General features: G+C 51.8%; 42 protein-coding genes and 1 riboswitch (1 of these 43 running past the window's edge). Of the genes, 7 read left to right on the top strand and 35 right to left on the bottom strand.

The genetic code is table 11. From position 1 onward, the window contains the following. Nucleotides 1–349 carry the 3' portion of a hypothetical protein gene (locus A372_RS0114985; protein ID WP_019421681.1) on the top strand. 302 nt of this gene lie to the left of the window's left edge, so the window shows 349 of its 651 coding nt (coding positions 303–651); its start codon lies beyond the left edge, outside the window; it ends in the stop codon at nt 347–349. A gap of 75 nt (nt 350–424) precedes the next feature. Here the strand turns inward: A372_RS0114985 and A372_RS0114980 are convergent, their stop codons facing one another. From A372_RS0114980 to A372_RS0114920, 13 genes are all read right to left on the bottom strand, one after another. Then, nucleotides 425–1678, bottom strand: coding sequence for an anaerobic sulfatase maturase (locus tag A372_RS0114980; protein ID WP_019421680.1), 1254 nt, complete (start codon nt 1676–1678; stop codon nt 425–427). Nucleotides 1679–1798: 120 nt separating this feature from the next. Further along, nucleotides 1799–3220, bottom strand: a complete 1422-nt coding sequence (gene wsfD / locus A372_RS0114975; protein WP_026011089.1) for a glycan biosynthesis hexose transferase WsfD — start codon at nt 3218–3220, stop codon at nt 1799–1801. A gap of 77 nt (nt 3221–3297) precedes the next feature. After that, on the bottom strand, nt 3298–3804 hold the full coding sequence (locus A372_RS0114970) for a GtrA family protein (protein WP_019421678.1): 507 nt from the start codon (nt 3802–3804) through the stop codon (nt 3298–3300). Further along, entirely contained in the window at nt 3801–4811 is a 1011-nt protein-coding gene (locus A372_RS0114965) for a glycosyltransferase family 2 protein (protein ID WP_019421677.1), read from the bottom strand. The genes A372_RS0114970 and A372_RS0114965 overlap by 4 nt, the downstream gene beginning before the upstream one ends. A 1013-nt stretch (nt 4812–5824) precedes the next feature. Next, complete coding sequence (locus tag A372_RS0114960) at nt 5825–6529, bottom strand: AroM family protein (protein WP_019421676.1); 705 nt, start codon at nt 6527–6529, stop codon at nt 5825–5827. 135 nt (nt 6530–6664) lie between these two features. Further along, nucleotides 6665–7612: a DUF1177 domain-containing protein gene (locus tag A372_RS0114955; RefSeq protein ID WP_019421675.1), complete on the bottom strand. Its 948-nt coding sequence runs from the start codon at nt 7610–7612 to the stop codon at nt 6665–6667. 68 nt (nt 7613–7680) lie between these two features. Next, nucleotides 7681–8643, bottom strand: a complete 963-nt coding sequence (locus A372_RS0114950) for an ABC transporter ATP-binding protein (protein WP_019421674.1) — start codon at nt 8641–8643, stop codon at nt 7681–7683. Beyond that, entirely contained in the window at nt 8640–9620 is a 981-nt protein-coding gene (locus tag A372_RS0114945) for an ABC transporter ATP-binding protein (RefSeq protein ID WP_019421673.1), read from the bottom strand. Before A372_RS0114945 ends, A372_RS0114950 begins: the two co-directional genes overlap by 4 nt. A gap of 1 nt (nt 9621) precedes the next feature. Then, nucleotides 9622–10881, bottom strand: a complete 1260-nt coding sequence (locus A372_RS0114940) for a M20 family metallopeptidase (protein ID WP_019421672.1) — start codon at nt 10879–10881, stop codon at nt 9622–9624. Between the two features lie 45 nt (nt 10882–10926). Next, nucleotides 10927–12543 carry an ABC transporter substrate-binding protein gene (locus A372_RS0114935; RefSeq protein WP_019421671.1) on the bottom strand — a complete coding sequence of 539 codons (1617 nt, stop codon included), beginning with the start codon at nt 12541–12543 and terminating at the stop codon, nt 10927–10929. 38 nt (nt 12544–12581) lie between these two features. Further along, nucleotides 12582–13448 (bottom strand): ABC transporter permease, encoded by an 867-nt coding sequence (locus tag A372_RS0114930; protein ID WP_237728541.1) that lies wholly within the window; start codon nt 13446–13448, stop codon nt 12582–12584. A 95-nt stretch (nt 13449–13543) separates the two neighbouring features. Then, nucleotides 13544–14554, bottom strand: a complete 1011-nt coding sequence (locus A372_RS0114925) for an ABC transporter permease (RefSeq protein WP_019421669.1) — start codon at nt 14552–14554, stop codon at nt 13544–13546. Nucleotides 14555–14628: 74 nt separating this feature from the next. Next, on the bottom strand, nt 14629–15390 hold the full coding sequence (locus A372_RS0114920; protein WP_019421668.1) for an IclR family transcriptional regulator: 762 nt from the start codon (nt 15388–15390) through the stop codon (nt 14629–14631). Nucleotides 15391–15775: 385 nt separating this feature from the next. Between A372_RS0114920 and A372_RS0114915 the strand changes: the two genes are divergently transcribed. Continuing rightward, nucleotides 15776–15964: a hypothetical protein gene (locus tag A372_RS0114915; RefSeq protein WP_019421667.1), complete on the top strand. Its 189-nt coding sequence runs from the start codon at nt 15776–15778 to the stop codon at nt 15962–15964. Nucleotides 15965–16441: 477 nt separating this feature from the next. Here A372_RS0114915 and mglC read toward each other — a convergent pair whose 3' ends face one another. From mglC to A372_RS0114835, 16 genes are all read right to left on the bottom strand, one after another. Then, entirely contained in the window at nt 16442–17455 is a 1014-nt protein-coding gene (gene mglC / locus A372_RS0114910; protein WP_019421666.1) for a galactose/methyl galactoside ABC transporter permease MglC, read from the bottom strand. Between the two features lie 13 nt (nt 17456–17468). Next, complete coding sequence (locus tag A372_RS0114905; protein ID WP_019421665.1) at nt 17469–18989, bottom strand: sugar ABC transporter ATP-binding protein; 1521 nt, start codon at nt 18987–18989, stop codon at nt 17469–17471. Between the two features lie 138 nt (nt 18990–19127). Further along, entirely contained in the window at nt 19128–20165 is a 1038-nt protein-coding gene (locus A372_RS0114900) for a galactose ABC transporter substrate-binding protein (RefSeq protein ID WP_019421664.1), read from the bottom strand. Nucleotides 20166–20892: 727 nt separating this feature from the next. Beyond that, complete coding sequence (locus tag A372_RS0114895) at nt 20893–21744, bottom strand: MurR/RpiR family transcriptional regulator (protein WP_019421663.1); 852 nt, start codon at nt 21742–21744, stop codon at nt 20893–20895. Nucleotides 21745–21928: 184 nt separating this feature from the next. After that, nucleotides 21929–23092 (bottom strand): serine hydrolase domain-containing protein, encoded by a 1164-nt coding sequence (locus A372_RS0114890; RefSeq protein ID WP_036704332.1) that lies wholly within the window; start codon nt 23090–23092, stop codon nt 21929–21931. Nucleotides 23093–23197: 105 nt separating this feature from the next. Beyond that, a complete protein-coding gene (locus A372_RS0114885; RefSeq protein WP_019421661.1) occupies nt 23198–24385 on the bottom strand; it encodes an anhydro-N-acetylmuramic acid kinase in 1188 nt (395 codons plus the stop codon). Nucleotides 24386–24881: 496 nt separating this feature from the next. After that, nucleotides 24882–25898, bottom strand: a complete 1017-nt coding sequence (locus A372_RS0114880; RefSeq protein ID WP_019421660.1) for a substrate-binding domain-containing protein — start codon at nt 25896–25898, stop codon at nt 24882–24884. A 16-nt stretch (nt 25899–25914) separates the two neighbouring features. Beyond that, on the bottom strand, nt 25915–27651 hold the full coding sequence (locus tag A372_RS0114875) for a cache domain-containing sensor histidine kinase (RefSeq protein WP_019421659.1): 1737 nt from the start codon (nt 27649–27651) through the stop codon (nt 25915–25917). A gap of 36 nt (nt 27652–27687) precedes the next feature. Beyond that, a complete protein-coding gene (locus A372_RS0114870; protein WP_019421658.1) occupies nt 27688–29394 on the bottom strand; it encodes a response regulator transcription factor in 1707 nt (568 codons plus the stop codon). A 941-nt stretch (nt 29395–30335) separates the two neighbouring features. Further along, nucleotides 30336–31520 (bottom strand): trans-sulfuration enzyme family protein, encoded by a 1185-nt coding sequence (locus A372_RS0114865; protein WP_019421657.1) that lies wholly within the window; start codon nt 31518–31520, stop codon nt 30336–30338. Nucleotides 31521–31679: 159 nt separating this feature from the next. Next, nucleotides 31680–31856: a glycoside hydrolase family 95-like protein gene (locus A372_RS39295; RefSeq protein ID WP_337483843.1), complete on the bottom strand. Its 177-nt coding sequence runs from the start codon at nt 31854–31856 to the stop codon at nt 31680–31682. Further along, nucleotides 31793–32659, bottom strand: a complete 867-nt coding sequence (locus A372_RS0114860; protein WP_157259573.1) for a glycoside hydrolase family 95 protein — start codon at nt 32657–32659, stop codon at nt 31793–31795. Before A372_RS0114860 ends, A372_RS39295 begins: the two co-directional genes overlap by 64 nt. Nucleotides 32660–32791: 132 nt before the next feature. Next, nucleotides 32792–33445, bottom strand: a complete 654-nt coding sequence (locus A372_RS0114855; protein ID WP_019421655.1) for a hypothetical protein — start codon at nt 33443–33445, stop codon at nt 32792–32794. A 306-nt stretch (nt 33446–33751) separates the two neighbouring features. After that, entirely contained in the window at nt 33752–34048 is a 297-nt protein-coding gene (locus tag A372_RS0114845; protein WP_026011086.1) for a transcriptional repressor, read from the bottom strand. A gap of 593 nt (nt 34049–34641) precedes the next feature. Further along, nucleotides 34642–36579, bottom strand: coding sequence for a CopD family protein (locus A372_RS35505; RefSeq protein WP_019421652.1), 1938 nt, complete (start codon nt 36577–36579; stop codon nt 34642–34644). A gap of 96 nt (nt 36580–36675) precedes the next feature. After that, entirely contained in the window at nt 36676–37728 is a 1053-nt protein-coding gene (locus tag A372_RS0114835; RefSeq protein ID WP_019421651.1) for a DUF4198 domain-containing protein, read from the bottom strand. A 270-nt stretch (nt 37729–37998) separates the two neighbouring features. On the opposite strand from A372_RS0114835, the gene efeB reads away from it, so the two are divergent. Further along, nucleotides 37999–39318, top strand: a complete 1320-nt coding sequence (gene efeB, locus A372_RS0114830) for an iron uptake transporter deferrochelatase/peroxidase subunit (RefSeq protein WP_019421650.1) — start codon at nt 37999–38001, stop codon at nt 39316–39318. An 80-nt stretch (nt 39319–39398) separates the two neighbouring features. Here the strand turns inward: efeB and A372_RS0114825 are convergent, their stop codons facing one another. Continuing rightward, complete coding sequence (locus A372_RS0114825) at nt 39399–41222, bottom strand: ABC transporter ATP-binding protein (RefSeq protein ID WP_019421649.1); 1824 nt, start codon at nt 41220–41222, stop codon at nt 39399–39401. Further along, entirely contained in the window at nt 41215–42960 is a 1746-nt protein-coding gene (locus tag A372_RS0114820; RefSeq protein WP_019421648.1) for an ABC transporter ATP-binding protein, read from the bottom strand. Before A372_RS0114820 ends, A372_RS0114825 begins: the two co-directional genes overlap by 8 nt. A 1117-nt stretch (nt 42961–44077) precedes the next feature. Here A372_RS0114820 and A372_RS0114815 point away from each other — a divergent pair. The 3 genes from A372_RS0114815 to A372_RS0114805 are packed head-to-tail and all read left to right on the top strand — an operon-like array spanning nt 44078 to nt 46153. After that, nucleotides 44078–44701, top strand: a complete 624-nt coding sequence (locus A372_RS0114815) for a YhbD family protein (protein ID WP_019421647.1) — start codon at nt 44078–44080, stop codon at nt 44699–44701. 15 nt (nt 44702–44716) lie between these two features. Further along, entirely contained in the window at nt 44717–45391 is a 675-nt protein-coding gene (locus A372_RS0114810; RefSeq protein WP_019421646.1) for a polymer-forming cytoskeletal protein, read from the top strand. Between the two features lie 30 nt (nt 45392–45421). Then, nucleotides 45422–46153 (top strand): polymer-forming cytoskeletal protein, encoded by a 732-nt coding sequence (locus tag A372_RS0114805; RefSeq protein WP_019421645.1) that lies wholly within the window; start codon nt 45422–45424, stop codon nt 46151–46153. 219 nt (nt 46154–46372) lie between these two features. Here A372_RS0114805 and A372_RS0114795 read toward each other — a convergent pair whose 3' ends face one another. The 4 genes from A372_RS0114795 to A372_RS0114780 form a co-directional block, all read right to left on the bottom strand. After that, a complete protein-coding gene (locus A372_RS0114795; protein WP_026011085.1) occupies nt 46373–48019 on the bottom strand; it encodes a methyl-accepting chemotaxis protein in 1647 nt (548 codons plus the stop codon). Between the two features lie 140 nt (nt 48020–48159). Continuing rightward, on the bottom strand, nt 48160–48519 hold the full coding sequence (locus A372_RS0114790) for a hypothetical protein (RefSeq protein ID WP_019421642.1): 360 nt from the start codon (nt 48517–48519) through the stop codon (nt 48160–48162). Between the two features lie 133 nt (nt 48520–48652). After that, on the bottom strand, nt 48653–55399 hold the full coding sequence (locus A372_RS0114785; protein WP_019421641.1) for a non-ribosomal peptide synthetase: 6747 nt from the start codon (nt 55397–55399) through the stop codon (nt 48653–48655). Nucleotides 55400–55423: 24 nt separating this feature from the next. Beyond that, a complete protein-coding gene (locus A372_RS0114780; RefSeq protein ID WP_019421640.1) occupies nt 55424–56134 on the bottom strand; it encodes a 4'-phosphopantetheinyl transferase family protein in 711 nt (236 codons plus the stop codon). Nucleotides 56135–56222: 88 nt separating this feature from the next. Next, nucleotides 56223–56312: riboswitch (cyclic di-GMP riboswitch) on the bottom strand. Nucleotides 56313–56416: 104 nt separating this feature from the next. Between A372_RS0114780 and A372_RS0114775 the strand changes: the two genes are divergently transcribed. Beyond that, entirely contained in the window at nt 56417–56932 is a 516-nt protein-coding gene (locus tag A372_RS0114775; protein WP_019421639.1) for a helix-turn-helix domain-containing protein, read from the top strand. The last annotated feature ends 739 nt before the right edge of the window (nt 56933–57671 follow it).

The raw sequence follows: 57671 nt of genomic DNA, 5'->3' as shown, positions 1-57671 counted from the left end.
CGTCATCATTCCGAATAAGACGGCTTTCTATAAAACACCGAACGGCGATCGCCTTGGCGTACTCGGTTCGCAGACTGCCAATATTATTAGCGAGCGTATGGACGATTCCGGGTTCATATGGTTCCAAATCAATACGCACAAGGGGAAATATTGGATTATCGATCCTGCCCAACAAGTGCAGCAGGTCACTTTGAAGAAAGCAACGGCCTTATATAATGCGATAAACGGGAAGAAGGTCGGCTCCTTGTCCCCGCAAACCGTTAAAATTAAAAACGAGAAAAAAGACGGTAAAGGCCAGCTGTGGGCACAAGTCGTGACATGGAAAGGCGACCTCTGGATCAAGCGGTAGGAACGAACATAGATTTTCTCAGGAAAGGCGATGCCGCATGGCATCGCCTTTCCTATGTTCATCGAGCGGCTTTCCTCACGATAAGAGAGTCGCGCAGCATTGCTTGAATTTGCGCCCGCTACCGCACATACAAGGCTCGTTGCGGCCGGGAAGCTTGCCGCCTGCCGCTTGATAACGGACCAGCTCGCGCGTGCGAATCACGCGGCCCAGATGGCGAATTTGTTCGGCCGCATAAGCATACAGCATCCGATAGCTCGCGCAGAAATAATCGGTATGCTCGTTTATTTCCCAACCTTGGCCGATGCGGTTGCGCGGACAGCCGCCATGGCAAAAGCGCTCATATTCGCACTGCCGGCATGCTGCAGGCATATCCTGCTTCATCTGGAGGAACTGCTTCCAGCCGGGATGGTTCAGAATATGCTGCAGTTCATCCGTGGCGACATTGCCTAGTTTGTACCGCTCATGGATAAAGAAATCACACGGATAAGCGTCCCCGTTCTGTTCCAAAATAAGCGTCTGCGGACAAGATGAGCGGTGGATGCACATCTCCGGCTCCATGCCGACCTCCGCTTGCAGCACATTGTCGAACATGCGCACAGAGAATAACGGATTCCCTTCGTTGTACCAAATATCAAAGGCTTCGCACAAAAATTGTCCATATTGTTCTGGAGTGATCACAAAACGTCCGGGCGCATCCACATCCTGCGAACGGAAGTCCATGCATGGGATAAACTGCACGTGCGTAAATTGCTGCTCCGCATAGAACTGCATGAGCGCTGCCGCCTCATGCACGTTATCTTCATGCACGACCGTCAAAATGTTAAAATCCACCCCATCCTGCCGCAAGTAATCAATGCCTCGCATGACCGCCTTGTAGGAGCCCGCCCCGGATCCGGTTACCCGGCGCTTGTCATGAATCGCTTGTGGACCGTCCAAGCTTACACCGAGCAAAAAGGAGTAGCGGCGGAAAAAGGCTGCCCATTCCTCATCGATTAACGTTCCGTTGGTCTGAACGGAATTGCTGATTACCGTATGCGGAGGCGCATACATCGCTTGCAGCGCGACGACGCGCTCGAAGAAGTCTTTGCCTGCCAGCAATGGCTCGCCCCCTTGCCAGGCAAAAGAAGCTGCACCTGATGCGACAGCCATATATTTTTGAACAAACGTTTCTAATACTTTGTCATCAATCCGGCGAATTGTAGAGCCGGGTTTACCTTGACATGAGCTGTAATAGCAATAGTCGCAAGCCAGATTGCAATCCTCTGATACCGTCTTCCACATGACACCTTGCGGTGAACGTATGACATGATCCATGCATGCGTGAGCCATCTCGCGAATCTCTCCCTCTTGATGTAACTTGGTTCGCTCTAGCAACACTCTCTATGCTTCATTTCTTTCACCGTAAACGTATAATATTCGTTTGACAAGGACCGATGTCACAGCCTCATTTCACTCCAGCTCCGGCGAACGATCGAACAACCGTTGGGCCTGAGCGACCAACCAGACGACAGACGACACTATCATAATGTCGAAACTGACATTAAACAAAAACAAATGCTTGCCCAAATCGGCTTCCCCGTCACCTACGAGCGGAACCGCCACTGAGAAAATGGCGACCACACTCACGAGCAGCATGACATCGAGCACGTGTCTGCGCGCTTTATTGCGTATATATTCTCTTATAATGACCGCGAAATATAGCAGGAAGAAGATAATAAAAAAAATAAAATGCTTCGGAATAAGTTTCTTTTTACCTTCACTCCATAAGCTGTACGTATAGGAGATTGCGCCCCGCGGCTTGCCCAACTCCTTCTCATAGTTTCCCAAGTAATAAGGCCGTATCATCGTCGCTTGACTTGAAGCAGCCTCCAGCTTATCAATGATGCGTCCAGGATGACGCAAATAGTAGCCGACCACATCAAAGTGTCCAAGCCGGGAATAGACATGCTCCGTCAATTCGGGCGCATCCTGCTTTATGGGCACATCGGTCTGAAAATAGTTCGTTCCGGCCAGTACCGCATATTTTTGCGGAATGCCGAGCTCCTCCAAATCTTGCGCCACATGCGGCGAATCTTTTAAAATTCCGAAAAAAATCGTTTGATACAGATTGATTTGCTTAAGTTCCTTCGGTGCAAAGACATATATTAGCCCCGTCGTTGCTATCATGAAGGCGGAACCGCCTATGATGAGCCGTTTCCATGAACGATCCGGGCGCTTCCGATGCAGTCGGAAGGCATACAGTGCAAACGCAAGTCCAATCGGAGCATTCTGAATTTTTGAAGCTGCCAATATGACGGCGCATCCAAAGAGCAGCGCAAGCCAATAGGAAGCCGGCTTCTTCTGCACCGCCAAGACGATCGAAATCGCAGTCGACAGCAGCAAAAAAATAAGCGATACCGGTTCGCCGAAAAATGACTGAAAATAAGCGACATAGCCGATATCAAAAAAAATGAACAAGGTGCATGCCGCAACCGTAATTTGCAGCCAACGCTTGCCGGCGCATGCATAACGCACAATGATGAACAAAGTCAGCAATAGCAGCACCGAATAGACGATGCCCATCGCTTCCAACGGAAAGTGATCCGGATTGAGCAATCTTCCCAGCAAGCCTGCTATAAAGACAAACAGAATTTGCGATGAGACGTATCCGATAGCGAAAGGCCCATATTCATAGTTGGAGTGGCTGTAGCCGAAGTATTTGTCTTCATACGAATAAGTATCGCTTAGCGGAGATATGCCTCCGCTTCCCAAAATACGGTCAAAATCCCCATTGTCGGCCACCCCGATAAACGGAGGGGCAAAGAGGATGCAAACAAGCAGGACGACGCCGATTCCGATGGCGCTCCACGTGATCCAATCCATTCTTTTCATTCCCAATCCCACTCTCCCCTAGAGTCATGCTCCTGCTTGCTTCATAAAATTGCTTCTATAAATTACTTCTATTTAGTTTAATGCTCGGCTTTGCGATGCTTCCCATAGTCATCCGCAGCATGAGATTCTAATGGGAACGATGAGTTAACTTGAACAGGACGCTTGTCGGCAAACGTAATATTGCGGTGCAGCAGAAACGAAGTGATGGTGTATACTCCAGCCTCTGCCAATACGACTGCCGAATCCCGCCAGGCTGCGGCAAGGGAAGGAACTGCTCCTTCTATCATCATTTCGATGAGCGGATGCAGCACCATGTAAGCGAACCCATAGCACAGCATCGCGATTGCAATAAAACGGACAAAGCTGCGAAACCTCGCCCCTTCGTACCGAAATGTATAGCTGCGGTTCAACACGTAACTGCATATCACTCCCCCTGTATTTCCCACAAAGGTAGACGCGAAGTGATTCCACCCCGCCGCATGCATGAGCACATAAATGAGACCAAGCCCAATGCATGTATTAATAACCCCTATCAAGGCATACCGGCCGAACAATCGGGCCCACTGCAGCGATACCGGCCTCATAGCATCCCATTGGACCAGGCTCTAGTGGCCGTCCAAGCCGGTTGTTCAGCCGCAGGCTTATCCGCCAGTACGATATCAATAATATATGGCGGCCTGCGTTTCACTTCATTATAGATTTTGCCGATATATTCCCCGATGACGCCGAGCGCCAGCAGTTGTATGCTTCCGATAAACCACAACGACAGCATGATGGACGTCCAGCCTGAGACGGTCTGTCCCACTATCTTGGAAATGAGCGAATACGCTCCCGCAACTGCGCTCGCCCCCAAACTGATGAAGCCAAGCATCGTTACGATCCGCATCGGCTTAATACTGAAGGATGTAACACCATCCCATGCAAATGACAGCATCTTGCGCAGCGGGTATTTGGATTCTCCTGCCGCCCGCTCTTGGCGCCGGTAAGTGACCTCGGTCTGACGAAAGCCTATCAGCGGCACAATACCGCGCAGGAACAGATTGACTTCGTGGAACTCTCCCAGATGTTCCACCGCGCGCCGACTCATCAAGCGGTAGTCGGCATGATTGAATACGAGCGGAATCCCCATTCGGCGCATCAGCTTATAGAACGATTCAGCGCTCCAGCGCTTGAACCATGTGTCGGAATCCCGGCATTCGCGCACGCCATAGACGACTTCATATCCTTCATGGAATTTACGTACGAACGCGCTCACTGCCGCGACGTCGTCCTGCAAATCGGCATCCAAAGAGATGATGCAGTCCGCAAAGTTCTTCGCATACATCAGCCCTGCCAAGAGCGCCTTCTGATGACCGGCATTGCGAGCTAGCTTCAATCCGCTGACCCAAGGATTCCGTTCACGTGCTTCGACGATGTGCATCCAAGTAGCATCACGGCTGCCGTCATCAACAAACAGCAGTCGGCTTTCGCTTGACACCAATTGTTCCTGGACGAGCGCAGTCAGCGCATCTGTCAGCTTTCGTATGGAAAGCGGCAGCACTTCCTCCTCGTTATAGCAGGGAACGACCATATATAGAATGGGCAATGTCATACCTAAGCTCCTTTATAGAGGCTATATTAAATATTTTTTCCTCTATTATACAATTATCTTCCATAATATTCTATAACTAAGAGGGTTACTTTCATACCTGTACCGCCTTCTACCGTTGCAATTGGCCATTACTCAGACTCATGAAAGAGTCGCCTAAAGGCGCACTATCTGTCGAATAACAAGGCATCGACTCTTCATAATTAACGAAATATTCCGCTAGTTCAGCGGCGCGTTCACACTGCAGGGGATTCGATTCATCTGACCCTTTGCTTCATTCTCCCCCTCCTTCAGAAGGTGGTGCATTCACACTGTAGGGGATTCGATTCATCCGACCTTTTGCCTCATTCTCCCCCTCCTTCAGAAGGTGGCGCGTTCACACTGCAGGGGATTCGATTCATCTGACCCTTTGCCTCATTCTCCCCCTCCTTCAGAAGGTGGCGCGTTCACACTGTAGGGGATTCGATTCATCCGACCTTTTGCCTCATTCTCCCCTTCCATCAGAAGTTGGTGCGTTCAGACTGTAGGGGATTCGATTCATCTGACCCTTTGCCTCATTCTCCCCCTCTATCAGAAGGCGTTACGCCCACTGACGACTCTGGACGTTGCCAAGTTAACCCTCATCATGATTAGCTGCTTCATCGCATTGTGTCTATACGAAACGGAAAACGGTATGTACCTTAATCCAGACGCTAGTGATCCTTCCTGACTGTATGGGAGATTGGATATAAGGACCATGGAACGGAAACCACTCATCATGTTTTTTTGGCTAAGAACAAAAATTTATCTTTTCAGTTTGTTTTCTAATCTTATGAAACATGCTCGTTTTTAGGAGAATGGGTTGCTGCTGATCTGATTGGAGGGGAGAGTGAGGCAAAGGCTTAAACGGGCATACCTTCTCCAGGAGTGGAAAAGTGAAACCATGTCGGCAGATATCTTCCATATATAAAAAAGCCGTCTACTGCTTGCTCTCGGCAAACAACAGACGGTATTCCGACTTAATACATATAAGAGATTTAAAGCTCGCATAGCTCAGTCAAAAGTTTGAACAGCAAGCTGCTCGACAGCAGCACGAAGCATCCGCTTGCCTCTCTGGCGATATGTTGGTGTTCTAACGTGTATCCCATGCAATCGAGCACGATAATTCCGGCGCCTGCAGCTCTCAATTCCTGTGCCGCAGCCGCGATCTGCTCGCTCGTTGCCGTATAGGGGGAAGCCCCCGCAGTCGTAATCGCTGCGTCGAAGGCTCCCCATTTCCGGCGCATCTCCTCTGCCTGCTCCGCAAGCGGAATAATAAGCCCAATCGGAGTCCTGCCCGCCAGCTTCGCAATAGCAGGAGTCAGCACACGTTCAGGTTCAATCAACAAGGCCCGTTCGGTGCCGAGATTGCGGAACGCTCCGGTGCAGAGCAGGACGATCACTTGACAGCCGTCCCGTTCACATTCGTCTATCAAGCGCTGCATGGCTTCTTCCGTTTTCGCCGCGGACAAGACGACAGCTTCACCGTCGACCAGTCGCGTCGTCAGTACGAACTCGCCTTGCTTCGGGCCAAGCTCGCGTTCAATCTGCGCCAGCGTCATACCGTCTAAGACACCGACTTGCAGCACATCTGCGCAAGGGGCCAACCAACGCTCGATTAGCGGCTGCACATCCGTTCGCGGTGCTTGACCTATCGTAATGAGCCCTATTTTCACGCGTTGCCGACTATCGCTTCGTTCCATGCGAATCTCTCCTTTCCCCATCATGAGCCTATATGACACGACATGGCGCTTGGCGCCGAATGCCGACTGTAGAATGCTTAAAGCTGAATGCCAATGCTGAACTCCAATTGCCGAGCGTTGAACGGCCGCTTTGCCCTAGACCTCCGCTAACGGTCTGCCCAGCGTCTGCAGGGCATTCATCGGTCCATATAAATTCAACATGTGCTCGAACTCGCCTTTATTATAGAAGGAACAGACTTCATTCGTGAATTCCTTGGCTACCTCCACCGCGAAGCGCGCAGCCAACGCAATATCGACTTCATGGCTGGCTCCTGTACCGCAGCCCGGTACAGTCGACTGTGCCGTAATCGCGACGCCGACGACTGGCGCAGCGGTCGTTACGCAAGGCTGCAAGATGCTGTTAATATGATACAGCCCGTTGCCGTATGGAGTAATGTCCTGCATCGTAATCGGGAACGTGACAGGATGCTGTCCGGTCGTCATTTCCATAATGCGAAGCAGATCATCGCTGACGCGCAAAATGTAGCCTTCCTTCACCGTCGGGGAAATGGCGATCCCTTTATGATTGATGACACGATTGCCTTTCGTCGTATCGATCGACAGAATCGCTTCCATCTCGTCCAGCACCTCGTATTCATTCATCGTCGCAATATCGACGGGCGAATCCATGAAGTCAACCGGCTCATGCGGCAAGGTCGGTGCGTCCGGGCACACGTGGGTCGTAATGTATACGTCCCCCTTTAACCGGTCTCCCTTCCCGCTCATGTCGGCGAGCTTCAACGCAGCCGCCAACGCCGCAATTGCGCCGTCGCCATCGGAGACTAGGCCGATGCGCTGCGGCCGCGCTCCAAGTCCGCCCAGCCGCCCGACGATACCGAAGCTCGGTGCTTGCCCGCCCTGACTCTTGCCTTCCGTTCCCGGGATGAAGATGCGGATGAAGTCTGTAAAGCCCTTCTCCCCATGAACGCGCTGCACACTTACGTCAGCAAGCGGGTAAGGCTTGAACAGATCCTTCACCGCTTCGCCGGATGTAAATGCATTGTCTACCGCTTCATATATTTGCAACGTTTGCAGTAAAGCCATGATTTTCTCTCCCTTTCAGCTCGATGTCATAGATGTCTATATTTGCTTGCACGGGACTGTGCCCGGCATTATAAATTGTGGCATGCCACCCAGTGTTCTTCATCCGCCTCCCGCCATTCCGGCTGTACACTGCGGCAGTGCTCCGTCGCTATCGGGCAACGGAGATGAAAGGCGCAGCCCTGCGGCGGATTTTTGGCACTTGGCACCTCGCCCGTCAGTACAATGCGCTCCTTCTTCGCCTTCGGATTCGGCACGGGTACGGCCGACATAAGCGCCTTCGTATATGGATGCAGCGGATTGGCATACAGCTTGCGCTTCGGCGCCAGCTCCACCATCTTGCCGAGATACATGACGCCGACGCGCGTACACAAAAACTTGACGACGGATAAATCATGAGAAATGAACATATAGGTCAGCTTCGACTGCTCCTGCAAATCCTGCATCAAATTCAGCACCTGTGACTGAATCGATACGTCAAGCGCCGAAACCGGCTCGTCGCAGACGATGAACTTCGGATTCAGCGCCAAAGCACGGGCGATGCCGACACGCTGACGCTGGCCTCCGGAAAATTCGTGCGGGAAGCGATTCGCTTGAAATGAGGACAGCCCCACTCGTTCCATCAACTCCTGCACGCGCTGCTTGCGCTCCGACGTCCGCAACGATTGATGCGTCTGAAGCGGTTCCTCCAAGATGCGCTGAACGGTCCAACGCGGATTCAGCGAAGCATAAGGATCTTGAAAGATCATGCTCATATCGGGACGCAGAAGGCGCAGTTCCTTCGATGAAAGCTCCATAAGGTTGCGCCCTTGGAACCATACTTCACCTTCGGTCGGTTCAATCAAGCGCAAGACGGAGCGGCCGGTCGTCGATTTGCCGCAGCCCGACTCGCCGACAATGCCGAACGTCTCCCCTTCGTATATATCGAAGTTCAACCCATCCACCGACTTCACGGAACCGACTTGCTTGTTCAGCAGCCCTTGGCGTATCGGGTAATGCTTTTTCAGATTGCGTACCTGCAGCAACGCGGTCATCGTGCCACCCCCTTCTCAACGAGCAGACAGCGGCAGCGATGCCCGCTGCCCATATCCGTCAGCCCAGGCTGCACCTGCTCGCACGCTTCCACTCGGTATTTGCAGCGTGGCGCGAAACGGCAACCTGGCGGCATATTAAGCGGGCTCGGCACCGTACCGGGTATCGACTCAAGCCGATCCTGCTCTCCGGCAAGCTGCGGGAGCGATGACAGCAGCCCTTGCGTATATGGATGCTGCGGCGATTCAAACAGCGTGTCCACATCCGCCTCCTCTACGACCTGCCCCGCGTACATAACGACCACGCGGTGGCACATCTCCGCGACGACCCCGAGGTCGTGCGTAATGAGCAGGATTGACGTCTTCTCTTCCTCCTGCAGCTGCCGCATTAAATCCAATATTTGCGCTTGAATCGTCACGTCAAGCGCCGTCGTCGGCTCGTCTGCAATCAGCACCTCGGGATTGCAGGACATCGCCATCGCAATCATGACCCGCTGTCGCATTCCGCCTGAGAGCTGATGCGGATATTCCTGCGCCACCGACTCGGGATGCGGAATACCGACCTTGCGCAGCATCTCGACAGCATGCCGCATCGCCTCCTTGCGCTTCAGCTTCATATGAAGCTGAATGGCCTCTGCCAGCTGATCGCCGATGCGGAATACCGGATTGAGCGAAGTCATAGGTTCCTGAAAGATCATTGCGATGCGATTGCCGCGAATGGACCTCATTTGCTTCTCTGGGACATCCAGCAGGTCGCTTCCATGAAATTGAATGCGCCCGCTCTTCACCCGTCCAATCTTCTTCGGTAGAAGCCCCATGATGGACAAAGAGGTTACACTCTTGCCGCAGCCCGATTCGCCGACAACGCCGAGCGTTTCTCCTTGGTGTACGTGAAAGCTTACGCCGTCCACCGCCTTGAAGACGCCCCCGTTCGTAACAAATTCCGTCTCCAGCTGTTCGACTGCCAGCACCGGCTCCATCCTATTCACCACCCAAGTAGCTGAGCGCGGTCAACGTGTATACCTTGGCCGCATCCACCACATCCTGCACCGGTGCCTTCTCGTTGAAACCGTGAATGGTGGACAGCTCTGCAGGACCGTATTGCAGCACCGGGATGCCGACGCGGCGGAAATGCCGCGCATCGCTGGAAGCCCATTGCAATACTCCGTATGCTTCTTCCTGCTTCACGTCGCATATATGCTGCACGAGCTCCTCCACGATTGGATCGGTTGACGGCGTCCAGTTGGCCAACCCTTGGAAGCCTTCCGGGTGAAGATCCGTCTCAATGCCGATGCCGGCGAGCAAACGTGTCGCCTCGGCCAGCACTTGGCTCGGTTCGACTCCGAACGGAAGGCGCGTATCGACACTGACCGTGCAGCGGTCAGGCACGACGTTCGTCTTCGTTCCGCCTTCGATGAGCCCCACATTGACCGACACGCGGTCGATAATAGCGGAGAAGTCCGCATTTTCTTTTTGAGCGATATACTGCTTCGTCACTTCGATAATATCCTTCACTTCATCCGGCAGATCCACCGGATAGTGATGCAGCTGCTGCAGCGCCTGAACGGCCGCGGCCGCCTTCATGATGGCGTTATCGCCAAGCAGCGGAGACAAGCTGCCGTGTCCCGGCGTGCCCGGCACCGTGAAGTTGAACCAGCAGCTGCCCTTTTGCCCGATCGTCGGATGCAGCGGATGCGATGGCTCGGCAATGACTGCTGCCGTACCGTGAATGAGCTCTCGCTCGAATACCCACGGCACGCCGAGATGTCCGCCTGTCTCTTCGTCCGGCACGATAAGCAGCGACAGTCTGCCTTGCAGCGGAACTTGCAGATCCTTCAGCAGCTTTACGCTGAAAATAAGTCCCGCCAAGCCGCACTTCATATCGCTCGCTCCGCGTCCGAGCACATATCCGTCCCGCACCTCACCGCAGAACGGGTCGAAATCCCAGCGGGAACGGTCGCCTGCCGGCACGACATCCGTATGACCGCAATAGATAAGATGGCGATCTGAAGCAGCTTCATCGCCGATCGTCGCAATCAGATTCAGCATGTTCCCGCCTGCGTCATGCACTTCTGTATCGATGCCAACCTCGGCCAAGTAGTCGATAATGAATTGGCTAATTTCACGCGAGTCCCCGGGAGGGTTCTCTGTTGGGAATTGAATGAGTCTTGAGCACAATTCCAGCAGTTCATCTCTGCGTTGTTCCACTTCGTCTATCCAGCGTTGCTTCCATTCGTTCACCGAAATCCCCTCCTGTTAGTTCATAACCGTTATGATGGCGATCGCTTATTTCGAAATCGGGTAAAAACGCAAGCACTCATCTGGGAAGAAGATGTAACCTTTCACGTCGTTGTTGAACGCCACGAGTCGGTTATATTCATACATGTACAAGTAAGGCATGTCCGTATTAATGAGGCTTTGGATCTCTTCATACATTCCGTTGCGCTTCGTCATGTCCGTTTCGACGGCCGCTTGCTTCAGCAGTTCGTTCACCTTCGTATTGTTGTAATGCACATAGTTGGATGAACTTGCGCTGTCGACCAAGAACCCAAGATGATATTCCGGATCATTGACGAAGGAGGTCCATTTCGACATGAATGCCTGCACATTGCCAGTGCGAAGCTGTTCCAGGAACTGCGCGCGCGCCAGCTTGTTAATGTTCATCGTCACGCCGATCTTTTTCAGCTCTGCTTGAATGACCGTCGCAGCGTCCTCCCAATCTTTAAAGCCGGAACCTAGCGTGAAGTCGAACTGGAAGCCGTCCTCATAGCCTGCTTCCTTCAACAGCTGCTTCGCTTTGTCCAAGTTATATTCATACACATAGCCCTTATCGGAGAAGCCAGGCGTATTGCTGGCCACGATGCTCTTCATCTGCTTGGCTTGTCCATACATGACGTCCTTCAAGAGCGCATCATGCGGAATTGCATATTCGATCGCTTGACGCACCTTCGGATTGTCAAATGGCTTCATGTTATTGTTCAGACCCATATACAAAATGCGGTTGCTCGCATCAGAACGTACAGTCAGATCGTTGTTCTGCTTCAGCGTATCGACATCCTTCGGCGGAATCTCCATAGCAAGGTCGATGTCGCCTTTGTTCAGCAGCATCGTGCGGGACGATGCTTCCTTCATGAACTTCATGACAACTTTGTCCAGCTTGGCACGCTCTTGCCAGTAATTGTCGTTCGCCACGAACACTGCTTCGGAGGAAGGATCCCATTTTTCAAGCTTGAACGGACCGGAGCCGGCCGTATTGGTCTTTAGGAACTCATTCGCATCGCCTTCAATCGCTTGCGGATCGATGACCGAGAAGGAGTACATCGCTAAAATTTGCAAAAACATATGATTCGGACGCTCCAGCTTCACTTCCACCGTAGCATCGTCCACCTTGCGGAACGACTCGATGGAGGCCTGCTGATACAAAAATCCGCCCGAGTTAGAGTTCTTAATATGATCGAGCGAGAATACGACCGCATCGGCATTCAACGGATTACCGCTATGGAACTTCACGTCCTTACGCAGCTTGAACGTATACGTCTTCTGGTCGTCGGATACGTCCCACGACTCGGCCAGCATCGGCTTGATTTCTTCTGTGGCGGCGATATCTGCGCCGTTTACATTTTTGACGCCATAGGTTACGAGCTGATCATAGGTGGACAGCACCAATGTATCAGAAGTCAGATCGTTCGCTTCCGCCGGATCGAGCGTCTGCCCGCCTTCGGAATAGGCGACGGTGAGCGTCTTGCTCCCGGTACCATTTGCAGGCGTATTTGCTTGTTCTCCCGCTGCACCGGTGTTACTGTCTCCTCCAGCTTGGTTCGCTTTCGGCGCGCAGCCCGCAAGCAAGGTCAGAATGAGCGTCAATGCAATGGCCATCATCATTGTGTTGCTTCGTTTCATCATTGTTTCCTCCCCCTAGATGTTCAAAATAGAATCGTATTTTACTTCCGGCTCGTGCGAAGCCGCGGGTCGAGCACGTCGCGCAGCCCGTCGCCGAGCAGGTTGAATCCGAGTATCGTCGTTGCTATAGCAAGCCCTGGGAACGTGACTAGCCACCATTCACCGGTAATAATGTACTCCCGTCCTTCGGATATCATCGCTCCCCACTCCGCAAGCGGAGGACGAACGCCGAGGCCGAGAAAGCTCAAGCTCGCTGCCGTCAGAATAGAGAACCCCATCCCAAGCGTAATACGGACAAGCAGTGGAGCTAACGCATTCGGGAAAATATGCCGGACAAGAATGGCACTATCCTTCACCCCGATGGAACGGCTCGCCTCCACGAATTCTCGTTCCTTCAAGTAGATCGTCTGGCTGTACATGAGACGGGCGAACTCCGGAATTCCGACGATGCCTACCGCCATCATCGCGCTAATGAGGCCAGGGCCCATAGCGGCAGCGATAGCCATCGCCAGAATAAGCGAAGGAAACGCCAGGAATATGTCCATTACGCGCATAATAAGATTCCCGATCCAGCCGCCATAATAAGCGGCAATGCCGCCTAGCGGAACCCCGATGAAGAAGGAAATTCCGACGGCGATAAGCCCGGTCCAGATCGATATGCGCGCTGCATATATGACACGGCTGAAGATGTCCCGACCGAACTGATCGGTTCCGAACCAATGCGCTCCGCTTGGCCCCTGCAGCTTCGCCTCCAGTTGCGTCGCATCCGGCGCGTAGGGTGCGACAAGCGGCGCGGCAACGGCAAAGAGCGTCCATAGAACGATCAGGAAGAGACCGAGCGCGGCAAGCTTATTGCGGAGGAACAGCTTGCTCCACTGCCGCAGCGCAAACCAAGCTTCCTGCAGCATGGACGGTTCGCTCGCCGCAGCTACTACAGCGGACGGTGAGGTTGATGCTTTCATCACAGTTGCACCTCCTAAGATGTCATGATATGAGAGATTGATTATTCGTAGCGAATGCGCGGGTCGATTAAGCCATACACCATATCGACAAGCAAATTGATGCAGCTATACACGACAGCGCTTAGTAATGTAAACGCCTGAATTGGGGCGTAATCGGTTGCCAAAATGGATTCCGTAACATAGCTTCCGACGCCAGGCCAAGCAAAGATCGTCTCCGTAATGACCGCGCCTCCGAGCAAATAGCCGATTTGCAGACCGATCATTGTCACCGTTGGTATCGAAGCATTAACCAAAGCATGCTTGTACACCACGGAACGCTCATTCAAGCCTTTTGCTCTTGCAGTACGGATATAATCCTGACCGATAACCTCCAGCATGCTGGAGCGCATCATGCGCGCGATAATGGCCATCGTGCCGGCGCTAAGGCAAATCGCCGGAAGAAGAAGATGAGATAATGATTGCTTAAACGCTACCCAATCGGCAGTGAGCAAGCTGTCTACAAGGTATAGACCGGTAATGTTCGTTGGCGGGAGAATGTCTCCGCCGATGCGGCCCATTGGAGCAGGCGCAATGCCAAGCTTGGAATAGAAAAATAAAATGAGCAACAGTCCGAGCCAGAATACTGGCATACAAGCGCCGATGAGCGAAAAAATACGGGAGATATGATCCACTATCGATTCTTTTTTCGTTGCGGCCACGATGCCTACCGGGATGGCAACCAATAACGCGATCAGCAGGCTGACAAAGCCAAGCTCAATTGTGGCAGGCAGGCGGACAGCGAAATCCTCCAGCACGGTATGGCCTGTATGCCAAGCCACTCCCAGATCCCCTTGCAACAGCTGCTTCACATAAGCGCCGAACTGTACATACAGCGGATCATTTAGCCCGAGCTGAGTGCGAATGTTCTCCACCACGTGCTGCGGCGCCTGTTCTCCGGCAATCATCAAGGCAGGATCACCTGGCAACACCCTTGATAATATGAACGTGATGAGCACGATGCCGAGCAAGCTTGGAATGAGGTATAACAGACGTCGAGTAATGAATTGTAGCAATGCAACCCCTCCCCCTTTAAAGCAGTGTCTCGTTAGTTTAATAAAGTATGACTGTGTAAAATTGTGAAGCCTGGCTACCACATATGCGAGATAATATTGCAGCTTTGCCGTATTAAAGGAACTTGGTTGAGCAAGATGCGCAAATAGGAATCGCTCCGAGCTTCATCAATCCGGTATCTCGGTCCCGCAATCGTAATGGAACCCAAAATGCGTCTGTGACTATCCAACATCGGCACGGAAATGCCTACCACGTCTTCCGTATATTCTCCGACAGAAATGCACCAGCCTTCTTCTTTGATCTGCGCCAATTGAACACGCAAGCTCAGCGGATCGGTAATCGTCCGTGAAGTGACGGACATCAAGCCTTCCTGAATAATTTCTTCCCGCAGCTCCGCGGATACATACGCCATCATGACCTTCTGGGAAGCTCCGGCATACAGCGGCGAACGATCGCCAACCGGAATCAAATATTGAATATCCTTCGAGCTAAGGACGATGGATACGCATACGCCCTCTTTCCCTTCCAGCATGTTCAGATAGACCGACTCACCGGTTGAATTTGCTATTTCCTTCAATATAGGCTGAAAATATTGCTGAATGTTGAGCTGATCGGTGATGACTTTCCCGTATTCCAGCAGCTTCAATCCGAGATGGTATTTCTGTGTTTCTTTGTTCTGAATTAGAAAGCCGTGCTGTTCAAACGTCGTCATGATGCGATGCACGACCGAGTGATGCATCCCCAGCTTCTTCGCTAAATCACGCACCCCCCATATCGGATGATCCGATGTAAAGCAATCGAGCAATTCGAGCGATTTGGCCAGCGTCTTGAGCGACACATCCTCACCTCTTCCCCTATTTTCTTGAATAAGACTTTCGTACCGATTATAGATACACTGTTTCTATAAATAATTTTTCATCATTATAAACGATGCCGAAGAAAGATCAACAACTTTTTTTCCTTGTTTTTACCATGTGGACATGTCAACTTTTATGTCTCCTGAAAAAGGACATATGTATATTATGGATGCACAAACCTGACATGTAATGTAACGGTGCCTGAATACGAAGCTGTACTGTGTACTTCGCCTTAAATTACATTCATGAGACAAAGATTTCGGTACATAGCTTTAAGTGAAAACGTTTTAATTTGTGCTGTACCAGCTTCACTTCATTCTCCGTGCTAAATCGTTTGAACTATGTATTCGGAAGGAGTGATTCCTGTTGCGCAACAAAGTGAAATGGTTTCTATGCTTTGCCCTCCTGCTCGGTTCCCTGCAGTCCTTGTTCGTCCTGCCCGTTGCGGCAAGCACTGCGCAAGATGAAACTGCCGAGTCGGATGTGAGCGCCGCTGCCGCCCCAATGCGGCCATTCTCGTATGCAGACCGTGTTCTTACGAACCCGGTTGCGTGATACGAAGACGAATGCGTGCTATGAAGACAATTGCCCCATTGGAAAATATACAGCAGAATGTGCGAACTGGACGGCTAAACGGCATGTGGACTGTACTTTGTCCAGTGGATCTGGCTGTTCAGCGAATACTGCGGATGGAGTGTCAAACCATTGGATCATTTCCAATGTAGCCTATTCTAAAGTGGTTTACGCAGCTTTTTCATTGGAAAATTCCAATGGGTAAGACAAGGGGGGATACGGCCAAGCCTTCACCCTGCTTTTTTCTTAGCAGAAAAGACTGGGCCGAGCACATACACGGGGCATCCACTTCCGTCGTTGTTGAATCCAAGTCATTCAAGTCTTTTGAGTTAAAACTTTACAGTGATGACACAGATGCAAAGTCGCGTCAGGACTCGCCAGCGGATATTCTCCCTCGGTGTTCCAACTTAGCAGGGTTTCCCGACAGCCTGAACAGGGGTCGCTTCCGACCCCTGTTCATTATTTTTTGGCCACATATTTGCGCATATCGAATGCGACGGCCGACACAATGATAAGCCCTTTAATAATAAGCTGCCAATACGGATTGACGCCAATGAAGGTCAGACCGTAATTGATCACTCCAAAGATGAGCACGCCCGCCATAATGCCAGGCACAGTACCGATGCCGCCCGACGTTGATACGCCTCCCACGACACAGGCTGCAATGGCATCGAGTTCATACATATTCCCGTAGTTGTTCGTCGCTCCCCCTGTACGCGCCGCTTCCAGCACCCCTGCCAAGCCGTACAGCGCACCTGCAATGGCGTATATCGCGATCAAGTTGCGGCTGACATTAATACCGGATACCTTTGCCGCCTGTATGTTGCCGCCGATGGCGTACATGTTCTTGCCGAGCCGCGTCTTGTTGAATACAAGCCAGACGAGCAGCGCAACCGCAATCGCGATGATGACGATATACGGCACAGAGTACGGCCCGCTCGGTCCGATATAGCCGGTTCCGAGACGGCTGAAATCCTCGCGCAAGCCGCCGATGGGCTGCGATTGATTCGGCTCCATATCGAAATAGATCGAGTTGAGCCCGTACACCGCCACCATCGTGCCTAGCGTGGCAATAAACGGCGGCACGCTGAACTTGGACACGATAAAGCCATTCATCAGCCCAACGATAAGTCCTGCAGCTATGGCCAAAATGACTGGAACCCATAGCGGAAGCTGCTGCAAGTCAGGAAAAAATTTGCGAGGATACTCGGACAATTGCAGCATGGATGCCGACAAGACCGCCGTCAAGCCGACGACACGCCCTGCAGATAGGTCGACTCCGCCGGTAATAAGGATAAAAGCCGCACCCAGCGCAATAATCGCACGCGTAGACGACTGCAGAAAAATATCGCGAATCGTCGTCACGGACAGAAATCTCGGATCCCAAAAAGCAATGCACACAACTAACAGGAGCAGTACGATGTAAATCGCATTTTGTGACATGAACTGCTGTGCATTTTTGATGCGGGTCATAATATGTCCTCCTTCAATGTGCGGCATGCTGGGCAGCAAGACGCATGATCTCTTCTTCGGTAGCCTGCTTCCCATCGATAATGCCGGAACATCTTCCTTCGCACATGACCATGATGCGATCGGACATGCCAAGCAGCTCGGGCATTTCGGAAGAAATCATAATGATGCTCTTTCCCTGCTGCGCAAGTTCGGCAATGATGGAATAGATTTCGTATTTCGCGCCGACATCGATGCCGCGGGTCGGTTCGTCGAGCAGCAATATTTCCGGATCGGTGAGCAGCCATCTCGCCAGCAGCACCTTCTGCTGATTGCCACCAGACAAGTTTTGGATGAGCGTTCTCATCGATGGGGTCTTCACGCGCAGCATTTCGATGCTCCGTGTTACGTCCGCTCTTCGCTTCTTGTCATTCAATAACCCATACGGCGCAGCATATTTCGCTTGATTCGCGATAACTGTGTTTTCCATAACGGACAGCACCGGAAAGATTCCTGTCACTCTCCGATCCTCCGTCAGCAAGGCAATGCGGTGCTTCTTGGCATCGAATGGCGAGCGGATGCGAACGGGCTTGCCGTGAATGGAAAGCGTACCCGAATGCACGGAACGCAAGCCGAACAACGCTTCAATCAGTTCGGTCCGCTGCGCGCCGACGAGCCCGCCCACACCCAATATCTCGCCTCTTCTAAGCTCAAAGCTGACATGCTGGAATGACTTTGGAAGCGGGGAAGTCAATCCTTCTGCGCGCAAAATAACTTCACCGGGCACATTGCTCCGCTCAGGAAAGCGCTCCGTCAAATCCCGTCCAACCATCCTTGAAATAATGAGATCGGTCGTCATCTCATCTGCTGGCCAGGTGCCGATGAGCCTGCCATCCCGCATAATCGTAACATCGTCGGAGATACGTAAAATTTCTTCCATTTTGTGAGAAATATAAATGATTGCTACGCCACGCTGCTTGAGCTGCTCGATAATCGTAAACAACTGCTCCACTTCGTTGCCCGTTAACGAAGAGGTCGGCTCATCCATGACGATGATTTTTGACTGAAAAGAGACGGCCTTGGCAATCTCGAGCGATTGGATTTTGGATACGGATAGGCTTCCCACTCTAACTAACGGTGCAATATTCATGCCTAGATCAGCCATCAGCCGCTCTGTATCTTGCAGCATCTTCTTCTCGTCAACGATCTTGAACGGACCAAGCCCCTTCATCGGAAATCGGCCGAGCCAAATATTCTCCATCACATTGCGATGGGGAACCGGATGCAGCTCCTGATGAATCATCGAAATACCAAGCTTGAGCGCATCCTTCGAGTCGAGAATGCTCACCTTCTGCCCCTGTAAGACGATGTCTCCTTCATCAGGCTGGTATATGCCGAACAAGCACTTCATGAGCGTCGACTTGCCCGCTCCGTTCTCCCCCATAAGCGCATGCACCGTTCCCGCGCGCACCTTGAGTGTAACTTGGTCAAGCGCCTTTACCCCCGGAAATTGCTTAGAGATGTTGCTCATTTCCAATAAATAGGGTTGAGTATTCATCTGGGAACCCCCTTGCTTCAAGAAAGCTGCAATCTGCTCATAACGATTCTACTTTTGGCACAGCAACAGGGGCCCCTTAGCGCTCGAGCACCCGAGCCCCATGCCGTTAATTACGTATATTCGTTTGCTATCAAACGTCTATTGCGCGTCATCGATGTTGTCCTTCGTAATCTTTTTATACGGAATCCAGACGAACTTGCCGTCCGTCAGATCATATCCGCTATTGTCTTTGTTCGGCACTTCCCCCTTCGCCAATACAGCGGCCAGTCCCAGCGCCGCTTTCCCTTGGTTCTTCGCGTCGTTCAGCACCGTGCCAAGCATCGTGCCATCCTTGAGCGCTTGGAGCGCCGGAGCGGTCGCATCGACGCCGACGACCGGCATCTTCTTATCACCCGTAAAATATCCCGAGGCCTTCAGCGCCTCAATTGCGCCAAGCGCCATGTCATCGTTGTTCGCAAGCACCGCTTCAATTTTGTCGCCATGAGCGGCAAGGAACGCCGCCATTTTCTCTTGGCCTTTTACGCGGTCCCACATGCCGGTGTCTTCCGCCACCTTCTCCACCTTAATGCCTGCATCCTCAAGCGCCTGGACGGAGTACTTCGTGCGCAGTTCCGCATCTTGATGACCCGGCTCCCCCTTCAGCATGACGTATTGAAGCACGCCGTCCTTGTTCTTATCCGCGTCTGGATTGGCCTTCCAATAATCGACGAGGAGCTGGCCTGAAATAGTGCCTGATTCTTCGGCCTTAGCGCCGACATAATACACTTTATCCCACTTCTTCATATCTTCCGGCAGCGGTTCACGGTTCAGAAATACGACCGGAATGTCGGCCGCCTTCGCCTTGTCGATAATGACTCCAGCCGCGGTTCGATCGACCGGATTGACTACAAGCGCATCCACTTTTTTCGTAATGAACAAATCAATCTTGTCGTTTTGGGTCGGTTGTGAATTTTGGCTGTCTACGATATCGACCTTCGCCTTGCCCTTTGCCGCTTCCGTAATTGCATTGCGCACCCCGGTCATGAATGTATCGTCGAACTTATAAATCGCAACCCCGATATTCGGCTCGGTGCCGGATCCGCCCGAATTGCCGCCTCCCGCACCCGACGAACCGGAAGAGCAGCCCGCAACCGTTAGCATAACGCAGAAAAGCAGCATTGCTGTCCATTTCTTCATTCCTAACAACCTCCCTTTTGTTGTAAAGCATGAATAAGGCTATGAAATTATTATGACGGAGACATCGTTCATAAAGAACAGAAAATCCTCATCATTTCTATTGAAATCCTCACATCTTGATGAGAAAACCTCTATTGAGGCGTACCATAATTATCGAAATCGAAAATGCGCACTCGTGCCGTAGCGCGTTCAGACTGACGGACTGACGGTGATTCGCTACATCAGCCGCTTTGCTTCATTCTCCCCTTCCATCAGGAATGAGGCGGTACTTCTAAGGACGTCTCTGATTCTCTTCCATCGGGAAGGCAGCACACCCCTAAGGACGCCCCTGCTTATTTTCCATCGGGAACGAGGGCAGTACGCATGAGGACCTCTGGTTCACTTTCATCAGGAGCACCCCTTTATGGTATATGAAACAGCATAAACCTTATTTTTCCTCGACGTTATCCCTACTGACTGTATGGGAGAGTAGAGCTAAGGGCCTTAGCACAGAAGCCCGACAACATGTTTTCGTGTGAAAGAGAAGGGACTGCCATTCTGAATGAGAGGGAGAGTGAGGCAAGGGTTTGAACAGGCATACTTTCTTCGAAAAGGATAAAGTTACGGCTCCAAGGCGAAAAAAATCCTTGATACACCTGTCGGGCGCATCAAGGATCAAGGAGCTGAGCTCCAATCGTTATTCCGTTTCAATTGTCCGCTCTCATTATTTCTCGGACGCTTCAGGTCATTACCGTTGACCTTTCACATCGTGAATAATGGCGCGGCTCTTCTCCAAATAGGTGACTGAATTGTCGTAATTCCGGCTCGCCACCCCCAGATAGAGAATATCGATAATATTGAGCTGGGTAATACGGGACGCCATCGCTCCGCTACGGATTTCGTTCTCTGTCGAGGAAATGAAGAGCGGAATATCCGCAATCGCACTTAAGGTAGAGTGTCCGTATTTCGTAATGCTAATCGTGGTTGCACCTGCTTCGCGAGCTGCTTTAAGGCTGGCAATGGCGTATTCCGTTTCCCCCGAATATGAAATGCCGATAGCCGCGTCCTGCGACGTGAGCATGACTGCGGAGGTCAGCTGTAAATGCGGATCGGTATACGAAAAGCTTGTCTTGTTAATCCGTAAAAATTTGTGCTGCGCATCCTGCGCAATCAGGTTCGAGGCCCCTAAGCCAAAAAAATACAGCCGTTCCGCCTGGTGCATTGCTTCCACCGCCATCGTAACCATAGCGGCGTCCAATATTTTGACCGTATCACGAATCGATTGAATGTTGTTGTTCGATACGTTCTGAATAATCGTCTCCACCGAATCGTGAGGCCGGATTTCCTGATAACCTTGGGGTTCCTTGCCTTCCTGCAAGTCGCCGGCAACCTTCAGCATCAGCTCTTGGTACCCTTTGAATCCCATCGACTTGCACAACCGTATGACCGCCGCTTGACTTCCCCCGCTCTGACGAGCAAGCTCCGCAATGGACATCCCAATCATATCCGCTGGATGCTGTAAGATGAATTCGGCGACTTTGCGTTCGGATGGCGTAATATCGTCCAAAATTTCCCGCAGCCGCACTAATCCTCCGTTCATTCGCCATCCCTCCTTCATCTTCCTATTGTAGTGCATCGGCGGCGTTGGCGCCATCACTTCAAATGCTGCACCCGCTGCAGGCGTCCGTGTTCAACCTATTCTATAAATTTTTTCCACATCCGCTCAGAGTCAATGCTTCATAATGGTTTGCATAAAGAGCACGGACGTTTGCGTTAGACGAGTTCTAATCTCGTATTGCCGCTGCGACTGCTTGATGGATGTCATGGCGCAACTTCGCAATAGATATGTCGCGTCCGAAATGAACCCGATTCGTCAGCAGGACAACGACAAGATCGCGCTCGGGATCGATCCAGAGGCTCGTGCCCGTGAATCCGGTATGTCCATAGCTGCTTCGCGAAAGTCCGTTGCCCGTCACATCTGCAGGGTCGTCCTTCAGCACCCATCCAAGCCCCCGATGGGCCCCCCGGATACGGGGCGTATGGCTGCTGAGGGCTTGACGGACCGCGGACGGCGAGAGCAGCGCATTGGCTTGCCCCGTATGGGCGTGCGTCGTGGCTGCAACGGTGTCTCCTTTTTCGACACCTGCGTTGGCGCTGACGAGCCACATCTGCGCGTACCGCGCCAAGTCGTCTGCGGTGGCGAACAGCCCTGCATTGCCGCTGACCCCGCCGAACGCATGCGCATTCTCGTCATGCACGCGGCCCCACCGGAACCCGCCCAGCGCCGGGTCATACTCGGTCGCGGCGATGCGCGGGCGCCATTCGCATGGCGGGTTGAAGCAGCTGGCTGACATTCCGAGCGGCCGGAACAGCAAGCGTTCAGCGGCCTGAGCGAACGGCTCGCCCAGAAGCCGTTCCGCTATCCGGCCAAGCACGATATAGCCCAAGCAGCTGTATACGCAGCGGGTGCCCGGGACGTGTGCCGGCTTCATCCGGCAGATGCAAGCGAACATTTCGTTCGGCGTCCATCCGTGCGAGTACAGATCCCAGTGCGCAGCCAATCCCGAAGTATGCGACAGCAGCTGGCGGATGGTAACCGCGTGCTTGCCGGATTGCCCGAATTCCGGCACATAAGCGGCAACTAGATCATCGAGTCCGAGCTTCCCTTGATCCGACAACATCAGAATCAGTGGCAGCGTGACGACGACCTTCGTTAGCGAAGCACAATCATAGAGGGTGTCGGCAGAAGCTGGTATCGCAACACCGTTGCCCATCACAGCATGGCCTGACGCATAAGTGGTAAAATGCCCGTTCCGTGCGACAAGCGCAACGCCGCCGGGGATGTTCTGCTGCGCGACCGCATGGTCGAGAAGCGCCCAAGCCGCTTGCAGAGCAGTGCCGCTTAGGCCCAATCTCTCCGCTCCGTCTGGCAGAATAGGCCCCTTCAAGACAAGCAATCGCTTTCATTTCGCTGTAGGACAACGCTTTGCGGCCATCCCATCACTCGTTGTTCCCTCTCGTTCATCTCTATATCCTCCTCTCTCAATCGACAATTATGGCAGCGCCAGCTTCCCCATGACAGTTGGGCTCGCCGCTCCGGTCACGGCAGGCAGGTTGTTCGTGACGCCATGCACGAAATCGTTCGCCAATAGCGCAAAGGCAACCGCCTCTTTCGCATCGCCCGGCATGCCCATTTCATCGGATGCCATCACCTTCTGCTCCGGCAGTTCCGCTGCCAGCCAGCCCATCAGCGTCAAGTTCTTGGCTCCGCCGCCGCTCACGATCACTTCGCTAACGGAGTGCTGGCCGAAGACGAACTCGCGGTAAGCGCATGCAATCGAGCGTACCGTCAATGACGTGAATGTGGCGATGATATCCTCGGCAGACAACTGCCGATGGAGTCCTTCTGCGATCCATTTCGCGGCATACTCACTGCCGAACATTTCCCTGCCGGTCGTCTTCACCGGCTCCAGGTGGAAGTATGGATGGGCTAGCATCTCCGCAAGCAGCTCTTCGTTCACCCGCCCTTGCGCTGCCCACTCCCCATTGCGATCATAGTGGAGCACTCCGTCTGATAACTGGTAGACCGCTTGATCGATCAGCATGTTGCCAGGTCCGGTATCAAAAGCGGTGACTGCATCAGATGACGCTCCCGCCGGAAGTATGGTACAGTTCCCGATCCCCCCGATGTTCTGCACAATTCTGCCGATGTCGTCATGCCGAAAAAAAATATAATCCGCATAAGGCGTCAAAGGGGCTCCTTGGCCGCCTACCGCCATATCGGCCGGACGGTAATCTCCAACGACGGGTTTGCCGGACAGCTTCGCGATTACGGACAAGTCGCCGATCTGCAGTGTCGACGGCATAAAATAGGGATTATCATCAAGTACTGTCGGTTGATGCCAAACGGTTTGCCCATGCGAGCTGATAAAGTCGATATCATCCAGCGCGATCCCTGCAGATGCAGCCGCTTCCAGCGCAGCTTCGGCAAATCGCCGCCCTAAGTAAGCATTCATCACACATAGGTCTGCGACGCGGGAATGTTCGTTGCTGCACAGCGCCTTTAATCGCCCCCGCAGCTCCTGCTCGTATTCGATGCAATGAAAGGCGAGCAGTTCGGCCTTCGCATCCATTCCGCACCCTCGTACCTGGACGATGGCGGCATCAATTCCGTCCAACGACGTGCCGGACATCAAGCCTATAATGATATGTACCGGTTTGCCTGCCAATGAAAATCTCATCGCGCTCTCTCCCTTCTAGTGACGGATGGCAGATATAACAAAATAGTGATGTTCGATAAGGAATGAGTCTTGTTTCGATTAGGTGCAGTTTGCAGAAGTGTCTAATAATGATTGATTTACGGGATTTCCAACATATCGAGGAGTTCTGGGAAGGGTTCAATTGCCGCTGTTCAAATGCTGTGACAGACTTTTGAGGAAGGTTCTAGGCGGTTTAGCTTTATTATACGCAAACGAAATATTTTTTCAAATACCATTTCAAAATATAATTTTTTATTTTAAAATTATCCGCCAATTCGTTTATAATCATCTCGAAGGCTGGCTGTTTTGGTTATAATTACAACATAAAATTACAACACTTAGCATATTGAGGAGGTATTTTTCGATACACGAGATTCAGCATGCCCCCCCCCTGCTTCGCCATTCCATCTGCACCCCACTTATCTCCATACTATCGGAATATCCCTCATTTTGCTGCCGCCAAACTGCTTGATGCATATTATTTCACGAAGGGGAACAACAGCTTCTGATTTTCCGGCCAGAACATATTATTTAAATCAATCACCTTCGCATCCGTCTCCACCCGTTCCGGTATATCGGAGCCCTGCAGCGCGTCCGCCGCATATTTTACGCCGAGATACCCCATCGCAAACGGGTTCTGTACGACGGCAGCCCCAATGACCTCATCTTGCAGGTACCCCATAAGCTCAGGCGTGCTGTCGATGGTAACCACTCTTATCGCCCGACCGGCATCCGCGTCCTTGACGGCCCGCGCCACACCGAGAGAGGAGATCGAATTAAGCGCCACGATGCCTTCCAGATCCGGATGCTTCGCCAGCATGCGAAGCGTCAACTCGTACGCAAGATCTGGATCCGAGTAGCAATACGCTTTCTCTGCCACTTCAATTCCGTCATACCGGGAGAACAAGTCCATCAATCCCTCCTCGCGCTGCTCGGCATTATGCGCGCCTTGAATAAAGCTCATAACGCCGACTTTGCCTCTGCCATTCATCAGCTTGACGAGCTCCTGCCCGGCTGTCCGCCCCATTTGATAGGAATTCGTACCGATGTAACTCTGTACCTTCGTGGAGCCGACCTCGGAATCAATGGAGATAACGGGTATGTTATAATAGCTCGCTTGGTCCACAACCTGCCCGAGCGCCATGTAATCGCTAGCAGCGAGAATGAGCGCATCCACACCCAGCTTTAGCGCTTGCTCCGTATATTCCACCTGCTGCTGGACGTCCTTCTCATGCTCAGGTGCGAGAAATGTAATTTTTACGTTGAATTCTTTGGCTGCCGCCTCTGCCCCCATACGAACCGTATTCCAATAATCGTCGTTCAGCATCTTGACGACGAGCGCGAAATTACGCTGCTCCGGCTCAGAGATTTCAATAATGCCGTTACCGGAGCAAGCCGTATTGAGAGCAAGGGGCATGATGATGAGCAGCAGTACGATGGCGCGCAGCAGCTTCACCTTTAATCCGCGCCCCTGTCCAGCGTATGAACTAAGCATCTCATCTTCTCCTTCCTCATGACTCGTCTTCGCGCTCCAGCGGCAGCCACATCGTAACCGCCGTCCCCACGTCCGGTTGGCTTTCGATCTCCAGACCATAAGCTAAACCGTAATACAACTGCAATCGCTCCTTAACGTTGCCCAGTCCTACACCAGATCCCTGTCGGCTCTCGACTCGTCCCGCTTGAATAGCTTCAAGGCGCGGCGGCGGGATACCCGCTCCGTTGTCGCTGACTTTAAAGCGCAGCTTACCGTCAACCTCCCGCGCCGAAATGCGAATGCAGCCTTCGTCAGCGCTGCCTTCGATGCCATGCTGAATGGCATTTTCTACGATCGGCTGCAGTATGAGCTTCAGGGTGCGGCTATTCAATATGCGCTCCTCCGCTTCAATCTCATACGAAAATTGATGCTTAAACCGAATATTTTGAATAATCAAGTAGTGCTTTACATGCTCCAGCTCTTCCTGCACCGAAATAATATGCTGGCCTTTGCTCAAGCTGATGCGGAAAAATTTCGACAACGACGAAATCATCGTCACGACATCGTCCGTGCGCCCGCTCCCCGCCAAGCGAACGACGGAATTGAGCGTATTATACAAGAAGTGGGGGTGAATCTGCGCCTGCAATATGTCTAGTTCGTTCTTGCGCTTCGTCTCCTGCTCCACGATAATCTGATCCATGAGCTGATGAATGCGGGCCACCATTAGGTTGAACCGGCTCGTCAGCTGCTTGACCTCTTCGGCGCCGCTCATCTCCATATGCACGCTGAACACGCCTTTTTCCACCAGTCTCATCGTTCGTTCTAATCGCTTGATCGGATGAGAGATACGAGCGGACAGCACGAAGGAGACGATGAGCACGAAGCCGAGTACGGCGGCAAGCAGCCAAAATAAAAATCCGCCGATTTCCTGCTGTGTCGTTACGAGCTCGTCCATATAGGACACGCCGACAACCTTCCAACCAAGCGGATTAACGGTTTTAACCGTAATAAGCCGCTCCACCCCGCCTGAGCGGTCGATATAGCTGCCGTAAGTATATTTGAGCACCTGCTCCACATTTTCATACTTCAGCCCATTGTAGATTAACTGCTGCTGCGGATGATAGACCAGGTTCCCCATCGAGTCGATCAAATAGACATATCCTTTGCCGCCTAGCGTAACCCGCTGGCACAGATCGTCAATGGTCTTGAAGTTGACGTCGATCAGCAGAATCCCTTTTTCCCCTATGCCAGACCTGTGATACGTCATTCCTTTGCTCAACGAGACGACCCATTTATACGTGCCTTCGAACAGATTCTGAATGTGGGGGGGCGAATAGGACAACTGCTCTGGCGCTTGAACGGCAGCTGTGAACCAGCTCTGTTCGGTCAAGCTGGTATTGCGGCGCTGCATCTGCGATGGGATGCTTTGAATGAGCTGCCCGTCGATCGTAAAAATGGCCATGCTTACAACATCGTCGCGCGTCATCCGGATCGTGTCGAGCTGTTCCTGCAGCTCCTTCACAGGCAAGCCGCCGCTTCTGTTCAGGCGATCGTCAATGATTTCAAAAAAGGCGCCGATTCCGCTCACGTATGATTCCAAATTGAACTTCACCTGATCAATGATTTGCTGATTGTTCAGCACAGCATTCTGTTCCGCTGTATTGGCAAATTTGTCATAGACGACAAAGCTCACGAACAGCATCACAATGATGGTAATTAGCGTGAATGAAGCCGCAATGATAAACTGAATGCTTCGCATTTGTCTCCACTTCATCCCATCCTCCACTTTTCCTGCGCGACAGATCCCGGATCAGCCTTCATCTGCTCGGCTGCGATATTCTTTGGGCGATAGCCCCGCGTATTTTTTAAAGGAGTAGCTGAAATAATTCGGATCGCTATACCCTACTTGCTCCGCAATTTCGAACGTCTTCCAATCGGTCGAGCGCAAATACTGCTTCGCCTTTTCCATGCGCAGCTGCAGTAAATAGTTGATGAACGTCATCTTCGTTTCCTTTTTGAAAATACTGCTGAAATACCCGGCGCTAATATGAAGATGCCCGCATACCATCGTGATGGACAAATCGCTGTTCTCATAATTGGCTTCGACAAACGACGTCGCTTCCTGCACGAGCTTCTTATACGAGGTCTGCCGATCTGCCGCAATATGATGCATGAGCCGAGTGCACAGCTGGAGCACCCACTGCTTCGCCTCCTCCATATGGCGGAATTCCCGAATCCGCTCGAACGAGGCTAGCTCATCGCCGACGGCCGTATCCGCTGCTTGGCCCGCATCCCGCGCGACCTTCATCAGGGCGATGAGCATCTCCATTACATAAATCTGAAAATCCTTGACTGAAATATGAGCCTCCATCAGCCCTTGAAAAAGAGAATCGAGCATCCCCCTTAGTTCCTCCGCCGTCCCCACCTTCAAGCAGCGGATGAGCGCCTCTTCCTTCCAATGATCGAAGCACAGCTTCTCCACCATGCGCATCTCCACATCATCGATGCAAATGACTCGGTTACTGCCGAGAATGACGCGGTAATCGAGCGCGGCGATCGCAGCATTGTACGCATAAGGCGCCTCTTCCAACGTATGAATGACGGTGCCGGCTCCCGCCGTTACTGAAAATCGCAAATATCGTTCCACGCTTTGCCGTATTTCCTCCAGAACAAGGAGCGTCCGCTGACGGATTGGCTCCATATCAGGCGATTCATCGCAGCTTATGAGCACGACTTCTTCGTTATGAATCATCACGAATCCAAGCTCATGCTTATGCACAATTTCTTCGGCGATGTTATACACCGCGAACAGCTGCAGCCGGGAATCCCCCGTGTCCTTGAGTGACAGCGCATGCTGCGGTACCCCAGCGTCCCTCTGTGGAGACTGCTGTATAAATGGCTGTAAAGACGGCTCTTCTTCTTTTCGATTCGATAGCAATGAGCACGGGATGTCAAGACTGATTACCGACAGCATGAACTGACTGCCGCAGAGTGGCAAATCATAGATTCTGGATTTCTCATCGATCTCCTTACGGTTCACTTTGCGCGTGAAAAGCGATGCGAGGAACACTTCCTTCAAGACGGGAAGACTGCTGCGATAGTGCTCCTGCAGCACGTGTACGTTTTCTCGCTGAGCCTGCTCCTCGTCCATGCTGGTCTTGACCTTGAGCAGCACATCAATCAGCTCCTGGGAAGAAAACGGCTTAAGCACATATTCGTCGATATGCAGCTTGACCGCCTTTTGCGCATATTCGAACTCGTCATAGCCCGTCAAAATAATGATTTTGATCGTAGGGAACTGCTCTCGTATCCCTTCCGACAGCTGCAGACCATTCAGAAAAGGCATTTGTATATCAGTCACCACGACGTCCGGCCGCAGCTTATCCACCGCTTCGATCGCTTCCCGTCCGTTCTCAGCGGTGCCAATTACCTCGTAGCCGCAACCGCTCCATTCGATTTCACGCAGCAATCCTTCGCGCACGTCTTCTTCATCATCCACAAGCAGCAGCTTGTACATTTCGCAGCCCTCCCTCCCCAGAAGCGTCTATATTTCACGATAAGCAAACGCTTTCAATGTGTTATATCGTAGCACAGCATTGAAATTTTTAGCTCATTTTAAAATAACTTTTACCTCCTGTCCACCTGAATCTCTGATAGCAGGCACATGAGAAAACCTCTATTGAGGCATTTCGAAGATGAGCGACCGCGCTTAGAGACAGATGATATGTTCTATCGCTAACGTCGATATGTTAAATAGACATTGATTCTTCATCATGTACGAACTGTTATGTTCGTATAGTGAAGCGTCCAGACTGAAGAGGATTCGCTGCATCCGACCCTTTGCTTCATTCTCCCCTTCCTTCAGAATGCAACAAGACTATGTTCGCCTCTGGTTCTCTTCCATCAGAATGCTGCACGCCTATGTTCAACTCTGGTTCTCGTCCATCAGAATGCTGCACGCCTATGTTCAACTCTAGTTCCCGTCCATCAGAATGCTGCACGCTATGTTCAACTCTAGTTCCCGTCCATCAGGAGGCGCCCATCAATGAACCACTCTATATTCACTGCAATCAAGATTGACCCCCTCGGGAATTAATATCTTTCACGAAACGGCATGTCCCCTTATCTCAGTCATCCCCCCTGACTGTATGGGAGAGAGAAGCTATTGTACGAAAAAGACTGTCAACCTATTCTCATTTGAAAGGGAAAGGAGAGCTGCTATTCTGATTAAAGGGGAGAGTGAAGCAAGCGATGGAACAGTCATGAAAAAATTTCTATTGAGGCTTTCCGAAGATGAGCGAACGCGTTTAGAGGTGCCTTAATGGTCAAAAAGGCCGCCGATCCCGCTTCGGATCCGCAGCCTTATCCTTGCTCACTTACTTGCAATTTCTCGCTCATTCACATTCAAAGGGCAGTATTCCTTACTGACATCGCCGAACTTGTGGCCTCGTTCATTCCTTACTGTTCAAGCGCCTGAAAAGAACGGCTCATGTCCCCGATCAGCAGGTTCGGATCTTCCAGTCCGACATACAAGCGCACCAGCACGAGTGGTTCGCTCTCGTCCGAGGCTTCCGGACGCACGACCTGCACCAAGCTCTCATAGCCGCCCCAGCTAACGCCAATGCGGAAAAATTCCAATCGGTCCGCCCACGCCTGCAATTGCTCAACCGGAAGCGCCGCCTCGAAGGAGAACAAGCTGCCGCACCCGCTCATCTGCCGCTGAGCCAGCTCGTATTGCGGGTAGCTTGGCAGACCCGGGTGATTGACGCGCTTCACGAACGGAAGCTGCTCCAAATATGCAGCAACTTGGCGTCCATTCTGCCCGAGCCGCTCCATCCGCAGCGGCAGCGTGCGCAGCCCGCGCATCGCCATGCAAGCGGTCTGCGGCGTCATGATGCCGCCGTACAGCAGAAATTCCTCTTGACCAATCCGTTCGAGCCGTTCCTTAGAGCCGATGATGACGCCCCCCATAATATCACTGTGTCCGCCTACATATTTGGTCAAGGAGTGCACGACCAAATCGATACCAAGCGCCAGCGGGTTCTGATAGATCGGCGTCGCCCAGGTGTTGTCAATAATCGTAGTCGCGCCAATTCGCTGCGCGAGTTCTCCGCAGGCGCGCAGGTCCTGGAGACGAATCGTCATGCTCGTCGGGCTTTCCAGAAAAAGCAGCGTCGTGTTCGGACGCACAGCCGCTTCAATGCTCGCCATGCTCTCCCCGTCTACGAACGTCGTTTCAATGCCGAAGCGCAGCAAGTAGCTGCTCAGAAATTGCCGCGTCGGCCCATACACACTTTCCACGCAAATGACGTGGTCGCCCGCTTTGACAGCGGACATGATAGATGCGGAGATCGCCGCCATTCCCGAAGCGAAGCAGCGCGCTGCTTCTCCGCCTTCAAGCATCGCCAGCCGCCGTTCCAGCTCATTGACGCTCGGATTGTTCCCCCGCGAATATAGATGATAATGAAGCGGAGAATCAAGCGCCTCATAAAATTCTTCATGACACGGGAATGTGAACAAGCTGTTCTGATACAGCGGCATCGTCACTGCGCCGTAATGACGTTCATCATGGCAATCGTGCACGACGATCGTCTGTTTATCCCACGTATTACAGGGCGCGGATTGCTGTTTCTCTATTGACATTGTCCATTCGATCCTTTCGCTGTCGTTCGTTCCGGCTGCATACGGCCCATCTTCACTTCCTCCAACAGGTGGAACAAGCCGGAAGAACCTGATCCATAGAATTGTAGGATTTGGGATTGCTTATACCGAGTCCATCATAACAAAGGGCGGGGCGTTTATTCAACAGCCATCCCATTCCACGTAACCGCCAGCTTTTGTCTCACATACACGCTCTGCCGTGCCGTATCTCAGCGTCACGCTCCGTCCGAGCAAAGAACGTATACGGCAGCGGGTCAGACGATTCTGCTTCCATTCGATATCGACTTCGAATCCGCCCCGCGCACGCAAGCCCGACACCACCCCACTCGCCCAAGCTGCAGGCAGGTGCGGATGGCAACGTAAGCGGTAAGCGAATCCACGTCGCGAATGATTAGCGACTCCCCGTCAGCCTGAACATGCCCGCCTTGAGGTACCGCCTTGACGCATCCAGCGAAGCAGACTCCCGCATGCGTCCCGCGATGTTCCGCTTGTCCTGTCAGCAGAAGCCCATCGGTTCCGATCGCTTCAATCCGTGCGCTTCCATCTCGGGTTAGCGATAACTTGCAAGAGAGGGACTGCCGCTTGTCGACGCTCCAATACAGCACGAGCACCTGATCCGTAGCCGACACGAACATTTCGCGGCGGTGAGCGACTCCAGCTCGCACGTATTCGACCGTGGCAATGGCCGTATCCAGATCAAGCTCGCGGCGATAGTCGGACCGTTCTCCTTCACCCGCTGTCGTTGCCTCAACGACCTGTGCATTTATATCTTCAAGCCACAGCTCTCCGAACGGCTGATAACTGCGCGGTCCCGTATGCGGAAGGAGCACCCTTTCCTTGACGATGCGTTCCGCTTCCTCCACCTTGTTCTGAAACAGCAGTTCTCGCGCTTCGGCAATCGCCGTCGTCGCACCTGGAAGGTGATCAGGCAGCGGAGGCCCCGCCCAGATCGATTCCTCGTTCAGCTGCAGCCGTTCCACCGGAGTGTCGCCGTACACCATGGCGCCCATCCTTCCGTTGCCAATTGGAAGCTCGGCATTCCATGCGTCTATGCCAGATCGCCCCGCGCCACTAGAAGGCTCGTCATACATCAAACGATAATCCTGGAAAGCTCCGCTCATGGGAAGTGACTCCTTCTCTGCTTTGAATACTGGACTATAAAACGCTTTCACTTTGCTCATGATCTGAGCGTAGCGTTCCCCCTCCTCCATTGTCAAGGGGAATAGCACCTGTCATTTGAAAATGGATAAATCCTACTTCTTCCGGCTTCTGCGGTAGAAGCGATACCCTTTGCGGCACCACTCCAGCAGACTTGCAGGCAAGGGCAGCGTCCAACGCATTAATACCGGCTTGTACAGCCAATGATAAGCGCGTTTGAAATCCTCCCATATCCCGTCGCTCCCCCGCAGCAGAAAGTCGGACACATCCACGACATAGCCTTTGCCGTTATCATTCATGACGTTCTTCCCGTGAATGTCGCGCGGAGACATGCCTTTCTTCATCGCGTAAGCGAGAGCTTCATCGACATCGCGTATAACGGAAGGCGGTATCGGGATTCCTGTCAGCAAGCAATCATATAACGTATAGCCTGGCATTCGCTTCATGATCAAATAAGCTTCACCCACATAATAGCATTCCGAAAAAGAAGGATGACGGCCCAAGCGCCGATATACCTCCGCTTCATCCTGCAAACCCGGGCGGCCTTGCGCGTATACCTTCACAACTAGATTTGGAAAATCAGCATGCGCAAACACAACGGCATAATTCCCGCTCCCCATTACTGTCCAGTTGTCTGGCACAGCTTTCACCTCGACAGGGTCGTTCTCGTTATGGCTGCGGATATCAAGCTCAAGAAGGAGCGTGAGCTCGACTTGCGTTTTAAATGCTTCAATCCTACTAGATTTCAAACCAATTTCCCCTTACTTGTCACAGAGCTTCTTTCCTTAATATACCACAACCGCTAAGCTATGAAATCTTTGCTGCCTCATGGTACCGAACAACCATTTCAACCTTTATTTGGAGGAACGTGCGCTGCTGGCCGTCATCTGCTGTGTCATTGGTTATATGGTCATGCGCTTCATTGTACCTCCGAAGCACCATAAGACGTTATCTCCGAAAATAACCTGCGTCCGCTACACACAGAGAAGCCCTCTGCAGATGGATCTGCAAAGGGCTTTATACTCATATCGTCATTCAGTTATATCGTGATCAGTTCAAGCTTCCCGGTAGATGCTGCCAGTGTATTCATATCGTTTGGATAGCCCGTCATCGTCCAATTCACGTACGATGTTGTTCTTGACGAAATATTTTAAGCTGCAATAGACGGTGGAGAGAGAAATGCGTGTCATATCCGACTTCAGAGCAATATAGATTTCCATTGCGGTCTTTGGGGACACGGCTTGATTGATGCAAGATAAAACCGCCTCTCTCTGCTGCGTCATATGCATTGGCTTGCTTTCACGCTTTTTTTTCATAAACGTTATCATGTGCCGATTATTCAAGGGCCCCATTCCTTTCCTGTGGAAATGTTATTCACGAAATCAAAAATGCCATCGTTATCATGCACCGCATGGCCGCTCCTTTCAAGAGCTCACCAACAACGTATCATCCACCAGCTCCAGTATATGAACCGGCATGACTGATCGGTTCAGCGATCAATCATCGAGAATGCTAATGAATCATTTAGTATCATACGGCCTACTGTTATCATCGGTATAAGTTGCAACAGCCATACCTTCATCAGCTCAAACGGCTCAAATCAAAGCCCCGAAGCGCGCTAAGTAATGATAATAAGAATCACTCATATGATATTAATTTAACATAGTAATTGTATTTAATCAATAATCATTCTAATTTAATATTTACTTTCATTAAATATGACCAGTGAAAATCCTCTATCGCGGCCTTTCGAAGATGGGCGACCGCGTTTAGAAATAGGTTTTATTGCCACAAGGAATGTATGGTTTCGCTTTAGCGATTCACAGAACTTAAACATTCCTTAATTATAAAAAAATCCTCCCCCGAACGCCGCTGACGCTAACATCATCGTCATTGCATTCGAAGGAGGAAATATGAGCTTGTATTGAATTCAATTGATCAATGATCACATGCCGGGTGGCGGACTGGTCGACAGCATACCTGCCACGATAAATACCGCAATTCCGACTGCGATTTCCACCTGCACACCAATCAGGAATTGACGCAGCAGGTGCGCCTCACCGCTATGCTTCGCGAACCGGGGCAGCCAGTAATAGCGGTGAAATGCCGCAATGATGAGGATGAGGAGAAAGAGTCCGCTTTTGACGAGCAAGATTTGCCCGTATGATGACGAAATGAAAGCAGACCATGTCCCTAACCGCATCGCAGCGAGTATGATTCCTGTCACTACCGTCAGCACGGTAAGCGGCAAGGCTGCCCGGGAAAAACGCCTCCACTGCCCGTTGATCTCATGAACATGTTCCGCGCCGAGCTGGTTACGCCGCCAGCTTGCCGTTAGCATCCCCATACCTAACAGCCCACCGAACCAGATCGATGCGGTAACAATATGGAGCGTATGAGAGACGACCGTCAGGAAAGACAATAGCCCTGAATCGGATGCCACCGCATGTCCCGTAAGCGGAAAGGTTAAGGCAATTCCGAGCAGGATGAGCAACTGCACCACTTTGTTGAGCACCGTTGCGCCGTTCTTGAACAGCATCATGAGGGCGAGCAATGCGGCAAGCAGCACTCGCGCGCCATCCGCCAAGCCAACCCGGGTTGACAAGGCAAGCGTTAACGCAGTTGATGCAGCAGATGTATCCGCCCTGCCGCTGCTTAGCTGCTGCGCAATGAGCAGCATATGTGCTGCATAAGTAGCTGCAAACAATATAACTGCGCTAATCGTTATCCCTTTGCATAGACGCTTCATGGCGCGATGGAATGCCGGAAAGCGCTCGTTCACTCCGTCCGCTAACATCATGCGATAATACAATATGGCGAATAGCAACACCGTCACGACGATATTGATGATGCGAATCAACGCATTCCATCCATCAAGATTACCGTTGCCATGATTATGGTCTGCATGATCGGCTGCTGCCTCGCTTGCTGACGCAGCTGCTTCAGCTCCATGGTCATGATGATGGCTATGATCAACTTCTCCCTGGTCGGGATTTGCTTCGTTACCCGCTCCCGCTGGCGCTTTCTCTGCTTGAACCGGGGAAGCTGGCGCAGCGGCGCCGGATTGATCTTTCTCTCCTGCCCCTGCCTGAGGCGATGCATCCGGTGCGGCTAGCGCGGCCTCTTTCTCCTTCCCGGACTGCGCTGCGCTATCCGGCTCACTCGTGTCGTCACGCTTCTCCTGACGCGGCGGATCGCTCACCTTCTGCTCAGCTTTAAACTGCGATTCAGTTGAGGGGGGGTTCTCCTTCTGCCCAGTGGTACCGGCAGCCGTTTTGTCCACTTTCGAAGCGCCGCCAGACTGGGGGGACTCTGGCTGCGAATTGGGCTTCCCCTTACCGGAATCTTTGTTCACTGGCTGATTAGCGGAGCTGTCGGCGTGCTTCGTTCCATTCGTGCTGCCATTCTTCTCAGGCTTGGCTGGGGTCGTCGTCTTGTTCTCTGTCGCGGACGCCGGCTCATCGTCATCCAACGATTTCGTTGCAGCTGGCCCTGACTGCTTCAGCTTCACGCCAACAGCAAATTCGAAGGAACCTTCCGTGACATGGGTGTCAACCGACAGCACTTGCCATTTCACTTTATAAATCCCGTTCGGCAAGGACGAAATCGACTTCACCAGCGTCTTCTCCCCGTCACTCTTGACCTCGCCTGCTATCTCTGCGCCATCCGTATTCCATAAGGTCATCGAGCTCAGATCCGCGTCGATGCCTTCCGTGTACGTAATCCGGATTTCTGTCGGCGAATCAGTCAATTCCGAATTCGAGAGCGGTGAGGATGATGCCATGTTGGCATGAGCGGAAGCAGGCTGCGGCAAGAGAACAAACGGAATAAGAAAGATCAAAAATAGAAGTGCAAGCTTCGCCGCTTTGTTCAACATTGTCATTGTGTCATCCCCCTTTCACACCAAAGTTTATTCACACTTGGAATACAAAAGCCGTTGGAACTCCAACGGCCTCTGCAGGATTGAATCATCGTTGTCTTACTTCGTATAGAGAAGGACGGCTGCCCGATTCGTTCCAACTGCCGGCAAAAATTCCAGCACCGTGTCCGTCTTCTCTGCTGCTTCACGCAAAGAAACGAGGCCTTTCCCTGTCACATCGCCGAGCGTTGATTTGACCCAAGCCGCATCTGCCTTCAACATTCCGTCTGCAAATGAGAACGATTGATCAGACACAGCTTTGCCATTCACGAACACTTGCGGCTGTGCCGTAGCCGATTGGCCAGGAAGCTGGATCGAACCGTTCTGCACGATGAAGGTCATCGTCGCTTCGTAGCTGACCGAATCGTACTGGCCTTCGACCTGCTCGTTCATTGATGGCTTGGCGCGCAGCAAATAATAGTCGGCAGGACCTGTCTTGAACGAGATGGTGCCTTTAGCGTCTGTCTTCAGCGTCTTCGCTTCCGAATTGCTGCGGCGAATGAGGGATACTTCCGTATCGGCAAGCGGCTTGCCTTTCAGCATCAACTGTACGGATACTTCCTGATTCGGACTGACCGCCGCCGGACTGAAGAGCGGAACCAGTTCCGCCCGATCCGGGCTCACTTGTCGTTCGAAGCCCGTCAGGAGCGATGCTCGCTTCAATACAGGGATATCCATCACGGCGACGAACGATTTCGCGCTGCGAAGCGTGCGGCTTGCCTTCCCGTCATGTTTGAAGATGCTGTCGCCTTCGACCGATACGATATAGGCTCCCGGCTTCGACGCAGAAAAAGAAGAGACGAAGTAATTGTTGACCGCTGGCTCTTCTTCAGTTGCCGCTTCACCCGTGTAAAATCTCGTGTCGGTAATATCCGTCTTCTTCCCAGCCGGATTCATGACGTACACTTTGGACGAGTCAGTGCTCCACTGTCCAGCGATGCGGTAGCTGCGATGCTCGTTGGAGTGATTGCCCAGCATCATTTCAACATAGGATACTTCACCTTCACCAATGATCGGACTGTTCGTCTGCGACCAACCGTCATGCGCAAACGCTGGAATGGCGATGGACAATGACAATAAGGTGCTTATCGCAATACTCGCTAACTTTTTCATATAACCCGCCCCTTTTCAAAACAAATGTGATTAATGTCATAGTAAATTGTAAAACAACACAGACGGATGCACATGACTCTATCTAGCTATAAAATGTCACAAAAAAATGAACAATCCGATTAGAGCGTTCATTACTATTAGGGCCTAGTGCATTTATTTCAAAGCCTCGGCATCATTTGTTGGGAATTTGTAACACATTTTGATTGAATAGCAATGATTAATAAACTAACCTGAACATGGGACCGAGGCCGTTCAATGAGGAGGGTTAACATGAAGCTTGAGAACGAGAAAGCGCCGGAACCGCAACAAGAGCGCTATGAATCCGGCAAAAGTAAAATGAGCCGCAGAGAGCTGTTGAAATTAAGCGCCGCTGCGGGTACGGGAATGTTTGTAGGCATGGGCGGCATGGGGGCCTTTATGTCTTTTAGCGGTATCCTTAAAAGTTCAAGCCCAAGCCAAGAACCAAGCCCGGCAGCAAAGGATAATCAAACGAGCCAAACCAGCGTTGCCGGCTCCATTCCCTTCTACGGGACAAAACAAGCGGGGATTGCAACACCTCCGCAAAAATATATGTGTTTTGCCGCATTCGACATCGTACATGCGGACAGGATGAAATTAGAACAATTATGTAAAACATGGACCGACTATAGTGCAAACATGACGGCTGGAAATTCGGTTGGAAAAGCTAATCTGGAAGGACTTGCACCGCCAGATGACACAGGGGAAACGCACGAACTTCCCCCAGCACAGCTTACGATTACGTTTGGTTTTGGCCCCACTTTGTTTCGCAAAGACGGCGTTGACCGCTTCGGATTGGCCGCAAAACAACCGGATGAGCTCGTTGACATTCCAGCTATGCCTGGCGACGCCTTGACAGAGCAGGAATCGGGCGGCGATGTGTGTATCCAAGCCTGCTCGGATGATCCGGTCGTAAGTTTTCATGCGATACGCAACTTAGCCAGAGTTGCCCAAGGCACTGCGAAGATTCGTTGGGTACAGGAAGGTTTCTTGAGTGCTCCTGATGGACAGACACCACGAAACCTGTTTGGATTTAAAGACGGTACGGCAAACAACGAGCTTGAAAATGATCAAGCCATGGAGCGGTATGTATGGGCCTCACCATCAAATAATCCATTATGGATGACTGGGGGCACCTATTTAGCCGTCCGGAAAATTCGCATGTTCATTGATGAATGGGACCAAACGGCACTGCAGAAGCAAGAAGCAACGTTCGGCCGTCAGAAAGAAAGCGGGGCCCCGTTCGGCAAAAAAAATGAAGCTGATGCCGTGTCCATGCGCCACATACCGACAGATTCACACGTGTGGCTTGCCCGCGGTACAGGAACCAAGATGTGGCGGCGCTCTTACTCTTACTCACGCGGCCTTGATGCAACCAGTGGCGATTTGGACGCCGGTCTTCTTTTTATCAGTTTTCAACAAAGCATCAAAAATCAGTTCATCCCCATGCTCTCCATTCTGGCGCAGCATGATGCCTTGAATAAATACACATCCCATCTCTCCAGTGCTGTGTTTGCCTGTCCGCCTGGCGCACAGGAAGGAAGCTTCATCGGGGAAGCGCTGTTTCGCTGAACTTCGCAAATAGGCAACCTTTATAAGAAAACCTCCGCCCGAAACATTATGTTCGGCGGAGGTTGCTATCGTGCTTCTTACTATCCCATATGCTGCGCCTGCAGCTTCATCGGACGCGAATGATGAACCAACTCCGCATAGAATCCGTCCTGTGCAATTAGCGATTCATGCGTGCCTTGCTCGACGACACACCCATGACGCATGACGATAATGCGATCCGCATGTTGAATCGTAGACAATCTGTGCGCAATGACGAGTGTCGTTCTTCCTTCCGACACGACGCTTAGCGCTTGTTGGATCAATCGCTCCGTATGGGAATCGAGATGCGCAGTCGCCTCATCCAGGATAAGGATGCGAGGCTGGAACACGAGAATGCGGGCAAAGGAAATCAATTGCCGCTCCCCGGCGGATAACCCGCTTCCGCGCTCTGACAGCCGCGTGTCGTACCCGTGCTTCAATCGTGTAATCATACCGTGTGCCCCAACCGCCTTGCAGGCCCATATCACTTCTTCCCGTGAGACATTATCCTTGAACAGCCGCACATTATCCAGTATCGTGCCTGAGTAGAGGTACGGATCCTGCTGGACAAGCCCGACGATGCGGTGCAATGTATCTTGAGGCAAACTACGAATATCAACGCCGTCGATCTCCACACTCCCCCGCTTCACATCATAGAAGCGCGCTAGCAAGTTGACGAGAGAGCTCTTGCCTGCCCCCGTCGTGCCTACGATGCCGACGAATTCCCCTGGCGAAATGTGCAGATCCAAGTCATGCAGCACATCCCGATCATCGACGTAAGCGAAGCGGATGCGGTTGAAGTCTACTTGTCCCAGCACATCGGACGCATCGATCTCCTGTGCCTGCTCTGGCTCTGGATCGCGGACCTCCGGCTGTACGCGGAAGATGCGCCACAAACGGTCCATGGACACAATTGTCGATTGGAGCGTGTTCCATTGCTGGGTAATTTGGTTAATCGGCTGAAAAAATTGCCGGATATAGTTAATGAAGGCATACAGCACGCCGAACTCCAACGCGGTATCAAGCACAGCGAAGCCGCCTATCCAGACGATGAAAGCAACCGATACGTTGCCGAGAATATCGAACGAACGGTTGAACATGATGCTCGTGCGCACCTCGCGTAGATTTTCCCGCAAATATTTGCGGTTCTGTTCCGTAAATCGCTCGGTCTGCTCCTTCTCCTGATGGAACACTTGAATGAGGCTCATGCCCGACAAGTTCTCCGCCAGAAACGCAATCAGCCGGGACAGCTCAGCGCGCGTCCGCTGATAAGCGGATCGAAGCATAGAGCGGAAAGCAATCGCAATGGCGAATATAATCGGGAACAGGATAAGACAGTATAAAGCCAGCTTCGCGTCAAGCGAGAACATGAACGCCACGATCAGAATAAGCGACAATCCATCCCGCACGATGCTCAACAGCACTTGCGTGAAAAATTGGTTAATCGTCTCCGTATCGCTCGACACATTCGTAACGAGGCTGCCAATCGGGTTGCGGTCGAAGAACGACATCGACTGCTTCGAAATGTGCCGGAACAAATCCTTCCGCAGCTGCCCAACGATACTCTGCCCGACCCTTTGCAGCAGATTCGCCTGCACGTACGAAAATATCATGCTTATCGCCGCTAGCAGCAAATAACAACCGCCCAGCGTCAATAGTGTCCTGACGCCGTGCTCCCCCGTCAGCACGTTATCGTCGATAGCAATCTTTACCAGATAAGGCTGCAGCAAATCCGCGCCAATGGCGAAGAATGTGCATACAAATACGGTAAGAAACGTGAACCGGTGCGGCTTCGCATAGGAAAGCATCGCCATGAACGATTGCTTGCGGTCTTCGGGAGACACATCATAGGCATTACGCGCTTTACTACCTTTCGGTTCAGGCATCGAGCATCCCCTCCTCTTGAATGGCATAGAGCGAGGAATAATAGCCGCCCTGCTTGAGCAGCCCTGCATGCGTTCCGCGTTCCTTGACGGCCCCGTCCTCCAGCACGATAATCTCATCAGCATGACGAACCGCGCTGATGCGATGGGCGATAATAATATTGGTCTTGCCTTGGCGCGCTTCGCGCAAGTTGTGCAGTATATTCGTCTCCGTGACGACATCGACTGCGCTGACGCTGTCGTCCAGGATGAGAATCGGCGCATGCTTGATGAGTCCGCGGGCCAGACTGGTCCGCTGGCGCTGACCGCCCGACAAGGTCAGTCCCCGTTCGCCCAGCTTCGTATGGAACTGATCCGGAAGATCCGCAATATTGTCATACACATCTGCCAGCCTAGACGCTTCCTCAATGGGCTCATCATCAACACCGCGGTCATGGAACGCGATGTTGTCCCGTATTGTCGTGCTGAACAAAAAGCCGTCCTGCGGCACATACGCCACCTGCGTGCGCAAGCTTTCCAGCGTCAGCTCGCAGATGTCCTGCCCGCCGATGAATATCGTTCCCTGCGGCGGATCGTACACTCTGAGCATCAGCTTGACTAATGTCGTCTTGCCGCTCCCTGTCTTGCCGACAATGCCAAGCGTCTTGCCTGCTTGCACCTGGATATTTAAGTCCTTGAGCGATGTGGTATCGGTATCCGGATACGCGAACGACAGCTGCCTAATATCAATTCCCGTCTTGTCTGGATCGATTGGGACGGCGTGATCCGACTCGCGGATGTCCGGCTCTTCCCCAAGCAGCCGGTTCAGTCGATCAAGCGACGCCCGGGAGCGCAGCATGACGTTAATGACGTTGCCAATCTGCTGCAGCGGTGTAATAATCATGCGCAAATAGAGCGTCAGTGTAACGAAATTACCGAGAGAAAGCTGTCCGCGAATGGACAGAATGCCTCCGTACGTTATCGCGATAACTAACGAAAGCGCACCGGCGAAAGGAATAAGCGCCTGGAACAGCGATGTCATGCGGACGAGGCTTAGTTGATTGTCACGGATGCGATCCACCGTTTCCCCGAACCGTTCCCGCGCGATATCCTCAACTGCAAACGTCTTCGTTACCTTAATGCCGCCGAATTGCTCCTCCGCCGATTCCGTCATCGATGCCAAGGAATCCTGCACTGCCCGCGATCGTATCCGAATACGCGGACCGAAGTAGACGACAAAGAGCGGGATGGAGAGCAGAGGCAGTACACAGACGAACACAAGATAGAGTGGAATGTGGCTTACGCTCATCATGACGATAACCGAGATTAATAGAATCGACGCGTTCGTCATCTGATTAAGACCATTAGCTATCGTTTCTCTTACAGAGGTCACATCGTTCATGAAGTAACTAAGCAGCTTGCCGACCCCGTTGTTGGAAAAATAATGCTCGCTGAGTCGCGTAAATTGCTGGAACAACCTCTGCCGGGTATTGAATTCAAACCAGCGGCCAAGCCGGTGATTCAGTAATTGACCCATGCCGAACAATGTGCCGTACCCGACTCCGATAGCGAGCAGCCATAAGCTGTAGTGGACGACGGACGACCTCGTCAATCCATTCTGCTGCAGCTCATCTGTAAATTGTCCGAGCAAGCTTGGAAAATAAGCGTAAATGACGTTGGCTGCCGCCATAAACAATACCGCTGTCACATAAAGGGGCAAATGAGACCGAACATGACCGAATAACAACGTCTTTTCTTTCATGTATTCACTTCCCGTACCAGTTATCGAGTCCGGTGCCAAAGGGAGCTGGAGACAGAAGCTAGCAACCGCTGCCGCTAACTTCAAAAGACGATCATTTCCATGTTCCCGTTCGGCTAAGTCGCCTCCTTTCGGGACCATTATGTTATCAGATAGATATGATAGATCAATTATAGCGCGGCTTCAATCCATTTGTTAACATTTTGTCAACAATTTCAAAAGAAAACCTCTATCGAGGCATGGACGCTTCATAATTACACGAAATGTTCCATTCGTGCAGGGGGACGTTCAGACAGATGGGGATTTGCTTCATCCGCTCCCTTGCTTCATTCTCCCCTTCCATCAGAAGGCAGCATGGCCATTGACGACCCTGGCTCTCTGACTTTAAAGCCGCGCGACCCAGAACGGCTATGGGTAACTGCCACCAAGAGACGGAACAACCTAAGACGACTATAGCTCACTCCCATCAGAAGGCGGCACGACCTAGGACGACTATAGTTCACTCCCATCAGGAGGCGGCACGACCTAGGACAACTATAGTTCACTGCCATCAGGAGGCGGCACGACCTAGGACAACTATGGGTAACTGCCACCATGCTCGGACGCTTCCTAGCTATATGAAATGGCATGTACTTTTTTCTTCAACGCAACCCATCCTGACTGTTTGGGAGAATGGAGCTAAGGGCCATTCCACGCAGGACCGACAGCCTCTTCCCCTCTGAAAGCGAAGAGGGCACTGCCATTCTGAATAAAGGGGAGAGTGAAGCAATGGATGGAACAGGAATACCTGCTTCGGAAAGGGTAACGTAACGGTTCCAAGACGGAAGACGTCTTTTTCCCGACTAATTTCAGCATGGGTTATCGGAGTTTTCGAGCGGCACTTGCCGTCCTGCTCCACACCTCCTTATGTTGGATTGCAGAAGGACTCGGATTAGACGTGCCAAAAGGCTAACCCCGCGAGGTTAGCCTTTTTAGGTCGTGCCTACGACCGCCGCTCCAGCACGGTAAGTATCATCTGTCGCCTGCTTTATTTCAATGATTGCAAAGTAAACGAAACACTGTTACGATAATTACGTAACAATGTTACACTACAAGGCGATCAAGGAGGCTTCCGCATGTTATGGATGAACAACTTATTTCAAAAAAAGAATTGCTCGAGCTGACCGGCATCTCCTACGGCCAGTTGTATCGGTGGAAGCGCAAAGATTTGATTCCTGAAGAGTGGTTTATTCGCAAGTCGACGTTTACCGGTCAGGAGACCTTTTTTCCGAAGGCTAAAATTTTGGCGCGTATCGATAAAATCATCGACATGAAGGACAATTTGTCCCTTAACGAGCTTGCCGACATGTTCTCGCCCAACTTGGCGGAGATGGCACTCCACAAATCAGACATTATAAATCGTGGCATCGTGTCGACGATGGCACTGCAATATTTTACGGATCAGACGGGCGATGCAGACGCTTTTACATTTGAGAGATTGATTCATATGTATGTACTGGATCGGATGCTCCACACCGGAGAAATGAGCCTTGAGGAAGGCAAGGGCCTTTTACAGGTGCTTCGCGATCACTACCAGCGATTCGAAGGGAGAAGCTGCGAGCTGATGCTCGTGCGGAAGATGGGCGTCTCGACTTTCCTGCTCTCCGCCAGCCCAGGCGAAGTGTATTTTGATAATGGAACTAAGCTTGTATCACATATCTCGCTCGCAAGCTGTCTAGAAGAATTGAAGGCCAAACTCACTTGATTGGGGGAAACTCTCATGAGTCAACATTTGAGAGACATTATTATATCTGGAATGGGCAGTTCATCTGGCGGATCGTTCCAACGCGTTCGCATAGATGGGGTAGGGGAAATAAACGGGGATATTGTTTGCGCTTCGTTCGTGAGCAATGGCAAAGGCAAAATAGCAGGGAGTATTCAGACTGATAAGTTCGAAGTCCGCGGCATGTGCACGGTAAAAGGCAACATGCAGGCTGTTCATAGCCGTATTGATGGCACGGCCAGTATCGACGGACGCCTAATTGGGGAAACGATAGAGATAAACGGAACCGCATCGGTTGCATTCGATTGTGAAGCGGAACAATTCAAATCCCACGGCAGCTTCAACATCGGCGGATTGCTCAATGCTGGCGCCATCGATATTAAGCTGCTTCACAGTTGCCACGTACGGGAAATCGGCGGTGAGAATATATCCGTTAAACAAGGCAAACCGTTGTCCGTATTTAACAAGCTGTTCTCTTCTTTATTCAGCAGTCCACATCTGGAAACAGATACGATCGAAGGCGACAAGGTTGTTCTGGAATATACTAAAGCTCGCGTCGTACGCGGCACGCAAGTGATCATCGGTCCTGGCTGCGAGATTGACCTGGTGGAATATAAGCAGTCCGTACAGCTGCATGAAAATGCGCAAGTAAACAGCCATATTAAGCTATAATCCGCATATGGTTAATCGGGAGGTTCGCTAATGGAACAGCGGCAGCATTTAAAAATAATGGGATCATCAAGCTCTGGAGGAGGCATATACGACAAAGTCAGCATTTTGGGCGACGGAGAGGTGAACGGGAATATCGAATGCCGCTTGTTCACATGTGCGGGAACGGTAAGGGTGTATGGCCACGTGAAGTCCGAGGAGATGAAGATTCGCGGCACTTCACAGATGGAAGGAAGCCTGCTTACGCATAAGCTCATCGTTCAGGGACAAGGCGACTTTACCGGTGGTGTGAAGGTGCAGGAGGCGAGCATCAGCGGTATGGTGAATATCGGCAGCAGCCTGCAAGGCGAACGATTGAAATTGAGAGGCTCGATCGAGGTGCAAGGCGATTGCGAAGTTGAGACCCTTTCCGCAGTCGGTTCCTTTGCAGTGCGCGGTCTGCTCAATGTGGGCAGCATGGATTTACGCATCAACTGGAACTGCCACGCAAAGGAAATTGGCGGCGAGATCATCAAGGTCCGCAAGGGAAGCGGAATCACCAATATGCTCAAATTTATTCCGGGCATCTTCCAAGTCATGCCTGATGCGCGGCTGACCGCCGATGTCATTGAAGGAGACCATATCGAGCTTGAGCATACGACCGCAGCCATCGTGCGTGGCAATCACGTCAAGCTTGGCCCCGGCTGCGAGATCGGGCGCGTCGAGTATCGTCATCACTTCTATCAAGATCAGGATAGCGTCGTCAACTCGGTCATCCAAATGTAACAAGAAAGTTGCGCGGTTCGGCCAATTCGACGTGAGTTCCTGCGTTCGCTCGGCATGACGAGTGGAATTGCGATTTCGGCACTATCCAGTGCTTATTCTGCAAGCCGTAGCGACTTGCAGAAACAATCTGCGGGATGAGCTGCAGGTTAAGCAGAGAACCGATACCCATCATGAGTATCGGTTCTCTGCTTTCTCTAAAAAATGATTGATTCAACAACATTAAAACTTGAATTTGCCAAGGGCCTCCTGCAGGCCATGAGACATCCGTTTAAATTCTTCCGCTGAGCTAGCCAACTCTTCCATCACCGCATTTTGTTCTTCCGTTGCAGCAGCGATGGATTGGACGCTAGCCGCCGATTCTTCAGAAATCTGGGCGACGCCCTGCACTTGTTCGAGCATCTCTTGCGAACTGGTATTCACTTCTTGGACAATAGCCTCCACCATGCTGGCCAGATTGGATATTTCCTGCATCATGGTGACCATCGCATGGAATACGTCGCCCGTCTCATTCACGCTGCCAATCCCCGATTTGACGAACTGATTCCCTTTGTCCATCACTTCGACCGCTTTTACCGTTTCCGATTGAACTTCCGATATAATTTCATGAATTTCCATTGCAGCCTTGTTCGATTGATCCGCCAAAACACGCACCTCGTTGGCTACAACGGCAAACCCTCTGCCATGCTCCCCCGCTCGCGCCGCTTCGATCGCAGCATTGAGAGCAAGTAAATTCGTCTGTCCGGCAATGTCGGTAATAATTTTTATAATTTCACCGATTTTACCCGATTTCTGCTCCAAATTGTGCATAATCTTCGAGCTGGATTCAACATTTTCAGACAGCTGATTCATTTGGCCAACCGTCTGGTTTACGATGTCATTTCCAAGCACGACCTTGTCATTGGCTTTCGCAAATTCATTGGTTATCGTCTTGACTACTTGATCAACCTCTCCAATCGCCATCGTAACGTCCTCAATCATTTGGCTGACCTCAGCCAGCTTCTTGGAACCCTCATCGACACCCATCGAAATATCTTGCAGCGATATCGTAATCTGTTCAGACGATTTACTCGTTTCTTGGGAGCTTATCGCGAACTCATTCGACGTTAGCGTAATCTTCTCACTCGTGTCTACGACATGATCCACTAAGCTCTTCAGATTAGTCCTCATGCCCGAGAAGCTGCGTGCAACGGCTCCCCAAATATCTTTACGAGACGTATCTAAAGCAACACGATCTGTAAAGTCACCTTCGCCAATATGTTCAATGGTGTAGGACACACTCTGAATCGGAGTGACGAACAATCTCCTCACAAGCAGCCAAGTTACCCCTGCGATGGCTACCAAAGCCCCGACCGTGACGGCATACATAATCCATTTATAATTACTAAGTCCGTTATCAAAGTCATCGAAATCGCCCACGGAAATGACGGTGTACTCTCCTGCTTTGGCAGCAAAAGCGTAGCCCCCTAACCCGGTATCAAGGTACATTTCATGCTTTTCTCCCGTATAGAGCGGACTTAAATCGTCTTCCTCTTTTGACAGCCCTATGCCTGCCCGTGCGACGACTTTTCCGTCTTTTACGAGCAAAGCATAGCTATGATCTTTGAAAGCTACTGTATTCAAAACGGCCTTCGGATTTTCACCGCTGTGTTCCACTACGAGCTTGCCGATTTGCCGCACCACCGTCTGCGTATCTTCCACCATGAGATCGTTGATGATGTTCTTCATATAACCTATATTTACCCAGCAAGTCGCCTGAATGACAAGCAGGGTCAACAGGCTGATTGGCAATAAGATGCGTGCTAGAAGCGATTGAAAGCAGCGACTCCATAATGTTCGAATTCGTTCGTTGATTGACTGAGGTTTCATTGCGATCTCACCTTCTTTGTAATAGAGTGCCATACCGGCACGTAACGATGTTCAGTTGATAAAAAAGACTCCCCGTCCGAAAACGGGCAAGTCTTTTTTTCCAATATGCTTTCTATGAAACGTGAATCGATGATTGCTTCCTAGAGGGTATCCAAATAGCGATCCGCTTCCTCAATGCTTTGCGACACGCCGTACGCGCCCCCAAGATCTTTAACTAACCGGGACAATTGAAGCTTCGTCAACGCGGAGCTTACGATCATCGCGGAACCTTTAATATTTTTGCGCGCCATATATTCACGCAAGCCTATCAAATAATCGTTTACTTCCGCAGGTGCCGGTTGCGCATTCGCCATGTCGATGCAGAACGTGTACCCTTCCTTAGTTTTATCCACTTGGTCACGAACGGCTTTATCGTAATCTTTTGCCTCGTCCATCGCCATCATACCTTCAAGCTTAACGTATACACGGTTTTTTGCTGCGTTATAATTTGCTTCAAACATCGTATCGTTCCTCCTCTAATGTAGTGGTTCCATAACCACGTCTATTGCTCAAATTCGCTAGTGCTCTTTCATACTGCTATCGGTTGTCTCTATTCTCGATGCCATCCCTCCCATACGTAGTCTCGCAGCCGATTCACTTGTCCGGGTACGACAGGAATCCTACTTCGCGGCAATGGTTCAGCATGCTCGTAATTTGCGTATCTCCCGGTGCTGTCCAAGCGAACCCGAGATAGCCCAGCACGGCCGTCGTCCGCTCGGCGGCATGAACGAATGAGGTCTGTGCCGTTCCCTCGTCCATCCAACCGCTGTGCAGCATGACGTTCTCCACCGCTTCTCTGTCCGCCTTCTGCTCATAGCGCTCGAACAAATAATCCAAGAAGCGATCCATCGGCATCGGCATGACGGAAAATTCAGGCCGCTTCGCAAGCATGTCCGACATGCCGATGCGATGCGGGTTATAAATATGGAATGTCTCATTATGCAGTGCAGGCTTGTCAAATAACGTAATGATGGCCCGGCTCACTTGATCCACGTAAGACAAATCTGTATCCTGTCCGGCCTCTGGAACCGCGCCTAACCCGATGAAGGCTTTCACCGTGTTATAGAAGCCATTGTCATGGATATTTTCCTGAAATTGGCCATTCTCGGAGTTGAACACGATGTTGCCGATACGATAAATGTTGGCATTCACGCCGTTCTCCCGGGCCTGCTCCACCTGCTTCTCTGCCGCGAACTTCGTCTGCACGTAATAGTTATCATGCCGCTGGCCGACGTCCAGATCGTCTTCGGTAAACAGCATCTCAGACTCTCCTTCGATCGTCCCCATCCCGACGGACATCGTCGACACATGGTGGAACTCCTTCTTGTTCCCTGCAGCGGCTAATTCCAACAAGCGCTCCGTCGCGGTCACATTGTTCAGCACAAATTCGGAATAATGTCCGTAGTGCTTCACATTAGCGGCCGCATGAATGATGCAATCAACTTCGTCCGACAGCTTGGAGTATACGTCCTCCTCCAGTCCAAGGCGCTCTTCACTCAAATTGCCGTTGATTGCCACAATTCGATGCCCGTGCTGCTGCGCCAAGGAAGGTCCGAAATAATAAGCAAGCTTATCGTTCAATCTTTGCCGCGACTGTTCGGAAGACTCCCCACGAACAACAGCAGTAACCTTGCTGTCTGTGCAGACGAGCAGATCACGAAGCAAATAGGCCCCCAAATATCCTGTCGCTCCGGTCAGCAGCACATTGCGGTACCGCGCTCGTTCCGATAGATCCATTCGGCCATACCGTTCATTTCGGCTCCGGTATTGAATCCACCCTTCGCTTACCGCCTTGTCTTCTTCAACGGATGCTGCGTGCAGATAGGCTTCCCGAATCTGCTCCAGCTTGTCCTTCATATGATTCGGCCGATACTTCATATGCTGTGCCAGCTCCCGAATCGTCGGATAGGCAAATATATCGCTGACATCGACTTCGAACTCCTGCTTTAACTGGGCAACGAGCGTGATAGCCTTCAAGGAATGGCCACCCAGTTCAAAGAAGTTGTCGCACACTCCGACCGATGCAATCCCTAACAGCTCTTGCCACATATCCGCCAGCTTCATTTCAGTGTCATTGGCTGGAGGCACATAGTTCGTCGCGGTCCATTCCTGCTTCGACGGCGCCGGCAGCTTCGCCCGGTCGATTTTCCCGTTCGTCGTAAGCGGCATCTGCTCCAAAAACGCATAGTAGGTCGGTATCATGTAATCCGGCAGGTGTGAGAGCAGATGCTGCCTGATGTCAGCAGCCGTCAATGTGCCTTCAGCTACAATGTACGCACACAGCGCCTTTTGCCCCGCTGATTCCTCGATATCCGTAACGAGCGTTTCCTTCACCAGCTCGTGGCTGCGGATTTGCGCTTCAATTTCGCCCAATTCCATCCGATAGCCGCGAATTTTGACCTGATGGTCTTTACGCCCAAGGAACTCGATGGTGCCGTCTGGCAGCCACCGCACAAGGTCCCCCGTCTTATACAGCTTCTCGCCAGAAATGAACGGGCTATCAATGAAATTCTCCTGCGTCAGATCATCTCGGTTCAAATAGCCGCGAGCCACGCCGTCGCCGCCGACCCACAGCTCGCCTGCCACGCCAATCGGCTGCAGCTTGCCGTAGCCGTTCACCACATAAGCTGTCGAGTTCGCAATTGGCATCCCGATCGGGATTGAGCCGTCCCGTCCCTCCGTAATCTGGTAGCAGCACGAGAAGGTGGTGTTCTCTGTCGGACCGTAGCCGTTCACAATCGCGATCGGCGCACACGCGTGCAGCACACGATAAATATGCTTCGGCGACAAGACATCTCCGCCGACGAGCAACGTCCGTACCGGTGCGAACAGGCGCTCATTCTTCTCCACCAGCTGGGTAAACAGCGGCGAAGTGAGCCACATCATTGTAATGCCGTGCTGAGCGATGGCGCGCTCCAATTGCTCTGCATCCAGGATCGTCGTCTTATCCACCAGCACGAGCCGAAGTCCATTCAGCAGCGCTCCCCAGATTTCAAACGTCGAAGCATCGAATACGAGCGAGCCCGTCTGCAAAATGCAGTCATCCTCTTGAAACGTCACGAAGTTCGTGTTCTTCACCAAGCGAACGACGTTGCGATGTGTGACCATAACTCCTTTTGGCTTGCCCGTGGAACCAGATGTGTACATCAAGTAAATCAAATGGTCTGCATCATTCACATGCTCCAGGTTATCTATCGATTCACGGGACAGCTCCGGATCGGAGAAGCCAATGCGCTGCAAGCCTTCTGGCAGACGCTCAGCCAAATGTCCGCTTGTCAGCACGATAGCAGCGCCGCTATCCTCCAGCAAATACTGAATCCGTTCCTGTGGATAATCGGGATCGATCGGAACGTAAGCTCCACCCGCCTTCATAATCGCGAGCACGCCGATAACCATCTCTGCTGTCCGTTCCGTGAACAGACCTACCGGTTGTTCGGGTTTCGTCCCTTGCTGCCGCAAATACCGGGCCAACCGGTTCGCTTCCGCGTTAAGCTCTCCGTACGTCAGCTCCCGTTCACCCGCCACCAGCGCGATGCGCCCCGGCGTGATGCGCGCCTGTTCCTCGAACAGAGCATGCACAGTTGAATTACGCGGATAATCTGCCTCCGTCTGATTGAATTCGTGAATCAGCTGCTGCTGTTCTTGTCTGGTTATCATCTCCAGCTCGCCGATCTTGCGCTCCGGCTGTTCCGCCGCTTGTGCAGCCAACTGCACGAAATGCTCGGCCATCCGTTCCACCGTTGCCTGCGTGAACAGCTTCGAACAGAATTCGAAGTTAAGCGATAATGATTCCTCGTTCTCCACCGCTTCCAGCGTCAAATCGAACTTCGACGTTCCATTGTGGTAGGGTACCGACACGAATGCTGCGTCCCCCATCTGGAGCGATGTATCCCCCATGTTCTGCATGACGAATACCGTATCGAACAGCGGATTCCGGCTCACATCCCGCTTCAACTGCAGACGATCGATCAAGCTGTCCAGCGGATAATCCTGATGCTCGTACGCCGACAGAAGAGTATCTTTCATTTCTTCCAAGTAAGCGGCGAACGTTTTTTCACCTTCCGGGTAGCTTCGAATCGGCAGCGTATTGACGAACATGCCCATCATCCGGTTCAGATCAGCATGTGTCCGTGCAGCAATCGCACAGCCGACGATGACGTCTTCCTTGTCCGCATATTTGGAGAGCAGCACGTTGTAAATGGACAACAGCGCCATATATAGCGTCGTTCCCTGGTCAAGGGCCATCTGCTTCAAGCCTGCAGCCGCTTCAGCCGGCAGTGTCACACGCACGATGTCCCCCTCGAACGATTGCACGTTCGGACGCGGGGAATCGGCTGGAAGCTCCAGTACCGGAAGCTCTCCCTCCAGCACGCGCAGCCAATGCCCTTCATGTGCGGAAATATCCTGCTTCCGCTGCGACTGCCATTCAGCGTAGTCTTTATACTGCAATCGTACTGGCGTAAGATCCTTGCCCTCGTACAGTGCCGACAGCTCTTCTGCAAAGATGCTGAGCGACGTGCCGTCAAATACGATATGGTGGATGTCCAGCAGGAGAACATAATCATCTTCCCCGAGCTTGGCCAATGCCGCCCGGAACAGAGGCGCCTCGTCCAGTTGGAATGGCTGGACAAATTCGTCGGCCAGCTCTGCTGCGGTGCGGCCTTCCGCTGCGATGAGCCGCATCCGGAAGCCGGTGTGAGCACACACCTTCTGGATAACTTCATCCTGCTCCCAATGGAACGAGGTCCTGAACGCTTCGTGGCGTTCCACTAGCCGATTCAGCGCCTGCTCGAGCCGTCCGGCGTCTAGCTTGCCCTTCACCTGGTACACGAGCGGAATGTGATAGGCCATGCCGACTCCGCCCCGCTGCTGCAGCGCGAACATACGCGTCTGCGCCGGAGCGAGACGATAATGCGGCTTCGCTTCCGCTGGCTCAATCGCCTCGAACCGTCCTGCTTCGCCCTCATCGATCAGCGCGGCCAGCTTGCCGATGAACGGATTCGCGAACAGCTCCTTGAAGGACAGCGTGACACGGAATGCGGCCGCAATCTTCGCCTGCAGCTGAGCCATCTTCAACGAGTGCCCTCCCAGTTCGAAGAAATGGTCCTTCGTTCCGATTGGCGCAATGCCGAGCAGTTCCTCCCACATGTACGCGAGCTTGATTTCCGTCTCGCTGACAGGCGCCGTATAGCCGGCGGCAGCCCGCTCCCGCTTCTCTGGCTGCGGCAGCTTCGCCCGGTCGATCTTACCGTTAATCGTAAGCGGCATCCGGTCCAGGAACATGAAATAGGCAGGCACCATATATTCCGGCAGATGCTGTGACAGATACTCCCGGATTTCGGCCGCCGTCATACCGCCTTCCGCCACGATATAGGCGCAAAGCGCCTTCTGACCCGGAGTCTCTTCGAAGTCGATGACAATCGATTCAGTCACCTGCTCGTGAGCATGAATTTGCGCTTCAATCTCACCAAGCTCCATCCGATAGCCGCGAATCTTCACTTGGTGATCCTTACGGCCCACAAATTCAATACTGCCGTTCGGCAGCATCCGCACAAGGTCGCCCGTCTTATAAATCCGTTCCCCTTGCACAAATGGGCTATCGATGAACTTCTCCTGGGTCAGCTCCTCCTGATTCAAATAGCCGCGCGCAACACCCTCGCCGCCGACCCACAGCTCGCCTACCGCCCCTATTGGCTGCAGCTTGCCGTACTCATTCACGACATAGGCAGTCGAGTTCGTAATCGGTGTACCGATGGGTATCGTTCCATCCACCTCGTGCTTCAACTCGAAAGAGGTGGAAAACGTCGTATTCTCGGTTGGGCCGTAAATATTGGATATCGCGATTGGCGCACACTCTTTCGCCGCGCGGTAGAAATGCTTCGGCGACATCAGTTCTCCACCGACGAGCAGTTGGCGGAGCGGAGCGAATATGCGCGGGTTGCGGTCCACCAATTGAATGAACAGCGCCGTCGTCAGGAACATAATCGTCACGCCGTGACGGATAATGGCTTGTTCCAGCTGCTCTGCATCCAATATCGTCGTTTTATCAACCAACACCAGTCCCAATCCGTTCAAGAGCGAGCCCCAGATTTCAAAGGTCGATGCATCGAACACCAGCGATCCCGTCTGCAAGATGCGATCGTCTTGGCCGAACTTCACATAGTTCGTATGTTTGACCAGCCGGATGACATTGCGGTGCGTTACCATCACACCTTTCGGCCGGCCTGTCGAGCCTGATGTGTAAATGATATAGATAAGATCCTCCGGCTGATTGACAGGGGACAGATTATCCTCCAGCTCAGTGGCAAGATCCGGGTCGTCGATGATGACGCGTTCGATTGCGCCGGATAAATAATCGGCCGCTAGCCGGCTCGTCAGTACCAATTGAGTGCCGCTGTCCTCCAATACGTATTGAATGCGGTCCTGCGGGTGATCGGGATCTAGGGGGACATAAGTTCCTCCTGCTTTTAAAATCGCCAGTATCCCTATGACCATTTCCGCGGTTCGCTCTGCCATAATACCGACGGTTTGCTCACGGGTCACCCCCTGCTTCCGCAGACGGCGGGCTAATTGATTCGCCTTTTTGTTCAATTCCCGGTATGTGAGCTCCCGCTCGTCTTCTACAACAGCAACTCGGTCTGGAGCTTGAAGCACCTGCTGTTCGAACAGTGCCTGTACCGTGAAAGTCTTCGGATATTCCACTTGCGTCCGGTTCATATCATGAATCAACTGTCGTTTATCTTGTTCCGTCAGCATTTCCAACTCGCCGATTGTTTTCTGCGGATGCCGTGCCGCCTCTTGAAGGAGCTGCATGAAGTAGACCGCCAACCGTTTTATCGTCGTTTGCTGGAAGTGATTTTGTTCATAATAAATCGTAAATATCGGTGATGTCACACCATCTGCGCCAGCATATTGAAATCTGCCGTGCAGCCCGCTTACGTCTTGGTCCTTCGGAAGCTCGGGACAGATTCCGGCGCCGCACCAGCAATAAGTCGCAACGCCACCGTCCTCTAATGCTGCTGAGCAAGTCATGCTCACTGTGTCAGCGCAGGACGACAGACTGTCATGAATGCTCACGATGCCAGCTATCGTTACGTCGCTCTGGCTAACTATGGTATGAGCGCCTTTGCCGTTCTCCGATCCCACAACATGAAGGGCCACTTGTTCCGAGTTGTAAAACCGGGAAAGCAGTGCAGCCCAAGCCCCGCAAATAACGGATTCCAGCTTGACGGAATGCTCGCTCGAACGCTCGATCAAGAGGCGTACCGTATCCGCCGGCAGCTCAAAAGAATGTGCGTCGTGTCCGGCCAACTTTTCCACTGTCAATTGAATTGAAGCCAATCTATGTCCACTCCTTTATCTCGTTCAACGATAAATCATAAATCGATGAGTCAATTGTTCCACTGTTATGTATTCTACTTGCTTGGTGAACTCTGCATGCTGTGCACAAACCGCCATACTATAGCCTGCTTCAACCCCGGAGTATTGTTTTACATAGTAATCGTCAACACTCCATACGGGATCGCCATGCGGTACAGCAGCGGTTTCTGTCACGATTTCGAGCAAGCTCGGAAGCATGCCAAACCCCATTCCGATCGCCTTGAGACAGCTCTCTTTCGCCGTCCAAATGGTGAAGAACCGTTCCTGGCGCGCGCGATCACCGTCTGTACATGTGAGCATATCCCACTCGCGCGGCGCGCATATAAGACGAGCCACATCCATATCCCACTCTCTCATTCGTTCAATATCAATTCCGATTGGCGCATCATCAACCGCAGCCACGACGATATTTCCTGAATGGGAGACGTTGAAATAAACGGGATTCCCTTTAAGATAGGGCTTGCCGTATTCATTGGTGCGAAAAACAAGCTCATCGTTTCGCTGTCCCAATTTACGACAAAGCAGACTGCGGACCAGAATATCCGCGACGACCAAGCGCTGCCGCTCCTTCTGCTTACGGAGCCTGTCCAGTCTTTTGTATTTTTCAGGAGTAATATGCGGGATTAGTCTGTCAATCAGCCGGTTCATCTCATCGTGAGGAGAACCACCCTCCAATTTCACCAAGACAATATTCATAATCCGATTCATCCTCTAAACGCAAAAAAAAAGACTATTGTCCCCAATAGCCTCGTCACCAAATAAATGTTGATGTACCGCAACATAGAATGGCAACCCGGCCGCCATAATCCGCTTGCTGGATGTTAGGCCCGAGGCTTTGCGTCCTTACCTTTCGATAAGTTTGCCTTTATCAAGTTATATTTCGGTTTTCATACGTATTTGTTTACACATCCACTCACTGGAAATGAATACCTTTGTTCATGAAGACCTATACTAAAATAAAATCTCAAGTGAGTGAGTATGATGAAAAAACTATCTATCTCCAACAATCATGGCTGGGACGAGCCAACACTAGAACAACTGGCTTCCAGCTTGGACGATGCTCAACTCGCCAATCGAGTGCGGGCCATCCAACTCATCATGTCTGGTGCTTTCGCCAAAGACGTAGCCGCGCAGTTGGGCATCCATCGCCAATCCGTATCCGTTTATGTCAAGCTGTTCAACGAAGGTGGCATGGAGCATTTACTTGCCCGCAGCCTCGCTCCAGGCAAACCAAGGTTGCTGTCTCCGGAGCAGGAACGAGAATTGATTCGCCGCATCATCTCCACTCCTTCGCCTTCTGCTCAAGGTGCTTCTCATTGGAGCATGCGCGATATTCATGCCTTGCTGCAGTCAGAATTTCATCTTAAAATGTCACGCACTGGCATTCGCGACATGCTGCGTCGATTAGGTCTAAAGTATACAAAACATGGTTATAAACTTGAGAAACAGATAGAACATCCAACTCAAGACCCATATAATACATCGGAACGTTAAGATGAAAACTTAAACGCCTACCTTCATTTTACTTTCGATTTTTCGACAATGCAAATCAACTTATGTCAAAAAATGATGAATTTTCGGTTATTTTAAGTTTTTTTGTGCGATACAATGCGCTTTGGAGCAGAACAATTATCCAGTTCCATGTTGTTTTCATGAGCGATAGCGATAATGTGATAAAAATGTGAACACTAACGTTTCCGCCCTTTTCCAGAACAGAAACAAGACCGCCTCTCTGAAGCAGACGGTCTTATTTTTCTATCCTACCATTTACCTATTCCATTTGGTGCTGCTGCACCCTAGACCTGAACAGTACGTTCCACGGTATACAGTCTACGGAATGCGGGTCTACGGTCTACGGTATACGGTCTACGGAATGCGGGCCTACAGACTACGCTTGAAACGCTGTAATCCTTCAGGTATTACGTTCATAGTAGGATCCTTTTCTTTTAGCACTTAGCTCCACTCTCCCCTTAGTTCAGAAACTACATTAAGTTGATACATGGCGATACCAGCGCTTGTGCTTGATTATAGCAGCACCTTTTCATTTTCCGAAAAGTAAAAACTTGAGAGCTACATCATAAGATGAATATTTCAGAAAAAGATTTTCAACATAAAGAACGCCAAAGGAGTAACGACCGGAACGGTGCAAAAATCACAACCAAAACCGTCAAACAGTCACAAGAGGAACAGTGCTAGAAATACTGCCAGAATGCTCAATCATCGACAACTGGAA

Origin of the sequence: Paenibacillus sp. OSY-SE (genome assembly GCF_000283315.1) — a bacterium.
GTDB lineage: Bacteria > Bacillota > Bacilli > Paenibacillales > Paenibacillaceae > Paenibacillus_B > Paenibacillus_B profundus.
This window is presented reverse-complemented; position numbering and strand designations above follow the sequence as displayed.

Excerpts from the sequence above, each read along its gene's own strand:
- A372_RS0114980 (WP_019421680.1), bottom strand. The coding sequence starts at position 1,678 with ATGGCTCACGCATGCATGGATCATGTCATACGTTCACCGCAAGGTGTC.
- wsfD (WP_026011089.1), bottom strand. The coding sequence starts at position 3,220 with ATGAAAAGAATGGATTGGATCACGTGGAGCGCCATCGGAATCGGCGTC.
- A372_RS0114970 (WP_019421678.1), bottom strand. The coding sequence starts at position 3,804 with ATGAGGCCGGTATCGCTGCAGTGGGCCCGATTGTTCGGCCGGTATGCC.
- A372_RS0114965 (WP_019421677.1), bottom strand. The coding sequence starts at position 4,811 with ATGACATTGCCCATTCTATATATGGTCGTTCCCTGCTATAACGAGGAG.
- A372_RS0114960 (WP_019421676.1), bottom strand. The coding sequence starts at position 6,529 with ATGGAACGAAGCGATAGTCGGCAACGCGTGAAAATAGGGCTCATTACG.
- A372_RS0114955 (WP_019421675.1), bottom strand. The coding sequence starts at position 7,612 with ATGGCTTTACTGCAAACGTTGCAAATATATGAAGCGGTAGACAATGCA.
- A372_RS0114950 (WP_019421674.1), bottom strand. The coding sequence starts at position 8,643 with ATGACCGCGTTGCTGCAGGTACGCAATCTGAAAAAGCATTACCCGATA.
- A372_RS0114945 (WP_019421673.1), bottom strand. The coding sequence starts at position 9,620 with ATGGAGCCGGTGCTGGCAGTCGAACAGCTGGAGACGGAATTTGTTACG.
- A372_RS0114935 (WP_019421671.1), bottom strand. The coding sequence starts at position 12,543 with ATGATGAAACGAAGCAACACAATGATGATGGCCATTGCATTGACGCTC.
- A372_RS0114930 (WP_237728541.1), bottom strand. The coding sequence starts at position 13,448 with ATGCTGCAGGAAGCTTGGTTTGCGCTGCGGCAGTGGAGCAAGCTGTTC.
- mglC (WP_019421666.1), bottom strand. The coding sequence starts at position 17,455 with ATGACCCGCATCAAAAATGCACAGCAGTTCATGTCACAAAATGCGATT.
- A372_RS0114905 (WP_019421665.1), bottom strand. The coding sequence starts at position 18,989 with ATGAATACTCAACCCTATTTATTGGAAATGAGCAACATCTCTAAGCAA.
- A372_RS0114900 (WP_019421664.1), bottom strand. The coding sequence starts at position 20,165 with ATGAAGAAATGGACAGCAATGCTGCTTTTCTGCGTTATGCTAACGGTT.
- A372_RS0114895 (WP_019421663.1), bottom strand. The coding sequence starts at position 21,744 with ATGAACGGAGGATTAGTGCGGCTGCGGGAAATTTTGGACGATATTACG.
- A372_RS0114885 (WP_019421661.1), bottom strand. The coding sequence starts at position 24,385 with ATGAGATTTTCATTGGCAGGCAAACCGGTACATATCATTATAGGCTTG.
- A372_RS0114880 (WP_019421660.1), bottom strand. The coding sequence starts at position 25,898 with ATGCTTAGTTCATACGCTGGACAGGGGCGCGGATTAAAGGTGAAGCTG.
- A372_RS0114875 (WP_019421659.1), bottom strand. The coding sequence starts at position 27,651 with ATGAAGTGGAGACAAATGCGAAGCATTCAGTTTATCATTGCGGCTTCA.
- A372_RS0114870 (WP_019421658.1), bottom strand. The coding sequence starts at position 29,394 with ATGTACAAGCTGCTGCTTGTGGATGATGAAGAAGACGTGCGCGAAGGA.
- A372_RS0114865 (WP_019421657.1), bottom strand. The coding sequence starts at position 31,520 with ATGTCAATAGAGAAACAGCAATCCGCGCCCTGTAATACGTGGGATAAA.
- A372_RS0114860 (WP_157259573.1), bottom strand. The coding sequence starts at position 32,659 with ATGAGCGGAGCTTTCCAGGATTATCGTTTGATGTATGACGAGCCTTCT.
- A372_RS0114845 (WP_026011086.1), bottom strand. The coding sequence starts at position 34,048 with ATGGGGCCCTTGAATAATCGGCACATGATAACGTTTATGAAAAAAAAG.
- A372_RS35505 (WP_019421652.1), bottom strand. The coding sequence starts at position 36,579 with ATGACAATGTTGAACAAAGCGGCGAAGCTTGCACTTCTATTTTTGATC.
- A372_RS0114835 (WP_019421651.1), bottom strand. The coding sequence starts at position 37,728 with ATGAAAAAGTTAGCGAGTATTGCGATAAGCACCTTATTGTCATTGTCC.
- efeB (WP_019421650.1), top strand. The coding sequence starts at position 37,999 with ATGAAGCTTGAGAACGAGAAAGCGCCGGAACCGCAACAAGAGCGCTAT.
- A372_RS0114825 (WP_019421649.1), bottom strand. The coding sequence starts at position 41,222 with ATGCCTGAACCGAAAGGTAGTAAAGCGCGTAATGCCTATGATGTGTCT.
- A372_RS0114820 (WP_019421648.1), bottom strand. The coding sequence starts at position 42,960 with ATGAAAGAAAAGACGTTGTTATTCGGTCATGTTCGGTCTCATTTGCCC.
- A372_RS0114815 (WP_019421647.1), top strand. The coding sequence starts at position 44,078 with ATGGATGAACAACTTATTTCAAAAAAAGAATTGCTCGAGCTGACCGGC.
- A372_RS0114810 (WP_019421646.1), top strand. The coding sequence starts at position 44,717 with ATGAGTCAACATTTGAGAGACATTATTATATCTGGAATGGGCAGTTCA.
- A372_RS0114805 (WP_019421645.1), top strand. The coding sequence starts at position 45,422 with ATGGAACAGCGGCAGCATTTAAAAATAATGGGATCATCAAGCTCTGGA.
- A372_RS0114795 (WP_026011085.1), bottom strand. The coding sequence starts at position 48,019 with ATGAAACCTCAGTCAATCAACGAACGAATTCGAACATTATGGAGTCGC.
- A372_RS0114790 (WP_019421642.1), bottom strand. The coding sequence starts at position 48,519 with ATGTTTGAAGCAAATTATAACGCAGCAAAAAACCGTGTATACGTTAAG.
- A372_RS0114780 (WP_019421640.1), bottom strand. The coding sequence starts at position 56,134 with ATGAATATTGTCTTGGTGAAATTGGAGGGTGGTTCTCCTCACGATGAG.
- A372_RS0114775 (WP_019421639.1), top strand. The coding sequence starts at position 56,417 with ATGATGAAAAAACTATCTATCTCCAACAATCATGGCTGGGACGAGCCA.